Genomic DNA, 55,881 nt, shown 5'->3' with positions numbered 1-55,881 from the left:
GCGGCAACGGCACCGCAAATTGTTTCTTGGAAATGTTTTGTGTCGCGCATGTGGGCAGGGCTGCAAGATTTGGCGTTTGCCTGCAAACTGGTCTAGGCCAGCGCCATGACGTCGCTCGCCGCTTCCATCATCCTGGTGACCGTGCTGGCCACCAGTTTCCTGTCCGGCATCTTCGGCATGGCCGGCGGCGTGATCTTCATGGGCGTGCTGACTGCGCTGGTACCGGTTGCCACAGCCATGATCATTCATGGCGCGGTCCAGATGGTCTCCAATGGATATCGGGCGTATCTCTGGCGCCGTCATATTCACTGGAGCGTGTTTCGTCGCTACGCGCTGGGATCTGCCGCAGCGGTCCTGTTGCTGTTCGCGCTCAGCTGGCGCCCGGACAAGCAGATGGTTTACCTGATGCTGGGGCTGGTGACCTTGCTCGTCTGGCTGCCCAAATCGATTGCCGATCTCGACATCCAGAAACCCTATCAGGCCGAAGGTGCGGGCTTTGTCGTACAGGCGCTCAACACGGTTGCGGGCGTGGCCGGGCCGTTGATGGACCAGTTCTTCGTTCGCACGGACATGCATCGCCACGAAATCGTTGCGACCAAGGCCGTGACGCAGGTTCTGGCGCATTTCGTGAAGATCATATTCTGGAGCGTGCCGATCATCATGGCGACGGGCGCGCAATCCCTGCCGCCAGCCTGGCTGATCCTTGCGGCCGCACCGCTCTCCATGCTGGGAACAACATTGGGCGGCAAAGTGCTGGATCGGATGAGTGATGTGAACTTCAAGCGGGGCATGAAATATCTGGTTACGGCGGTGGGCGCAGTCATGCTGATGCGCGCCGCAGGCTGGCTCTAGGGCCACTGGGCTTACGTCTCTGATTGTCTTGGGCGTCCGCGCCGCGCTCATTCAGGATCCTCTACTCTGCAAATGAAAGTAGCGAGTCCTGTACCATTCGGGAAGTTTATTATATGAAGCGAATGCATCACTATTGGTGATGGTTTGGAGCGCATATGAATCTCAGATCATTGGACCTGAACCTGCTGCCCGTGCTGGAGGCAGTCTATTCCGAGCGCAGCCTGACCCGGGCCAGCGAGACGCTGCACATCACCCAACCCGCAGTGAGCAACGCCCTGGCCCGGCTACGCACCCATTTCGAGGACCCGCTTTTCGTGCGCGAGGGACGCGGCGTGAAGCCCACGGCCATGGCCGAAGCCCTCATGCCCGCAGTGCGCGACGCTCTTGACCGATTGCGCGCCGGGCTGGAGCCACGATCGGCGTTTGAACCGTCCCGCTCGACGCGCGTGTTCAATATCTCCGCCCGGGATGCCGGCGCCTTCATGATTGCGCCAAGCCTTGCACGCCGACTGCAGGACATTGCCCCCGGCGTGCGCATCGCCTGGACGCAACTGAACCGGGGCGCGATCTCCACCGAGCTGGCCTCGGGGCGACTGGACCTGGCCATCGACGTCCCAGGCATTCGCGGCACCGACCTTGAGCGTGAGCCGCTGATGACGACGCCTTATGTCTGTGTTGTGTCGGAAGACCATCCGCTCTCGGGCCGCCAGATGACGTTTGAAACCTTTTTGGAGTTGCGCCATGTCGTCGTCTCCAGCCGCCGCGAAGGACGTTCTTATGTCGAGGAAGTCGCCCGGTCGCATGGCGCGCGCATCACGCCGGTCATGCGACTGCCGACCTATATGCCAGCGCTGGAAATTGTGAAACATACGGACCTTGCGCTCACCGCACCTGCCTTGCTCGCGCAATCACCGGGACTGGTCTCACATGACCTGCCCGGCGTCTTTCCCGCGCTCGACAGCGAGCTTTACTGGCGGCGGGAAAATTCTGAGGATGCTGCCCTGACCTGGCTGCGGGCTCTGATCCTTGATGCTGTGACAGAATTGGCGGGATGAGACTTGCGCCGGCAGGAGTGTGCCTATAACAGACGCGGGTCACTTGGGGAGTAGCCAGCCGGTCGGCAGACCGGGCCTCCGCGTCAACACACTCGGCCTGCAGGTCGTGGCGCGAAGGGAACGGGACACCGTTCGGGCGAGACCAATGACGCCGCATTCCTGCTCGGGCCGGGCACGGAATGATGGTGTCATTGCGTCAGATTTGCCCGGCCTGGAGACTGTCTCTCATGGAAGCCCTGTTCACCTCCACACTCGTGGTCGCCCTTGCCGAGATCGGCGACAAGACCCAGCTGTTGGCTGTTTTGCTCGCGGTACAGTTCCGCAAGCCACTGACCATCGTCACCGGCATATTGGCCGCAACCCTCGCCAACCATTTTCTGGCCGCACTGGTCGGCTCTCAGGCCGCCACGTTCCTCCAGGGGGACTGGTTTCGCTATCTGATCGCCGTATCGTTCATCCTGATGGCCGCCTGGACCCTCATCCCGGACAAGCTGGACGAGGATGAACGCCCCCGCGTGCGAAATGGCGCTTTCCTGACAACGCTCATCACATTCTTTCTCGTCGAAATGGGCGACAAGACTCAGGTTGCGACGATTGCTCTGGGGGCACAATTCGAGCAAGTGATGCTGGTCACGCTCGGCACGACACTGGGTATGATGCTGGCCAATGTTCCCGCAGTCTATTTCGGAGAAGCCTTGATCCGGCGCGTGCCGCTCAGCCTCGTGCGACGGTTGGCGGCGCTGTTGTTCCTGGCAATCGGGCTATGGCTGCTGGCAGAAACGGCGGGGTGGCTCTGACGCAGCCATCAGATGGCAGCGCGCTCATATTCCTCGTCGCGTTCGGCGGCCAGCCGGTCACGGATGGTTTCCTCATTGTATCCGAACTCATGAAGCGTACGTCCGGCCATTTGAAGGCCGGATTCAATCGCATCCGGGATCACGGACCGGGCCCCGGCATCCATGAGACGCCGGGCGTGTTCATGGTCGCGGGCCCTGGCGATAATCGGCGCGTCAGGGCGCAATTTGTGAAAGGCTGACACCATCGCTTCTGCGGCGGTAACGTCATCCACCGTAACGACAAACATCATGGCACCGTCGACGCCTGCGCTATGCAGGATTTCCGGTCGCGCGGCGTCCCCCAGATAGGCGCGCCAACCAGCATTGCGGGCACGCGAAACATTGAAGGCGCTGCGTTCCAACGCAACAACTTCGGCGTCTTCCGCCGCGAGGATACGCGCGACGGCATGTCCGACCCGACCAAACCCGGCAATGATGACGTGGCCCTGAAGGTTTGAGAAATCTTCTTCCAGCGTATGCGCCGGTTCGGGCCCGGCCAACTTGTCTGACAAGAAGCCCCCAACCTTTCCGAGCACCGGAATGAGCAACATGGAGAGTCCGGCAATCGCGGCCATCAGCCCGGCTGGCTCCGGGGCAAGCACGCCAATGGCTGTGGCCGCTGCGATCACGACAAAGGCAAACTCTCCGGCAGGCGCGAGCAGGAAGGCGGCCTCGATGGACATCGGGGTCGGCCCGGCAAACAGACGCAGGGCCCCGAAACCGATGACCAGTTTCAGGATGAGGAGTGCAGCAAGACCGGACAGGATCACCCAAGGCTGAGACAGGATCGATGGCAGGTCGAGCCCCATGCCCACCGTCATGAAGAACAGGCCCAGCAGGATGCCCTTGAAGGGTTCGAGATCGACCTCTGTCTGATGCTTGAATTCGGTTTCGCCCAGCAGCAGGCCCGCCAAGAACGCGCCGAGCGCAAGTGAAAGGCCCGCCGTTGCCGTGATGGCGGCCGCGCCCACGACGGTCAGCAGGGTCAGCGCCATCAGGAAATCCCGTCCGCCTGCCGCCGCCGCAAGGCGAAACATGTGCCGCAGACCAAAACGGCCAATGATCACGATCACGATGATTGCAATGACGCCATTGAACAGGGCTTCGAGCAGAATTTTCGTGACGTCCTGACCGGCCTCTATGTTGGCAAAGCCGACAAAGATCAGGATGGGAGCAACGAGGATGTCCTGAAACAATAGCACGCTGAGCGCGGCGCGCCCGACCGGTTGAGCGGCCTGTTTCTGCTCGATCAGCAGCTGCATGACGATGGCGGTCGACGACAATGCGAGCGCGAGTCCGGCGATGATGGCGGCCTCTGCCGGCAGGCCGATCTGCCATCCGATGAGACCGATGGCGAGCGCGCTGATCCCTGCCTGAAGCCCCCCTGCGCCGAACACGGCCCGCCGCAGCGCCCACAGCTTTTCAAACGAAAACTCGAGCCCCAGCAGGAACAGGAGGAACAGCACGCCCAGTTCGGCAAAGGGCGCGGCGGCTTCCGGTTCCGAGATCGAGACAAATTCGAGTATGGGATAATTGTGGGAAAGCGAACCCAACGCGTAAGGTCCAAGCGCAATTCCGGACAACATGAACCCGACCACGGCGGGCAGTTTCAGATACCGGAAGACCGGAACCGCCACACCCGCCGCAAACAGGAAGACGATTGCGTCCTTGATCAGAATCTCGTGTCCTGGTTCCGCCATGCCTCGCTATGATTACCTTGTCTAGTTTGCCTCAGCTGCGCCGGGCCTTGAAGAAATCCTTGAGCAGCGCGCTCGCTGTCTCGCCCGCTGCCTCGTCCTGCTCGACCTCCGGCCGCCAGTGGCATGTTGGCTGCTCGAAAAAGCGTGCGCCATGAATCACCGCACCGCCCTTCGGATCGCACGCCGCGAAGACGACCCTCCCGATCCGCGCAAGGCTGATCGCGCCTGCGCACATCGCGCAGGGTTCCAGTGTCACATAGAGGTGCAGGCCGGTCAGCCGGTAATTTCCCCTAGACGCCGCCGCAGCGCGCAGGGCGACAATTTCGGCATGGGCGGTCGGGTCATGCCCGGCAATCGGGCGGTTTGCCCCCTCGGCCACGATCTCGCCTGTCTCCGGATCGACCACCACGGCGCCAACCGGCACTTCGCCCGCCTCGGCCGCCTCTCGCGCCAGTTCCAGCGCGCGGGTCATGGGATCAGCGAGAATTGTCATATGGATGGGATCGCCTTACACGGGCGCAAAGTAAAGGGATTGCCTGTCGAATGCGCATCATTGCCGGAGAGCACAAGGGGCGCGCCATTGCGGCGCCGAAGGGACAGGGCACGCGCCCGACGGGAGACCGTGCGCGCGAGTCGATCTTCAACATGCTGGCCCATGCGGACTGGGCGCCCGAGATCGACGGCGCGCGGGTGATTGATCTGTTCGCGGGTTCCGGCGCGCTGGGCTTGGAAGCCATGAGCCGGGGCGCCGCGTTCTGCCTTTTCGTCGAGACCGATCATGGCGCGCGCGGCGCTATCCGCGACAATATCGAAACACTGGGACTGTTCGGAAACACGCGGCTTCACCGGCGGTCGGCCACCGACCTGGGCGAAAAACCCGCCAGTGCCGGCGCGCCTTTCTCGCTCGCCTTCCTCGACCCGCCCTATAATAAAGGCCTTGTCGAGCCCGCACTTTCCGGTCTGGTATCTGGCAAATGGCTGGCCGAGAATGCGCTTGCCGTGGTCGAGACGGGGGTCGACGAGACGATCACGCCAGACGGATGGAAGCCGGTCGAGACACGCGACTATGGCGCAGCGCGGATCTGGTTCCTGAAGCGGGTCTAGCCCTCGAAAAATTCCCGGCGCAAATCGAGGTGGGTCTGGTTGGTGCCGATCAGTTCTCCGCATTCGCCAAGCCAACCTTCCGCCGCCGCCCGGCCAATGTCCCTCAGCTTGGTCAGGAAGTCCCAGCTCGTATCGTATTTGGTCCTTAGGCTGAACTCCATGAGGTCTTGCCCACCCTTGATGGCATGGATGTTCAGACGGCGGTATTTTTTGAGCATTGGCTCTTTCAACATGCCATCATCAAGCAATCGCTGGACAAAGGCGATGGCACGCAGCTCTCCGATCAGGGCGGCATTGAAACTGATCTCGTTCATCCGGTCTTGAATCTCCCCGGCACGTTTCGGCACACCGTCGCGGCGGATCGGGTTGAGCATGACCAGCAATACGTCACGCGGGGCGCCGGAATAGATCAGGGGAAAGAGGCTGGGATTGCCCATGAAGCCTCCGTCCCAATAAGCCTGCCCATCAATCTCCACGGCCTTGAAGGTTTGCGGCAGGCATGCCGAGGCGAGCACTGCGTCGAGGGAGATGTCCCCATCACTGAACACGGTGACATGGCCGGATTCGACATTCGTCGCCGACAGGAACAGTTGGATGCCCGACTCATCCACTTTCGAAAAGTCGATTACCTGCTCCACCACATCGCGGAGCGGGTTGATGTTGAACGGGTTGAGGTCGTAAGGACTCGCCAGGCTCGACATGGCACTGGCATAGGCGAATACGATCGGACTGAGCGCGCCATAAGGCGTGACATTGCGGGAAGATTTGGAGATCCCCTGCCAGAGGGCTTCCAGCGTATCCTTCGCACCCTGCACGCCGTTTTCAGCCATCCCCGCCGAGAATGCGACGGCATTCATCGCCCCGGCGGAAGTCGCGGAGATCGCTTGGATTTCAAGATCATCTTCCTCGATCAGCCGATCGAGCACACCCCATGTATAGGCGCCATGCGCACCGCCACCCTGGAGCGCGAGGCTGATCTGCCGCTGCTTCTGTTTTGCCATGGCGGTGTTCCTGTCACTTGAACCGAGATATTACTTTGCCGGTGCGGTCTTAATGAGACCTGACCACAGGCGTAGGATGCCTGTCCGGCCGGCGCCACGCCCGCAAAACAGGAATCTGGGTATTCATGTCGATTTTGGTCGATATTGGCACAAGCCTTGCGATAAAAGCGGGGTAACCAAGCAGGATGAACAGGTGAGCCGCCGTGGCGTATGAGATTCCGCAAAAACCCATGATATCGGTCATCATGGCGAACTATAATTGCGAGGCATTTCTTGCCAGCGCCATAAGATCCGTCCTGAATCAGACCAATACGGCGCTGGAACTGATCCTTGTGGATGACGGGTCCAGCGACCGGAGCGTCGAGATTGCCCAGGAAATCGCGAAAAAGGATGCGCGACTGAGCGTCTTCAGCGGCACGCGTTATGGCGGACCTGCCCCGGTTCGCAACCACGCACTCGAGCAGGCCAAAGGCGATTGGGTCGCCATCGTGGACAGCGATGACTTGATCCGTCCCGACCGGTTGGAGCGCATGCTGACCGCCGCCGAAGACACCGGCGCAGACATCCTGATCGACAATCTTGCCGTGTTCCAGTCCGACGGTCCCGCCAATATCTTCACGATGTTCGAGGGGGATTTGCGGGATCGCCCGGCCAGGATCATGGAGAGCGAATACATCAAGGCGAACATGCTTTATGGACGGGGCAGCAAGCTCGGTTATGCCAAGCCACTGATCCGCCGCAGCGCGCTGGAAGCCAATTCGCTTCGCTATAATGAGACGATGCGGATTGGCGAAGATTACGATCTGATCGTGCGGCTGTTATCGACCGGAGCGCGGATGATGAGCGTGCCGGACGTGATGTATTTCTATCGCAAGCATGGCAATTCCATATCTCACCGGCTTGATGCTGTGGCTCTGGACGCGCTCGAACAGACGGCCGGCGAAGCGCTCCGCCAGCCGACCCCACACGCGGAAGTCACCGCCGCCCATGCCGCTCGCCTGAAGTCGATCCGGCGCGCCGTGGTATTCGATCAGATCCTGACCGCACTCAAGCGCAAGAATGTGTTGGGCGCGGCCAAGCTCGTCGGGACTGAGCCATCTGTCATTCCACTGCTGAGGATGCCGCTAATCCATCGAATCCAGCAGCGCACGGGTAACCCGCTCGCACGCTCGGACCAGCATCTCGAGGCCGAATTGGTGAAACTGCGCGCCCTTTGCGAAGCTTGAGCGTGGCAGACGCCAGTTCCAGAAGCGTGGTCCCGGCGGTCGGCACGGTCTGCTTTCGGGGAGACGATGTTCTTCTGATCCAGCGGGGCACCAAACCCTTGCAAGGCGAATGGTCCTTGCCCGGTGGCCGGATCGAAGCGGGCGAGCGCGCGCCGCTTGCGGCGTTGCGCGAGCTCGCCGAAGAGACCGGGATTACTGCACGGCTCGTGGGCTTGGTAGATGTCGTGGACGCGATCTTCACCTCGCGCCAGACCGGCGACGTGACCCGTCACTACCTGTTGTTCGACTATGCTGCGGTTTGGGTATCAGGAAACCCGGTAGCCGGGGACGACGCAGCCCATGCCGAGTGGATCAGTCCTGACAGGCTGGCCACCTTGCCGCTATGGGACGAAACCCGTCGCATCATCGATTCCGCGCGCCATCTAGTTCACAGCTCAAACGAAGCTTGACCGCCCCTACGTCACCCGCTTGATCTGCTGACCAAGCAAAAAAGTCGCGGAGGACACAATATGACATACGCCCCATTCAACTTGGCCGGAAAGGTCTGCGTCATCACTGGCGGCAATAAGGGCATTGGTCTCGGCATGGCCGAAGCGCTCGCTGCCTCCAATGCGGATGTCGTGATCTGGGGACGCAAGGAAGATGACAACGCTGCGGCCCTCAAGAAGCTCGAAGGTCTCGGAACTGGCAAAGCGTCTTCAAAGAAGGTCGACGTGGCCGAGGAAGACCAAATCGTGAAGGCCATGGCCGAAACCGAAGAAGAGTACGGTCGAATCGATACCTGTATCGCCAATGCCGGGATTGGGCGCGGCGCAGCAAATTTCCATGAAATGACTTTGGAGACGTGGCAGTACAATCAACGCATCAACTCGGAAGGCGCCTTCCTGACCTTGCGCGAGGCTGCCAAATCCATGGTCAAGCGTGCCAAGGCTGGCGATCCAGGAGGCTCGCTGATCGGCACAGCGTCGCTCGCTGCGCTGTCGGGTGCAGCGCGCAATCAGGCATATGGGCATACCAAGGGTGGCCTCATCGCCATGATGAACGCCATTGCCGTCGAATATGGCCGCTATCAGATCCGCGCAAATTCCATCCTGCCGGGCTGGATCGCGACTGACATGACGGACGGCGCGCAGGACAACGACGTTTTCAACAGCAAGGTCATTGCGCGCGTTCCAATCCGTCGTTGGGGCAAGCCGGAGGATTTCGGCGGAATTGCCGTCTATCTGGCGTCTGACGCTTCGAGCTTTCACTCGGGCGATACGCTGCTGGTAGACGGCGCGTACCAGAAATTCTGATCGGCCGCCTAGTCTCACAAAAAAGGGCTGCCCGAGGGCAGCCCTTTTCAATTCTGGTAGGACCAGACCGATTACTCGGTTGGCTCTTCTTCAAGTTCGTCCGCAGCGTCGTCGACAGCTTCTTCAGCGTCATCCATCGCTTCGTCCATTGCATCGCCTGCATCTTCCGCAGCCGCTTCAATGTTGTCGCCAGCTTCGCTGAGCGCGTCGCCTGCATCGTCAGCAGCTTCGTCCATTGCATCAGCAGCATCATCTGCAGCTTCTTCGATGGATTCAGCAGCCGTCGTATCTTCAGGAGCCGTTGTTTCTTCTGCAGCGCATGCAGCCAGTACAAGCGCAGCGGCACCGATAATCAGGAGTTGTTTCATGCTTTATTCCCCTACTTCAGGTCAAAGATGACCGGGCAGAGGTTTAACATCTGCCGACCACGACGCAAAGATGGTTTCAGCTGAAGGTCTGATGCAGCGCTTTTTGCGCGAACTGCGCCCAAAACAGCGAATTCGCGCTCGAACGACGCAGATTTGGGCCGATTCGGGCACTTCTTCATCACCTTCCCCCTAAATATCACCGTCTCCGATTCGCAAGCGAATGGTCTTTCAACCCGCCAATCGCGTTGAAACAGGGTCCGGTTCCGCTTTGCGCCCGAATCACGTGGATAGGTTTGGAGCCAATCAGCGCCCCATACCCTGCCAAGAACGGCGCTTGGTCAAACAGCCTTGCGTTGACGCAAGGACGGCAAATTACGGTCTTTTCAGAAGAGTTCATAAAGTCAGGGAGACGCCGTCATGGCCATAAAAACCGCACTCACAGAAATGTTGAATACCGAACACCCCATCATGCTCGCGGGCATGGGCGGTGTGTCCTACGCCGAAGTTTGTGCGGCCATGTGCAATGCGGGCGGATACGGCGTGCTCGGCATGGCGGGGACGACCCCGGACTTCATTGAAGGCCAGATGAAGCGCGTGCGCGAACTGACCGACCGGCCCTTCGGCGTGGACTTGCTGGCCGCCAGTCCGGAAAGCCTTGAAGAAAGCGTGGATGTCATCATCAATAATGGTGCCGACAGTTTCATAGCCGGTCTCGGCGTTCCGATGCCGATCATGGAGCGCCTGCAAAAGGCGAATGTGAAAGTCATGGTCGTTGGCGGCGCGGTGAAGCATGCCATCAAGGCCGAACAGGCTGGCTGTGATGCGGTCATCCTGCAAGGCGGCGAAGGCGGCGGGCATACCGGTCTGGTGGGGACGATGCCGTTGGTGGCACAAGCCGTGGAAGCCGTGAACATTCCGGTCATCGCGGCAGGCGGCATTTATGATGGCCGCGGCCTCGCGGCAGCGCTCGCTCTGGGAGCCTGCGGCGTCTGGATGGGTACGCGATTCATTGCCTCGACCGAGGCCCATGCCGCTCAGATGTACAAGGACACGGTCGTCGGCGCGGGCGATACTGATACAACACGCACGCGGTGCTATTCCGGTAAGCCGATGCGTTGCCGCACGAATGACTATATCAATGACTGGGAAACGCGCCCGCAGGACATTCAGCCCTTCCCGCACCAGGCCATCCACTCTACCCGGACAGGCGTAATTGGCGGCATCGGGGGGATTACGGACGAAGCCAAACTCGATGCGGACACCTCCTGCTTCGCCATGGGCCAGTCGGCTGGCGGCGTGAGAGAGGTCAAGCCCGTCGCGGAGATTGTGGCGGACATCATGCGCGATGCCGAATCAGCCATCGACCGGATGGCCAGCCTGCGGACCAAAGCGACCGCATAGAAATCATCACGCCGGAAACATATACAGCCGGGCCTACAGGCCCGGCTGAAATCGTTTTACTGCGCGGCGGCCGGTGTCAGCTTGATCAGGCGGCCACCTTCCTTGTCTTCCAGAACATAGAGCGCGCCGTCTGGTCCTTGCTCGACTTCGCGAATGCGTTTTCCCCATTCATAGCGCTCGGCTTCCCTGGCAACCGGCTCGGTTTGACCATCCTTGGGCGGTTGTCCGAGATTGTCAGTCGGCTCAGTCTCGAAGGAAACGCGGATCAACGCTTGCGAAGACAGCCCTCCGATGAATGCATTGCCCTGCCAATCGGCAAACATCTCTCCATCATAGAATACCAAACCGGCCGGGCTGATGGCTGGGACCCAAGCGATCGCCGGGTCCTCGAAAATCGGATTGCTTTCATGTGTCGGGATCGGCTTGCCGCTATAATGATCGCCCTCAGAAACTTCTGGATAACCGTAATTCTCGGACCGTACGATCAGGTTCAACTCGTCCCCGCCTTTCGGACCCATTTCAACCACCCAGAGGCGCTCTTGCCCGTCAAATGCAATGCCCAGCGGATTGCGATGACCAAGCGTCCATACCTGGTCCGCAACCGCGCCGTTTCCAAAGAAGGGGTTGTCCTCCGGAACAGACCCGTCCTGATTGACACGAACGACCTTGCCCAGATTCATGGCCATATTTTGCGCCGGAGTGAATTTCTGGCGCTCTCCTGAGGCGATGAAGAGATGACCATCCGGTGCGATGGCAAGACGATGGCCGTAATGGCCGTTGCCTTTCACTTTTGGCGTCTGGCGCCAAATCACGTCGCGCCCCTCCAATGTGCCGCCCGTGGCGGTTAGGGTCAGCGTTGCCCGCTCAACGGCTGCTCCGCTCAAACTCTCATCGGTCTCGTCGCGTTCAACGTAGGAAATGAAGACGGTGCCGTTCTCAGCGAAGTCCGGGTGGACGATGATGTCCCCCAGACCTCCCTGCCCCATTGCCGTGACCGAAGGGACGTTGGCGATTTCGCCCAGTTTCTTGCCCGCGGTATCCAGCAGCCAGAGATCACCATCCTTTTCTGAGACGAGTGCGCGGCCATCCGGCAGGAACGTCATCGCCCAGGCGCTGTCAAAGGTTTCGAGCGGGGTAGCGGTGAGCTGCGTGCCGCTTGTGCCAGTGACCGTCATGGCGTCGGGTGCAGTGGCCTCATGATGTTCAGCGGTCGCACAGCCCACAAGCATGATTGCGGCGCTGCCGCTCAGCAAGGAGCGCAGGATGAGTGATGACATGGGAATTCCTCCGGTGGCAGATGTCTGCCAACCGGAACGCCCAAAAGCGCAAGCAGTTCCACTGCTCAGTCAGCAAACGTCTCGCGCGGCACCACATGCTTGAGCGGCTCATTGGCCAGGTAGCGCTTGAGATTGTCCAGAAAGGTCTCGTCCGCGCGAATATAGGTCGCCTGGGTCATGGCGCTGTTGTGCGGTGTGATCGCGACTTTGGGATGGCGCCAGAGCGGGCTGTCGCTTGGCAAAGGCTCTTCAGCGGCGACGTCAACTGCGGCGAAGGCCGGGCGCCCCGCATCCAGCGCCGCGACGAGCGCTGCCTCATCCACCAATTGCCCACGGCCAAGATTCATCAGCAGCGCATCCGGGCGCATGGCTGCCAGGAATTCCGCGTCCACCATGCCAGCCGTTTCATCTGTCAACGGAACGCTGAGCAGGACCACGTCGGCTTGCTCGAGTTCGCTCTTCACCAGCGCCATCGGCACAATATGATCAGCACCCTCAGCCGGACCAGGCGAGCGCCGTGCGCCCGTCACATGACCGCCGAGTAGCTGGACCCGCTTGCCGACCGCCGACCCGATGGACCCAAACCCGACAATCAGCCAGCGCGACCCCATCATCTCGCGCATCTCAAGCCGGTTCCAGTCAGCCTCGGCCTGTTGTGCGCGATGCTCCGGACCCTTCTTGAAAAAGTCGAAAGACTGCCAGAGCGCCCATTCGGCCATGGCTTCGGACTGCGTGTGGTTGGTACAAAACGTGCGGGAAATCTTGCCAACGGAGATCAGTGCCGGATTGTCGAGCCCAGCCGCGGAGGACTGGAACCAATCTATCCCGCCAGTCTTGAGTACGGCGATCATGAAGTCGCGGGCATGATCCCCGAACCAGACATCCGTATTCCCGAAGACAATATCGGGCCGAATATCGTGAACCACGGTGCCGTCCCCGGCATGGGAGAACAAACCGTCCTCATCCATGACAATGAACTCAATCTCATGTTCAAGGCCCTTGAGCCTTTCACGAATGCGCGCAAAAGTCGTCGCATGAAGCAAACAGGTTTTCATATTCTCCTGCTTAGCGCGGTGATGTTCTGCGGCGCAAGCACAGCGCAATCGGGATTGCCGATTCGTGGACCGGATTATTTCCGCGATGCGACCGATCTCGCAGCCACGCTGGGCGCCGCCCACGCGATCCGCGTAAAGTGCAATGGCCGCGATGACCAGTATTGGCGGCGCTACATGTCCGACATGCTGAAGTACGAAGCGCCCAATCGAGGCGCGGTCCGCAGCTCACTGGTCGACGCCTTCAATGAGGCCTTCACAAGCGCCGGACGCATCTACCAGACCTGTGACAATCGCGCGGTCGAGGCTGAAGCTGATTTTGCCGTGAAGGGCCAGGAAATCGCCACGCGCATGGCCACCCATTACTTCCCTCAACCCCCAGAGCGCCAAGACTAGGTTTCGGTCGAGACCACGCTGACATCCTCAAGCAGGAACCGCGGTCCTGTGCCGAGCCCACGCGCACGATCCTCCGGATTGTAAAGCTGGCATTTTTTCAGGGACAGGCAGCCACAACCGATACAGCCGTCCAGCTTCCGGCGCGTCCGCTCCATCAGCGCGATCCGTTCATCCAGCATGTGCCGGAAGGCCGTACTGATCCGGGTCCAGTCCCGCTTGGTCGGCGTACGCCGCTCCGGCAATGACGACAGGAGCTGGCTGATCTCTTCGATGGTCAGGCCAATCTGCTGGGCGATCAGGATAAAGGACAGGCGACGAATGTCCGAGCGCAGGAAGACACGCTGGCCGCCAGAGGACCGTTCTGGGTGAACCAATCCCCGCCCTTCGTAGAAACGGATCGCCGAGACCGACAGGCCGGTCCGCGCAGCCACATCTCCGATCGCCAAGCCCTTCGGAACTGCCATGAAAAAATTTCCTATCTCACGCTTGACCTCAACTTAAGTTGAGGAATTACGACAGCTTTATCAGAGATTTGATGAAGACGAAATGGAGTTGAAAACAATGAGTATTGCAAAGTTCGAACATGTGAATGCGACCGTCAGTGATCCAAAGAAGACCGCGTCCATGCTGACCCGTTTGTTTGGCTGGAAAGTGCGCTGGGAAGGCCCGTCCAAATATGATGGCTATACGGTGCATGTCGGCACGGATGAGGATTACCTCGCACTGTATGCGCTGCCCCAGCAAGACCGGCCAGATGAGGAAAGCTATTACCGGACCGGCGCCGTCAATCATTTCGGCATCCTGGTGGATGATCTGGACGCGACCGAGCAGAAGATCCTCGCCGCCGGCTATCGCACCCATAGTCACCAGACCTATGACCCGGGCAGCCGGTTCTATTTCCACGACCATGACGACATCGAGTGGGAGGTGGTGAGCTATGCTTGATGGACTGATCCATTCCTATCTCGAAACCGTGGGCCGGGCATGGGAACCGCGCGACGCGTTTGTTCGGCCTCGCTGGGACTCGCTTCTGCCCCAAAGCGCGCTAAGCTCTCGTCAGATGAGAACAGGAGAGGCTGATGAGACCCATTCAGGCAATCGCCGCAACAGCGCTGGTTATCGGATTGTACGCGTGCGCCACACCGCCAGCGCAGGATGAGGCGCAAGCAGACGCCACCGCCAAGGTCACGCAGAAGAAAGTGGTCCGGATATCCATAGAAAAGGATGCCGAGGCGACTCCGCCGGGACCGGGCGACCGGATGATTACCGGGCGGGACCTTGGCACGCGCTCCTCTGTGGTGGCCCCGAATGGCGCGGCCGCCACAGCCCATCCCCTCGCCACGCAGACGGCGCTTGATGTGCTGAAAGCCGGCGGATCAGCCGTGGATGCGGCCATTGCCGCAAATGCGATGCTGGGTCTTGTTGAGCCGACCGGAAACGGCATTGGCGGCGACCTGTTCGCGATTGTCTGGGACCCAGAAACCGAGCAGCTCTACGGCTACAATGGCTCCGGGCGGTCACCGAAGGGCGCAACGCTGGCCGACATGCAGGCCAAGGCCGATGAATTCATGCAAGGCGAGGAGATCCCGCCCTTCGGCGCTGCGCCGGTGACCGTGCCCGGCACAGTGGATGGCTGGTACGCACTGCATGGCAAATTCGGCAAGCGGCCGATGAACATGAACCTCGAACCGGTCATCCAGTACGCCCGTAACGGCGCGCCCATCCCGGAAGTCATCGCCTATTATTGGGGCCGCAATGCCACGCGCCTGCAGGAAGCGGCTGACAGCGGCATGCTGGAAGAGTTCGACAATGCGACGGCGACCTATTTCTCGCCCGCCCCGAAAGAAGGCAGCCTGTTCCGCAATCCGGACCTTGCCGACACGCTGGAGCGGATAGCCTATAAAGGCCGCGACGAATTCTATTCCGGCGAAACCGCCCACATCATGGGCGACTATTTCGAGCGGATCGGCGGCTTTCTGACCTATGAGGATTTTGCTGCCCATACCGGCGAATGGGTCGAGCCAATCTGTGTGACCTATCGCGCGGACTACAAGATCTGCGAATTGCCGCCGAACACGCAGGGCATCGCGGCACTGCAGATGTTACAAATGCTGGAACGATTTGACCTGCGCGGGATGGGCTTCGGGTCGGCGGATTCGATCATGGCGCAGGTGGAGGCGAAGCGGCTGGCGTTTGTCAGCAGGGCTTTTGGCTACGCTGATCCCGACTTCGTGGAAGATGGCAGCGAAGCTGCCGAGCTATTCATTGATAAAAAGCTGTCGGATCGTTTGAGCACTCATATCAACTTGAATGAGGTTTTGCCCAATCCCGTCACTACGGTTGGAGAGGAAATGAATAGCTACGCCCAAGAAGGATTAGCTGATTTGAAATCAATGCTGAATTCGAAACCTGCCGACGCCAAACTCGAAGACGGCGACACGACCTATCTCACCGTCACCGACAAGGACGGCATGATGGTGTCCCTTATCCAGTCGAACTATCGCGGCATGGGCTCGGGCCTCGTCGCGGATGGGCTTGGCTTCATGTTCCAGGATCGCGGCCAGTTGTTCAGCCTCGACCCGGCCCATCCAAACGTCTTCGAGCCCGGCAAGCGGCCCTTCCATACGATCATCCCTGCTTTCGCCTTCAAGAAGGACATGCCGGGCTGCCAGGTGCGGGCCGTGCCAATCGAACAGGCCTGCCCGTTCGAACCCTGGCTGAGCTTCGGCCTGATGGGCGGCGGCATGCAGCCGCAGGGCCATGTGCAAGTCATCCTGAACCTCGTCGATTTCGACATGGGGCTTCAGGAGGCGGGCGATGCCGCGCGTTGGGAACATGTTGGCGGCTGCGAGCCGACGGATGATCTCAATGGCGATGCCTGTGAAACCGATATGGGCGTCGTGCATCTGGAGAGCGGCATCCCGCCTGAAACCCGCGCCGAACTGGAAGCGCGCGGCCATGCGGTGGAGTGCTGCCAGGCCAATGCGGGCGGCTATCAGGCGATCATGCGCGACTTCGAAACCGGCACCTGGATCGCCGCCACCGAAATGCGCAAGGATGGCAGCGCGGATGGGTACTAGCCGTCTCGCTCCTCTCCCACTAGGGAGAGGGGCATGACGACGAAATTTGCACCTGAAGCCCCCGCCAATTGTCCGCTATGCCCGCGCCTTGTGGCGTATCGGGAAGAGGTCGCCGTGAAAGAGCCGGACTGGTTCAATGGCGCCGTGCCGAGTTTCGGGCCGGAGGATGCCGAATTGCTGATCATCGGCCTTGCGCCGGGCGTCACCGGGGCGAACCGGACAGGCCGGCCATTCACCGGCGACTGGGCCGGGGACCTGCTCTACGCAACCATCGACAAGTTCGGCTATTCAACCGGCACCTATGATGCGCGGCCGGATGATGGATTGAAGCTGAAACGCGCCATGATCACCAATGCCGTGCGCTGTGTGCCTCCGCAGAACAAGCCGGTCGGCGCCGAGATCAATCAGTGCCGGCCCTTCCTGTCGGCGCGTATCGCGGCGCTGCCAAAGCTGAAGGCGATGATCTGCCTCGGCAAGATTTCCCATGATTCCACGGTGCGGACGCTGGGCCTGAAACTGAAGGATTACCCTTTCGGTCACGGCACGCATTACGATGTGGCGTTCGAAGGCCGCTCGCTCGCGCTGATCTCGTCCTATCATTGCAGCCGTTACAACACGAATACAGGCCGCCTGACGGCAGAGATGTTCGAGGATGTGTTCGCAATGGCGAAGGGTGTGACCGATCCGGCCTGAGGGAGTTGCCATCGCCGCACTTTCCGTTTATCGATAATATCGTTATTCGATAAAGGATCATCCGATGCCCAGATATGCCGCTCCGCTGCTTACATGCGTTTTCGCATTGGTTTTTCTCGGCACCGGTGTCGCCCATGCCGCAAAGCTCGAAGTTGACCCGGACGCGCCGCTCTGGATCAGGCTCGCCACGGACGCCCTGCTTTATGCCCATATTGGTGGCGGCGCGGTGGGGCTCGTATCCGGCGTCGCAGCGATTGCCGCACGCAAAGGCCGGGCCTTGCACCGCCTTGCGGGGAAAGTCTTCTTCGTGTCGATGTTCATCACCTATCTGATCGGCGCGGGCGTTGCGCCGTTCCTTGAGGAGGGCCAGCGACCGAACTTCGTGGCCGGCATCCTGGCCTTGTACCTGCTCATCACGGCTCTGGTCACAGTTCGCCAGCGCGGGCCTGTCCAAGCCAACTGGCGGCATTATGTGGGACTGGCGATGGCGCTCAGCATCACGCTGATGGGCGTGGTGTTCATGCATATGGGCGCGAACAGCCCAAGCGGCACCGTAGATGGCTCGCCGCCCCAGGCCTTCATCCTGTTCATTGTCGCTGGCAGCATTGCCGCGTTCGGCGAATTGAACGTGATCCTGCGACAGGCGCTGTCCTACACGGCGCGCATTTCCCGCCACCTCTGGCGCATGTGTTTCTCAATGTTCATCGCATCCGGCTCACTTTTTCTGGGGCAGCCGCAAGTATTTCCCGACGGCTTCAATCAGACCGCCTGGCCCTTCCTACTGGCGTTTGCGCCCTTGATCGCCTTGATTGTCTGGCAGGGCCTGCTGAGGCTTCGCGGCGGGAAACTTCGTGCTGCCTGGGCAGCATTCCTCACCCCTCTTTCAGGATCCGCGCCTTCTGTCTCTGCCAGTCGCGTTTGGCTTCGACTTCGCGCTTGTCATGGCTCTTGCGGCCGGTCGCGAGGCCGATAAGGAGTTTGGCGAGACCGCGCTCGTTGAAATAGAGTTTCAGCGGCACAATCGTGCGCCCGGCCCGGTCGACCGACTGGGAGAGTTTCGCCAGTTCGCGCTTTGACACGAGCAGTTTCCGCTTGCGCTTCGGCTCATGATTGAACCGGTTGGCGGCATTGTAGATCGGGATGTCCGCATTGATCAGGTAGAGACCGCCATCCTCGGGGCTGACATAGGCTTCGGCGATATTGGCCTTGCCCTGGCGCAGGGATTTCACCTCTGACCCGACCAGCATGATGCCAGCCTCCAGCGTATCCTCGACCGCATAATCGCGGCGGGAGCGGCGGTTTTCCGCGACCAGCCCATCCGAGCGGCCCTTTGTCTGACTCTTCTTTGCCATCGCCCTGATTTAGGCGTTCAGACCCGCAAGCGCCATGGCCTGATCGATTTCGGCCCGCTTTTCTGCAGATGGCGTCGTGATCGGCAGGCGGACCTCATCGGTGCAAAGCCCCAGTTTCGACAGGGCATATTTCGCCGGCCCCGGCGAGGGCGAGCAGAACATGGCCTTGTGCAGCGCGATCAGCTTGCGCTCTATCGCGCGGGCCTCATCAAGATTTCCAGCGTGGAAAGCTGTGTGCATGGCGGCGCAGGCTTCCGGCATGACGTTCGCGGTGACCGAGATGCAACCCATGCCCCCCATGGCAAGGTGGCCGAGCGCGCTCGGGTCATCGCCCGACAGCTGAACAAATTGGGTGCCTTCAGGGATCGACGCGGCATGCTGACTAACGCGGTCCATATCGCCGGTCGCATCCTTGATGCCGACAATGTTCGGCAATTGGGCGAGGCGTGCGACGGTATCCGGTGCAAGATCGACCACGGTGCGGCCCGGCACATTGTAAAGCAGGACCGGAAGCGCAACCGAGTCGTTGATCGCGCGGAAATGGGCCTCAAGGCCTTCCTGGTTGGGATTGTTGTAATAGGGGCAAACCACCAGCGCGGCGTCAGCGCCGACGGCCTTGGCGTGCTCGACCAGTTCGATCGCCTCGTCTGTGGCATTGGCCCCGGCCCCGGCAATCACGGGCACGCGACCTTTGGTAATTTCAACACAAAGCGTTACGACATCCTTATGCTCTTGGGTGGAGAGTGTGGACGTCTCGCCTGTTGTGCCGACCGGCACGAGCGCGCTGGAACCGCCAACAATCTGGCGCTCTACCAGCGCCGCAAAAGCGTCCCGGTCAACGGCACCATTCTTGAAAGGTGTGACGAGAGCTGGGATTGAGCCATGGAACATCGTAAATTTGCCGCGATTCAGGTGTTGTTTGTCTTGATCGAGTATGAATCGCCAATGCCTTCTCACGCTTTGGCCAAGAAATAAACTCTGCAGAGACGTTTCATGATGCGACCCGTTGCCATTTTTGCCTCTCTTGCCGTGCTGTCCCAGGCTGCTGCCGCCGCTGGCGTGCCGGAATCCCCAAGTCTGAAACCCGACCGACCCTATACGTCTTCCGTAACGGATGCCCGCAATGCGGAAATCCTGCACAAGGCACTCCGCGCGGCTGACCGCTATGACTGGCCGACTGTGGCGCATCTGCAAACTCAGGCCTCTGATGCCGACGTGCGGAACCTCATTATGTGGATCCGCGCCAGCCGCGGCGTTCCGGGCATGAATTTCTTGGAAGTCTCGTTCGCGCTGGACAAGCTGCAAGACTGGCCGAAAACGACCTCCATGCGCCGCCGCGCCGAAGAAATCATTGGCGAATCGTCTTTCAGCCATAAGGAACGCATCGACTGGCTGACCGAGTCGGGTCCGATTACCGGAGCTGGCAAGATCGCGCTGGCCGATAGCTGGCGTGCGATTGGTGAACCCGGCAAGGCGCTGGAAGCCGTGCGTGACGCCTGGCACAATAATTCCCTCGAACGCGACGTCGAGCGCGAAGTCCTGTCCACTTATGGCAAACAGCTGACCCAGGATGATCACCGCGCCCGTGTCGAGTTCCTGCTATGGACCAACCAGCGCACGGCTGCATCGAAGCTCAAATACCTGCTCACGTCTGACTATCGTAAACTGGTCGACGCCCGCATCGCACTCGCTGCGCGGTCGCGCAATGTTGATGCATTGGTCAATGTCGTCCCCGCCAACTTGCAGGACAATCCCGGCCTGCTCTACGAGCGCGCCAAATGGCGCCGCCAGAAACTGCGCAACCAGGATGTGGCGACCCCATTGCTAACGGGCATCGACGGGAATGACATTCCGGAAGCTGGCCGCTCGCGCCTGTGGGACGAACGCAACATCGCGATCCGGACAGACCTGAAGGACGGCAACTGGAGCCGCGCCTACCAGCTGGCCTCACCGCATGGCATGGAAAGCGGCGGCGACTTCGCCGAGGCCGAATGGGTGTCTGGGTGGATCGCCCTGCGCCTGAAGAATGATGCGGATCGCAGCCTGCAGCATTTCGAGACCATGTCTGACGGCGTCTCAACACCGATCAGCCTTGCACGCGGCAAGTATTGGGCTGGTCGCGCCCGCGATGCGCTTGGCCAACCGGATGCCGCACGGACAGACTACACGGCAGCAGCTGAGCACAAGTTCACCTATTACGGACAACTTGCCGCCGAGCGTCTGGACGACAAGAAGCTCGCCTTCCCGAAGACCTCAGAGCCGACTGCAGAAGAGATTTCGGCCTTCGAGGACAAGCCAATGGTTCAGGCCCTGCGCCTGCTTGGCGAGAGCGGTGAGGAACGCCTGTTCCGTGAATTCGCCTATCACATGGACGACCTGCTTGAGACCGAGTCCGAATATCTGCTGCTCGCCCGCATTGCTACGGAGTATCAGGTGCCGGATGTCGGGGTTCGTGGTGCCAAGGCCGGTCTTGCCAAAGGCATTGTCTCTACCGATGCCGCCTACCCGGTGGTTGCCTATCCGCTTCTGCGCGAGCCACAGGTAGAGCGGCCGCTAATGCTGGCCCTGTCTCGGCAGGAAAGCGAAATGAACCCGAACGCGATCAGCCATGTCGGCGCACGCGGCCTGATGCAGTTCATGCCGGCCACCGCTCGTAACGAAGCGCGGCTACGCGGCCTGCCTTACCGCACTTCCTGGCTGACCGATGATCCGGGCTATAACATGACCCTAGGCGGCCAGCATCTGGACACGCTGCTATCGCGCTTCAATGGCAGCTACATCATGACAGCCGCCGCCTATAATGCGGGCCCGAGCCGACCGCGCCAGTGGATCCAGGATTATGGCGATCCCCGCACTGGTCAGGTCGATCCGATTGACTGGGTGGAATTCATTCCATTCTCGGAAACCCGCAATTACGTCCAGCGCGTCCTTGAGAACACTCAGGTCTACCGTCACCGCCTCAGCGGAGAGCCGATTGATATCGAGATTGAGGAAGATCTCGACCGTGGGCGGGAATAGGACCTACCGCGCCGGAACGTGCGCTGCAATGAGCTGAGGCCCGTCCGCAGCAAACGCCCGCTCAAGCGCAAGATCGAACTCTTCCGCATTCGTGGCGTTGACTGCGGGTACACCCTGCGCCTCTGACAGCTTCACCCAATCGATCTCCGGATGGCCGAGGCCAAGCAGTTCCTGCGCGGCAGGTCCCGGATTGCCGGCGCCTGTCCGCGCCAGTTCTATATTCAGGATACGGTAGGAATGGTTGACGAAGACCACGTTGACCACGTTCGCGCCTTCGCGCGCCATGCTCCAAAGTGCCTGATTGGTATACATGCCCGCACCGTCGCCGGTGATGCAGAGCGTCTTGCGGGCCGGTGCAGCGAGCGATGCCCCCAACGCGAGCGGCATGCCCTGCCCGATCGCGCCGCCCGTCAGCATCATCCAGTCATGCGGCCGGGCGCGCTGGGTCATCAGGAAGCTAGGCAGGCCATTGGAGACGCCATCATCCGAGACGAAACTGCCTTCCGGCATGTGGCGAGCAATGGATGCGCCAATCGTAGCAGCATTGAGAGCGCCCGTCGGTGCGCCCGGCAGGTCCAGCTCAGCCATCGGGGCGGCTTCCTTGGCGCCGAGCGCATCGGCGAGCGCTTCAAGGATCGCGGCGCTGTCGGTGTCCGGTCCGCCCATCATCATGGGCACGCAGCCTTCCGGCACGAGCACGCTCGGCTTGCCCGGATAAGCGAAGAAGGCCACCGGCACCTGCGTGCCTGCAATCAACATCAGGTCTGAGCCTTCGAGGTCCGACATGGCGCCTTCGGCGAAGTATTGCATCCGGTCTGGAATGAACCGGCCTGCCCCGCGCGCCTGTCGCGCGAAGAAGGTGTCGGTCAGCACACGTACGCCAGCGGCTTTCACCCGGGCCGCTTGAGCAAGCCCCGCTTCGGTCAGCGCGGTTCCGTTGATGATGATGATCGGTTTGCTGGCCGATTTGACGGCGGCAGCGGCGACATCAATCGCAATCGGATCAGGCTGGCGCAGGGATGGCCGGGCGCGCGTTGCGCCGGGCTTCCCGCCTTCGAGCCAGGCGGTATCGGCCGGAAGGATCAGGGAGACCGGGCCGGGTTCGGGTCCAAAGCTCGCCTCCCATGCCTGCGCGGCCAGATCGCCGGCTTGCCCGACTTTGTCGGCGGATTTGATCCAGCGCGAGTTCGGACCGGCCATGCCGATGACGTCAGAGGCCAGCGGCGCGTCGTAGCGCTGGTGCGGCACGGCATGGTCCCCGATCACATTGATCATTGGCGTCCAGGCCCGGCGGGCATTGTGAATGTTTGCGCCGCCATTGAGATATCCCGCACCGAGATGCAGCAACGTCATGGCCGGCGTTCCGGTCACGCGCGCATGGCCGTCGGCGGCGCCCGTCGCAACGCCCTCGAACAGGCAGAGCGTCGACTTGATGCGCGGCTCATGATCGAGCGCGGTGACAAGATGCATTTCTGATGTACCGGGATTGGCGAAGCACGCCGTCACGCCATGATCGGCCAGCGTGGATACGAGCGCTTCGGCGCCGGTCATGGACTGGGTTGGCTGGTCTGTCATCCGGATTCCCTTCGAGATTCTTGTTCGTGTTCGGTGTCGTGCACTACAGGATGAGCAAATTCGCTGGCGTCTCGCTAGATTCGGCAAACAGCGTGTCGACCTGATCCTGCCTGAGGTCCTGCGTGCGCGATTGGTTGATGTAGCCCTTCTCGGTAATCTCACCATTGTCTGCCAACGGAGGATAAGTCTGAAGCAATACTCGCGCGACGCGAGCGGAAACATTCGGATGCGTCTTGTTGTGCAGGGCGAGGCCTTCGCGGATTTTCTCATGTATGGCTGGGTGCGCGACCAATTGGTCAAGAGGCAGATCCTCCCCCACCAGCCGGCGGCACCACGCCTCGTTCAGGAAACCGAGGAGACGGACATCATTCTTGTTGAGGCCGCAGACCACAGCGTCTGACAGCGCGCCACCCGTCGCAGCCACGGCCTGCACGCGCACGGTGCCTGCCGAAACCCAGGTCCCGTTGGCGAGCTTGAACTCTTCGGCCGTGCGTCCATCAAAAGCGAGCCCCCGTTCGGGATTGTCGGGATCGACGAATTTCACCGCGTCGCCGAGCTTGTAGAAGCCTTCCTCGTCGAAAGCTTCAGCGGTCTTGGCTTCGTTGCGGAAATAGCCGGGCGTAACGTTTACCCCTTTAACCCGCAGCTCCATCTTTTCGGCGTTCGGCACCATCTTGAATGTGTTGCCTGGCAGCGGCAGGCCGATCAGACCCATCCGGTCATTCGGCCAATGCACATTCGAGGCAGTTGGGGCGGTCTCAGTTGCGCCATAGCCTGCCGACAATGATATCCGTTCGCCAGTGATGCGCACGGCGACCGCCTGAATGCGCTCATAGATATCCTGCCCCATGGACGCGCCACCATAGGCCATGCAAACGAGCCGCTTGAAGAATACCTCAGCCAACTGATCATCGCGCTCAAGCTCGGTCGCGAGCGCGGCCCATGCCGCCGGCACGGTCGTGTGCTGGGTGGTGGAGACCTCTTTCAGGTTGCGCAACATTTCCGGAAGTCGTGCCGGCGTCGGCGCGCCTTGGTCGATGTAGAGCGTGCCGCCCCAATCCAGCATGTTGTGCAGGATCGAATGCGCGCCATAAGTATGGCTCCATGGCAGGAAATTGCACATCACCTGCGTGCCGCCCGTGAGTTCATCCAGACGATCTTCATCCCAGATCGAGCGGATCATCCTGGCATTGGAGGCGACCATGCCGTGGAGATTGATGACCGCCTTGGGTTCACCTGTGGACCCAGACGTCATCATGTATTTTGCCACTGTGTCCGGCGTGAGACGGGCATAGGCTTCATCCACCGCCAAAGTCGGCGACCGCATGAATTGTTCGAAACGTACCGCATCGTAACGCTCCGGCGCGTTGCCGCTATAAATGACGAGGCGACCTTCGATATCCAGCCCATCCAGCGCGCGCTGATAGTCCGTCCCATCCTCGACATAGATGAATTTCGGCTGGGTCAGGTCATCAATATACTTGAGGCGGCCAAGGTCTTCGCTGAGCAGCGCATAGGCCGGTGTGACGGGCACGGCCGGGCTGCCCGCCCACATGGCGGCATACATGATCAGGGCATTGGCAATGGAGTTCTTCGACAGGATCATCAGCGGCGCGTCCGGTCCGGCGCCGGCGTCGAGGAAGCCTTGCGCGAGCCGGCGCACGGTATCGAGTCCCACCGCATACGTGATCGTGTTCCAGCCTTCGGCACCCGGATTTTCCGGATCGCGCTCGGCGAGCCATACTGTGTCCGGCCGATGCTCGGCCCAATGGACAAGCGCTGCCAGCATATGTGGCGGGCAAGCTTTCAGAGGCTGGCCGTTGTCGAGGTAGATCGTGCCGTCGGGTCGCCGATCGATCTCCAGCTTTAGCGGCAGATAGGGTACTTCCCTAAAGGGCAGGTCCGACGTGTCAGGCATGGTGTGCGCGTTTCTTCCCGTGTATTTTTTGTTCTTTCCGGCTCATTCAAAGCCGCTTGTGGGAATATGGATCACTTCTCCGCAGTGCTTGCAATGCACGGCATCGCGTTCGTGAAGCCGCAGGCCGCATTCCTCGCATTCCTGTTCCACCTTGTCGCGCGGCTCGATAATGGTGCGAATGAGCTGCAGGAAGAGGGTCAAACCCAGCACCATCACTATTATCGACAGAAGTCGTCCGCCAGGACCAACCATCAGAACATCGCCATAACCAGTTGTGGTCAGGCTCGTGACCGTGAAATAGAGCGCGTCTATATAGGTGCGGATGCCGTCATTAATGCCGACCTGGGTCGAATAGACGACCGCAGCCATGATGAAGACGAACACAGCCAAGTTGGTCACCTTGTCGATGATCCGCTCATGCCGCTGAAAGAAGGGGGTGATCACCTTCACTCGCTTGATAAAGGTGAACGCGCGAATGGCCCTGACCGCACGGAGCACGCGCAGGAAGGCGAAATTCGAAACCAGCAGCGGCGCAAACATGGTGATCACGACGACAAGATCCGCAATATTGATGGGCCGGACCACGAAATTCCAGCGGTGCCGCGCGATATAGAACCGCGCCAACAGGTCGGCGAGGATCACACTTCCAATCACGTAATCGACAGCGATGTGCGTGCGGTCCCGCTGGTCAAAGGGCGCCCAGAGGAAATAGCCGATGGTAACGAAATCGAACGCCAGCATGGCCCAGCGAAACAGGAACGGCCATTTGCCCGTACCCTCATACAGCCAGAACAAAGCCCGGTTCAGCCCCTTGCGTTCGTGCTTCAACCGGCAGGCTCCAACGTTTCGTTGAAGCGGACCGGCTGACCACCGCCCTTTTTCACGATCTCGCCGTCGCGCACGACGAAGCCGCCGCGGATAATGGTCGCCACCGGCCAGCCGGTTGCTTCGAAGCCATCATAAGGTGTCCAGCCACACTTGGACTTCGACCAGTCTTCCGTGATGGTCTCTTTCCGCTTCAGGTCCACCACCGTGAAGTCGGCATGATAGCCCTCGGCGATACGGCCCTTGTCAGTGAGACCAAAAACGCGCTGCGGGCCAGCGCTGGTCAGTTCGACGAAACGCTGAAGGCTAAGCTTGCCATTGTTCACATGGGTCAGCATGACCGGCACCATGGTCTGCACGCCCGGCATGCCAGACGGCGACGTGGGATAGGGCCGCTGCTTTTCCTCGCGCGTATGCGGGGCGTGGTCCGTGGCCAGCACGTCAACAATACCCGCATTCAGCGCGCGCCACAGCGCATCCTGATGGCGCTGTTCGCGCACAGGCGGGTTCTGCTGGGCAAAGCCCTTGAGGCGTTCATAACAATCCGGTGCAGCGAGGGTGAGGTGATTGGGCAGCACTTCGACACTGGCCAGATCCTTTGCATCGCGCAGCAGCTCCATCTCTTCGGCGGTCGAGATATGCAGCACATGGATGCGCTTGCCGGTCTTGCGAGCGAGACGCAGCAGGCGTCGAGTCGAACTGACGGCCGCCTCGACATCGCGCACAACAATATGGCTCTGCCAGTCACCGGGCACGGCCAGGCCGCGCCGTGCTTCGAGGCGGTATTCGTCTTCGGAGTGGAAGGCCGCGCGGCGCTTGATCGCGCGCAGAACAGCTTCGACACCTTCATCATCCTTGATGAGCAAGTCGCCCGTCGAGGCGCCCATGAAGACCTTCACCCCGCAGCAGCCAAGCATCTTTTCCATCTCGGGCAGCAGGTCGATATTCTCATGCGTCGCGCCCGCATAGAACGCATGGTCGGTATCCATCCGCCCCTTGGCGCGGGCCAGCTTGTCGGTCAGGGCCTCGGGCGTGGTTGTTGAGGGATTGGTGTTTGGCATCTCAAACACGGCAACGACGCCGCCAAGCGCGGCCGAGCGCGCTTCTGTTTCTAGGTCGGCCTTGTACTCCAGACCCGGCTCGCGGAAGTGGACCTGGCTGTCGATGACGCCCGGCAATATGTGGAGCCCGGTCGCGTCATAGACTTCTCCAGCATCCACGCCAGTCAGATTGCCAATATGCGCGATACGCTCGCCGATCACGCCGACATCGGTTTGGGTCATACCGCCGGGTGAAACGACGGTGCCGCCTTTAAGGATCAGATCATAGGTCATGACAGATGGGGTGTGACTCCGGAGGGGCTAAGTCAAGGGTGGTTTTTCGGTACAGGCAAATGGCGACACTCCCTTGAGATGGGTCAAAACCATACTTACAAGAAGCAGATGAAACGCATTCTTCCAAACCGCGCCATTATCCGCCTGACCGGACCGGACATGCTGCACCTGCTTGGGCGCACCGTGACCCATTCGGTCGACAACTGGCAGACTGGAGAAATGCGCTATGGCGCGCTGCTGACGCCGCAAGGCAAGGTGATCGCGGATTATCTCGCCATGCTGGCGCTCGAAAACATCTATATCGACGTCCATGCCGACGCCGCCGATGACCTGGAGAAGCGCCTGAAAATGTTCAGGATGCGCAATGACGTCGCAATTGACCGGCTCACCGAGGATGTCGTGACAGAAGGCAGCTGGATCGACATCCGCTCCCCCCAATTGCCGCATCGCGCGATTACACCTGTTGGCGTCTCCGGCATCGAAATGCCGGCCCAGGAATGGCATGCCGCACGGATCGCGGCGGGCGTGCCGGAATGGGGCACGGACTATCGAGGATCAGAGGTTTTCCCGACCGATATCAACATGGATATGATGAACGGCATCGACTACAAGAAAGGCTGTTTCGTCGGTCAGGAAGTGGCGAGCCGCATGAAGCGCAAGGGCAAAATTCGCAAGCGCACGGTGAAAGTCACTGGCGACGCGCTGGAAACCGGCATGAATATTCTCGCGGACGCCCCAATCGGCACCGTGACCAGCGTGGCTGGATCTGCCGGCCTTGCCCTCATCCGCACCGACCGACTGGCCAAAGCCGAACAGGATGGCAAATCATTCACTTGCAACGGCGCGGCCGTCACCTTTGACTTGACCGAATGGCAACGCGCCGAAGTCGACGCGCATCTGGCGGAACCAGCCCATGACTGAAACCGTTCCCTGCGCATGGGCCCCGCTTACCGACGAGCTATATCGAAACTACCACGATACCGAATGGGGTGTGCCTGAAAGGGATGGCCGCGCGCTTTGGGAAAAACTGCAACTGGACGGCATGCAGGCCGGGCTCGCCTGGATCACCATCCTCCGCAAGCGGGACAGCATTCGCGAAGAGTTCGATAACTTCGATCCAGAAAAGATTGCCCGCTGGACACCTGCCCGCGCCGCCAAGGCGCTGACAAACCCCGGCATCATCCGCAGCCCAAAAAAGGTCGAAGCCGTGATTGGCAATGCCCAGGCCTATCTCGCCATGGAAGAGGCAGGGGAAGGTTTTTCCGACTATCGCTGGCGCGTCGTGGGCGGAACGCCAACCATCAATAAATGGAAGCATTTCCGGGACGCACCAACCCAAACCAGTTGGTCAGCTGCAATGTCAAAAGACCTCAAGAAACGCGGGTTCAAATTTGTTGGTCCCACAATCGTCTACGCATGGGCGCAGGCGGTTGGCATGGTCAATGACCATGATGTAGCCTGCCCCCGACACATCGCCGTCCAGGAGACCTGATTCATGAAAGCCAGTTTGATTGCCGCTGCCTTCATCGCGCTGCCGACGCTGGTCGCGTGCGCAACTTCCTCAATCGATCAGGCCAATCGAGCGGAAGCCTGGAGTCGGTGCCGCACAGCCCCCAACCCGGAAACCCGCGATCGATGCATTGAGACAGAGATCGCGCTGCTCGAAGCCCGGCAAGAGCGTGAAGCAGCCTCCTATTCGGAGAAAAAGCGTGCAGCTGAAGAACGCCAAGCCGTAAACGAAGCACAGGGCATTTCGCGGGAAGACGCGCGTCAAACCACGGATTCCGGACTGCGCCTGCCGGACGAGTGAACAGCCACCGGCTCTTGCCAAACCCGGCATCTCGCCCAACACTGTCGGACAAGCTAAACCTTTGTAGACTCAAACAGAATTGGTCCGCACTTCGGCGGTTCTGGAATAGAGGGCAGGAATGAATACACCCGTGATTTCGGCGACAGGTCTCTGGACGCCGCCCAACTCGATTTCTAATGAAGAATTGGTTCACAGCTACAATGTATGGGCTGACAACTGGAACCGGGAACGCGCGGCAGATATCAGCGCGGGCTTGATCGAGCCGAAAACCCATTCATCGGTAGAGTTCATCCAGAAGGCGTCCGGCATCAAATCGCGCTTCGTGATCGACAAGGCCGGCATCCTGGATCCTGACATCATGGCACCGCGCATTGCCGAACGTCCGAATGATCGCATTTCCGTATTGGCCGAGATTGCGGTACATGCCGCGCGCGATGCGCTGGAGCGTTCGGGCCGCAAAGCCGAAGACGTTGACGCCGTTATCTGCGCCGCGTCCAACATGCAGCGCGCTTATCCCGCCATGGCGGTCGAAGTGCAGGACGCATTGGGCTGTGGCGGCTTTGCCTTTGACATGAATGTGGCGTGCTCGTCGGCCACATTCGGCATTCAGACCGCAGCTGACTTCATTCGGTCCGGTAGCGCAAAATCCGTGCTGGTGGTGAATCCGGAAATCTGTTCCGGCCACCTGAATTTCACGGATCGCGACAGCCATTTCATCTTTGGCGACGTGGCCACAGCTATCCTTGTCGAAGCAGAGAGCATTGCGCCGGTCGGCCATTGGAAGATTCTTGGCACCAAACTGAAGACCCAGTTCTCGAACAATATCCGCAACAATTTCGGGTTCCTGAACCGCGCCGCGCCAGAAGGCATCGACGCGCCGGACAAGCTGTTCGTTCAGGAAGGCCGTAAAGTGTTCAAGGAAGTCGTGCCAATGGTCGCGAACATGATCGCGTCGCAGATGGAAGAACTGGACATCAAGCCGGAAGGCCTGCGCCGCATGTGGCTGCATCAGGCAAATGCCAATATGAATCGCCTGATCTCGTCCAAGGTGCTGGGGCGCGAAGCGACGGAGGACGAAAGTCCCACCGTGCTGGACACCTACGCAAACACATCATCCGCTGGCTCAATCATCGCATTCCACAAGAATTCCGGCGACTTCAAGCATGGCCAGCGCGGGCTGATCTGCTCGTTTGGTGCTGGCTATTCTGCCGGAACGGTATTTGTTGAGAAAGCTGCTTGAGCGACCAAGACCTGAACTAGTCGTCCAGATCGTCCATGAACATGTCGCCCCAAAGGATTTCCTTGCTGGCACGGACCGCTTCTACAACGACGATGCTACACGCAATCAGCAATACGCCGAACGCAATGGCTTGGGTAGATACAACAGTCGTCAAAGAATCCAGCATGGTCACCTCTTGTTTGGGTCGGCCGCGAATTCGTGAACGCAGCCCTTGTTTACATCCCCCTTTTGCCCGAAACGCCTTAACAGCGCATTTGCCAATCAGGGCGAAAAAGGGACGAGTTCGTAACCGGAATGCCCTCGTTTCTTTACCCCTATTACAAATGGCTTAAAGAAGGGGGTGATGACGTCTCGAGTGAAGCATTCTGTTAAGGCCCCACGACCACGAGTCTGGCAACGCATGTTGTCTGGCCGCCGACTCGATTTGGCGAATCCCTCGCCCATGGATGTGGAAATCGAGGACATTGCCCACGGTCTGGCGCGCGTGGCCCGTTGGAACGGCCAAACCCGCGGCGAACATGCATTTTCAGTGGCCGAACATTCTGTCCTTGTGGAAAAGATCTGCCGCACCTTGCGGCCTGACCTGACACCACAGCAAAGCCTGACGGCCCTGCTGCATGACAGCCCTGAATACGTCATCGGCGATATGATCTCTCCTTTCAAAGCCTTGCTGGGAGAAAGCTACAAGAGCATTGAGGCGCGTCTGCAGGAAGCCATCCATATTCGGTTTGGCCTCGCTCCCGTAACACCGCAACGCCTGAAACGTCTGATCAAGAAAGCGGACCTGATCTGCGCATGGAGTGAGGCGATCCAGTTGGCCGGGTTTTCCGAGGACGAAGCAAACAAGCTGTTCGGCAAACCGCCCGAAGACACGAAATTGCGGTTGAAACCAAAAGCTGTACCGGACGCACAATCCACATTCCTGAAGCGCTATGCCCAGATCAACAAGCAAATAGAGACTGCCACATGACACAGTCATCCCCGTTGCTGATTGGTCTGTCTGCCGTGATGGTCGCCGTGGAGGCGGACGCGCCACGTGTGTTGATCACCCAACGCGAGACAGGCGAGGATGCGCTCCCATTCGGCGTCTTCGACCCAGACAGGCACCGCACTTTTGACCTCTCGCTGAGAGGGTGGGTTCGGGAACAGACGGGTTTCGAACTCGGTTATGTTGAACAACTCTACACATTTGGAGACAAAGACCGGGAGACACCCGAAGCAACACTGGCTGGCACAGCGCCAAATGCGCGTGTCATTTCTGTCGGCTATCTTGCGCTAACCCCCGAAGCGCGCCCGGCAGGTGACTCTTTTGAGGCGCGCTGGCAATCTTGGTACAGATTTTTTCCATGGGAAGACCATCGCAGTGGCAGACCCGCCATCATCGATGCTCATATTGCGCCGCGCCTGATGACCTGGGCGGCGGGAAACGAACGTAGACTGGAGCGCGCACGCGCCGCTTTCGCGCTGGATGGAATCCGTTGGATCGAAGAGCGCGTGCTAGACCGTTATGAATTGCTCTATGAAGCTGGTCTGGTCATCGAATGCGCCCGTGACGCTGGCTTGCCTGAGCCCGATGTACGCCTCGGCGAGCCTATGGCATCGGACCACCGCCGCATCCTCGCCACCGCCATCTCCCGCCTACGCGGCAAGATCAAATACCGACCGGTTGTGTTCGAGCTCATGCCTGACCGGTTTACACTGTCGTCCCTGCAACGCGCCGTCGAGGGTATCTTGGGTTTATCCCTGCACACACAAAATTTCCGGCGCGCCTTGGACAAGACCGGTTTTGTCATTGGAACAGGTGCGATGGAAACAAGCACCGGTGGCCGCCCGGCAGAGCTATATAGCTATAACCGGGACAGCGCCTTTGATGCATCGACTACCGGCCTGTCAGCGCCGCGAAAGACAGCGGATTAGGCAAGCTGCCTATTCAAGCCCTTCAGGCTGACCCACCACAATGAAGCTGAAACGGTCCGGCTGGAGGAATTCCGCCGCAACGCGGTTTGCATCCTCGAGCGTGACAGCTTCGATCAGGGCATTGCGCCGGTCAAAATAATCCACTCCCAGCTCGTCCTGGCGGACACTCATCATCTGGCCCGCGATCTTGGCGTTCGAGTCGAAAGCCAATGGATAGGAGCCTGTGAGGTAAGCCTTCGCGTCTGCAAGCTCTTCCGCAGTAATGCCTTCTTCCGCAATCAACGCGGTTTCGGCCAATAGTGCCTCGACGAATTCACCTACACTTTCATTCTTGGTTTGGCCGCTGCCTCCCCAATTCTGATAGGTGTCGTCAAACGATAGCCAAGAGTAGACGCCATAGGTCAGCCCTTTTTGAACGCGCAGCGATTCCATCAGTCTGCTGCCAAATCCACCACCACCATATGTGTAGTTTACGACATAGGCCGTAAAGAAATCCGGATCTTCGCGTTTGAGGCCTGGTGCCAGAAAGCGCACAAGGCTTTGCGGCTGTGGCAGATCGATAAGCACAGGCTCAAATGCACCGTCTACCGTAAAGGTAATTTCCGGCGTTTCCGGAAGATCACTGCTCTCTGGCAGGCTCGCCGCGATCGCATCAAGCATGGGGGCGAGCTCTTCCGGCGTAATCGCACCGACGGCGGTCACAATCAGGCTGTCCTTCACCATCAGTTTGCGCATGTGCGCCTTGGCGAGTTCTGGCGTAAGGGCAGCAATGCTCTCGGCGGACGTTTCGCGCGCATAAGGGTGGTCAGGATAGATAGCCTGAGCCTCAGCCCGACCCGCGAGATAGCGCGCATTCGTCTCGCGCGTGTTCAATGAAACTTCCCTTTCCCGCTGGAACCGGGCGAACGGACCCGCATCGAAACGGGGTGCCTCGAAAGCTTGCGCCACAAGGCTCATTGCCTCATCCGCATTGTCGGTGAGCATGGATGCAGAGCAGGAGGTCCAGTCGCTCGAGGCGCTACAACCGAAGCTCATGTTCAGCTCTTCCATCCGGGTCTGGAAGGCAAGCGAGTCGAGATCGCCCGCGCCTTCATTCATGTGATAGACAACCGCATCGGCCAGACCTTCCAGGCCCTCCGGATCGGCCGCTTCGCCACCTTCCCACGCCATCGCCACCGACAGGATCGGGATGGATGGCTCGGAAACCAGCCAGACAGACACGCCACCGGGCGTGGTAAATTGTTGGATCTCGGCGAAATCCCCTTCGTGGACGACAATATCCAGACCGCTGTCTTCAACAAGTTCTGCGGGTGCCGTATCGGCAACACTGGTCAAGTCATCCTGCGTCTCGACAGAAGCGCACGCCGCAAGCCCGACACCAAGGGCCGCACCAATGATGAGGTCAAAAGGTTTCATCTCAGGAATCTCCCTCGGCAGGCAGCAAGTGTGCCTCAATATAGTGGCGGTCAGCGCCAAAGATTTCGCGCACAGCGGCAATTGCCTGTTCAGTGGTTATGGCACGCATCGCGTCCGGATAATCCAGCACGTCCTCAATCGAGCCACCAAGGGCTAGCGTGGAGCCGAATGTGTTGGCCATGTTGGATTGGCTGTCCCGGGCGTAAATCGCCTGCGCGGCAAGACTGTTACGTGCGCGCTCGACTTCGGCATCAGTGAAGCCCTCTTCCAGCACCTTCTCCACCTCGGCCATGATGGCCGTTTCCAATACGTCGAGCGTGACGCCGAGTGCCGGGCTTGCCGTGATGATGGCGGGGCCTTCATCGTGAAGCGTCGTCCAGGCATACGTGTTGGCATTAATCGCAATCTGCTGGTCTTCGACCAGCGACTGGTAGAGGCGGCTGGTCATGCCGCCGCCGAGGACTTCGAGACCGACATCAAGCGCATAGGAAAGTTCACGGTCGCGGGTCTCGGAAGTGCCGGAATAATACCGGCTCCAGCTAGGCTGGCGAACCTTCGGATCTGAATAGACGAGTTCCCTGGTTTCGGTCAGAGGTGCAACGGGGGCCCATTTACGCTCGCCATGCGCCGTACCGGTTGGCGCAATCGTACCATAATGCTCTTCGGCCAGGACGCGCACTTCTTCGGGCGTCACATCACCAGCGACGACCAGAATCGCATTCTCAGGGCTGTAGTATTCCTTGTAGAAGGCCAATCCGTCCGCTGGCGTCAGAGCCGCCACTTCGTCCATATTGCCGATGATCGTGATCTCGTAAGGATGCCCCTTCCAGAGTTCGGACAGGACCATTTCCTGCAGGATCACGCCGGGATTGTTGTCGATGCGCTGGCGACGCTCTTCCTTCACGACATCGCGTTCGGAAATGAACGGACCGTCGGGATCGTCATTGATGACGAGATCGGTCATGCGTTCGGCCTCGAGCGCCATCATAGTACCGAGTTGGTCCTTGGCGACGCGCTCGAAATAGGCGGTGTAGTCCCAACTCGTGAACGCGTTGCTGACGCCGCCATTGCGCGAGACGATGCTGTCGAACTCACCTGGGGCGAGATCATCAGTCTCCTTGAACATGACATGTTCAAACAGATGCGCGATGCCGGATTTTCCCTCGGCTTCGTCGACCGCGCCGACTTTGTACCACACCATATGAGTCACGACGGGCGCGCGATGGTCAGGAACGACAACGACTTCCATGCCATTGTCGAGATTGAACACGGTCGGAGTCCATGCGCTTTCGTCTGCGACGGCACTGGATGCGAAAGCCGAGAGCGCGAACAGCCCCCCGGCAAATATCCGTTTCATGGGCGTTGTTCCTCTCAGGTGTTCGACTGACTCATTTTACGTAGATTGTATCAGGTTCCCGGCAACTTGATGCGCGGCGCATCGCTGGATTGCTCGATCACGACCGGTTCACCACCGGTGGCATTATCGGTGGCAACGCCTTCAGCGGTTTCCTCATCATCAGCCCGCCAGAACAGGATGCGGTCGGCAATGCTGGTCGATTTGCGGATCGTCTTGGTCTCTTCATAGTCGACCTGCGTGCGGATGACCGGATCAACCGCATTGGCGCCAGCAGCAGCCACGAGGGCTTTCTCGGACGCGCTGGCATTGCGGCCAATGGTCGAGCCGAAGGCGGCGGTGACTTCAGTGCGCGAGCCATCCAGTTCCGGTGGCAAGGCGCCGCCGGCTTCCGGCGGTCGCAGCTTGTAGTTCGGCGGAACGGTCAGAGGAGCCATGGTCACAACGCGGAACTCGTCCGGCGTACGCGAACCGCCACCGGATGACGTACAGGCCGTGGAAGCCGCCATTGCGACACCAGTAGCCAGAAGGATAATCTGTTTTTTCATATCAGGGCGTCCTCGCCATCACGATTAAAATACTCAGGACTGTTTCTTAGCCTGTTTCCGGCCCGACAGTAAGAACTGGTCGGCAAACAGCAATACCGCGCCCACACTAATTGCAGCATCGGCGACGTTGAAGACCCATGGGAACATCAACTCATTGGCATTGACGAAGTCCACAACAGCTCCGAACCGGACCCGGTCGATCAGATTGCCGAACGCGCCGCCAACAACCATGGCCTGCGACAACTTCAACAGCCAATGATCGGCATAGCGAACGAGCCAGTACAGGAAGCCCAGCGCGATCACCAACATGACGAGCGCCAACAGCCATCGCCCGATACCATCGGACTGGAACAGGCCATAGCTCATACCCCGGTTCCAAACCATGGTCAGGTCAATCGGACCGGGCAGCGGGATATGTCCGCAGCCCTGACGGGTCTCCAGGCAGATGAGCGCGTTGAACCGGGGTTCTTCCAGCACAAGCCATTTGGACCATTGGTCAACCAGCACAAAGACCGGAATGAGCGCCAGAGCCCAGAGTTTGGAGATTTTCAGTTTCATCCCGCGCAGATTGCAGCTTCAAGCAGGCTGATCAAGCGATTCTGAGCACTCATCCGGCGGCTTCGTCCCACGCCTTCACGGTCAATGCATCTCTCGGCGTGATATCTGGAAAAGCCGGATCAGCGGTCGCCGGGTCGAAATACTTCCAGCTACGTCGGCACTTGAGACCATCCGCCTTCACCGGATAGACGACCACGCCATCCGTGTCGTCCAGCGTGAACCCGCCGCCATTACCATTGGATGTGTGGATCAGCTCGGCGCCGGATGTAATGAAGATATCGGCGGGACTTTCGCCCTTGAACGCATCGATCAGGTTCTGATCTGCAATGTGCACCTTGGGTGCCGCTTCCAGCGATGCCCCGATCCGCTTTTCGCGGCGCTCGACTTCCAAGGCTCCGGTGACGACACGGCGAACCGTGAAGATCTTGGCCCAGCGCGCGGCCAGCGCCTCGTCTTTCCAGCCGTCTGGCGTATCAGCGAACTGCAGCAAGTGCACGGATTCCGCACGATCCTTGATGTGGCTCTCGAGAAACGCCTCCTCCATCGTGAACGGCATGATAGGCGCGAGCCATGTGAGCAGGCGTTCGAGCACGGCGGCCATGACGGTGCGCGCGGCGCGGCGGCGGTTGCCATAGGTGGCGGTCGCATCGTCCCATGCTGCTTGGGTCTCAAACCGTGGGTCGCAATACAAGCTGTCCTTGCGGATGTCGAAATAGACCGCTGACAGGTCGACGCCGCAAAAATTGATCAGCAGCGACATGATGCGCTTGAAGTCATAGACGTCATACGCAGCGCGGATATGGCCATCGAGTTCGGCAAGACGGTGCAACACCCAGCGCTCCAGGCTTGGCATCTCTTCGCGCGGCAGGGCTTCCGCCTCCGTCCAGCCGTCGAGCGCGCCGAGCATGTAGCGCACCGTGTTGCGCAGCTTGCGATAGGATTCCACCGAGCCCTTGATGATCTCGTCGGAAATGCGAAGGTCTTCCGTATAGTCACCGGACGCGGTCCAGATTCGCAGGATTTCGATCCCGTATTGCTTCTGGATCTGCTCGGGTTCGATCGTGTTGCCGATTGATTTCGACATCTTCTTGCCATCTGCATCGACGATGAAACCGTGGGTCAGCACCTGCTTGTAGGGTGCCATGCCGCGCGTCGCACAGCATTCCAGAAGTGATGACTGGAACCAACCGCGATGTTGGTCAGAGCCTTCCATATAGAGGTCGGCCTGTCCGGTTTCTGCGTCGATGATGCCGCGCTCGCGCAGGGCGAAAGCATGCGTCGTGCCGCTATCGAACCAGACGTCGAGAACGTCCGTGACCTTTTCCCACTCACTCGCAGGCAGGCCCAGCGGCGACAGGAAGTCTTCCGCAGGCGTATCGAACCAAGCCTCGACCCCGCCTTTGGCGATGGCCGCCTTGATGGCGTCATTGAGTTGTTCTGCCTGATCCGCTTCCAGCGCCGCCGTATGCGGCTGGCCATCCTTGTTGACAAAGATCGTGATCGGCACGCCCCAATTGCGCTGGCGGCTGATCAGCCAGTCCGGTCGCCCTTCGACCATGCTTTGCAGGCGGTTGCGGCCAACCGCCGGGAAGAATTCCGTGTCCTCAATCGCCTTCAGCGCATTCTCGCGCAGGCTCTTGCCATTCGGGCCGGGCTTGTCCATCGAGATGAACCATTGCGGCGTCGCGCGGCGGATCACCGGCGCCTTGGAGCGCCAGGAATGGGCATCGCGGATCGTCGTGATGCCGCGCGCCAGAAGGTTTCCGCTCTCCGCCAGCAGCTTGATGACTTCCGGGTTCGCCTTGCCCTGCTCGCCCCGCTTCTTGCCGGACGTGCGGATGATGTCGAGCCCTTGCAGAGCTTGGGGAAGGTCACGGTGCTGATAAGCGCCATCAGGGCTGACGATGTCGCGGATATCAGAGGCCTTGCGACCCGACGAGACCCAGGCATTGAAGTCATCCTCACCATGCGCCGGGGCCGTGTGGACGAATCCTGTACCGGCATCGTCGGTTACATGGTCACCTGCGAGCAGCGGCACGTCGTGCTGGAAGAAGGGGTCTAGCTTGGCCAGCGGGTGAACCAGCGAACCGAGTGAAGCCGGGTCCACATCTTCGACACGTTTGAAGGCGGAAACCTTGGCAGCATCGAGTACGTCCTGTGCCAACTTGTCCGCAAGGATCAGCTTGTCACCTGCAGCCGCGTACGGAGGAAAGCCCAGTTCTTCCTCGCTCATCACGGTTTCGACCTCGAAGAGACCGTAGGAGACGTCCGTGCTGAAGGATACAGCTTGGTTGGCTGGGATGGTCCAGGGAGTTGTGGTCCAGATGACCAGCTTTGCACCGTCCTCGCGGGACGGGACTCCAAACTTCACCCAGATCACCGGAACTTTGCGGTCGTGATATTCCACTTCCGCTTCGGCCAGCGCGGTGCGCTCCACCGGGCTCCACATGATCGGCTTGGCGCCGCGCACCAGCGTACCGCCCATCGCCATGCGCAGGAATTCGCCGACGATAGAAGCTTCGCTCTCGAACTTCATGGTCAGATACGGATTGTCCCATTCCCCCTCGATGCCGAGCGCGCGGAATTCCTTGGCCTGTACGTCTACCCATTTCTGGGCAAAGGCGCGACAGGCCGCGCGGAATTCGTCACCCGGAACATCATCCTTTCCGCGGTTCTTGCTGCGGAACTCTTCTTCCACCTTCCACTCAATCGGCAGGCCGTGACAGTCCCAACCCGGCAGGTATGCCGCGTCATGGCCGGTCATCTGGTGCGAGCGCACGATGATGTCCTTGACGATCTTGTTCATCGCCGTGCCGAGATGGATGTGCCCGTTCGCGTATGGCGGGCCGTCATGCAGGATCCACGGCTTGGCGCCGCGTGCTTTCGCATCAGCGCGCAGTTTCTCGTAAAGCTTGAGATCGTCCCAGCGCTTGATCCAGTCCGGCTCGCGCTTGGGCAGGCCGCCGCGCATCGGGAATTCGGTGGCGGGCAGGAACAGCGTGTCGCGATAATCGCGGTCGGTCAGGGAATCAGTCATGTCGGGCCTATGGCAGTTTTGGCGTGTTGTACGGAAATGCCGGGCAATGGCCACGGCTTTTTTCATGCGTTCAGAGCATGGGCTCCCGGCTTCGCGGCCCCGATAATCGGGTCAGCGCGCAGCCGGGCGGCTAATTCGAATGAAGCATATCCGTGCCATGGCGTTTCCGTAGCAGGCGCGGCTTAACGAGTCACTATTTCCACTCAGCCTTCGTTTCGCCCCCCGGGAGGCTCGCCAAACGCTCAGAAACCTTGCCGCAAAGCATCCGGAACACAGCCGCATTCTCCACGAGATTGCTCCAGCTGATGCCGTGATCCAGGATCACATAGCGGGAAACCCGCACCTTCTGGCTGTCGGACTTGTAAAGAGAGATCGCCGGATAGTCGCGATCGATGCCCGAAATCACATCACTGCTCGCACTTGAACCATACACGGCCATCAGCTCGAGCCCCCGGCAATCCGTGCCGTCCGGCCCGGCGCAAACGGCATATGCACCAAAGGTCAGACCATCATCGAACTCACCGAATACGAAGGGTGCACCGTCGCCCGTGCGGCCGGCCGCTATGAACTGCGCGCCCATGTCATCCAGCAGGAACCGAAGATCATCCATCGTGACCGCCCGGATGATCTGAATCGGTTCGATCTCCACCGGCTCGGATGGCTCAACAGGCGCCTCTTGCGCGATCGCAAGCGGCGCCATTGCCAGAGCAAGTCCGGTGATCACTAACCGTGTCAACATGGTCGTCCCTCTAACCAGTGCATCAGTTGTCTACGAATGGATTATGGCGGTGAATTGACAATAACCTGAGTTAATCAGGACGCTTTCAGCCGCCGCTTTGCTTCGATTTCGTCCTTCCCCATCTGAACCACCATCAGATCCAGACTGTCAAAGTTCAATTCCGGCCTCAGATAGGACAGCATCTGGACTTCAATCCAGCGACCATAGATATCCCCTACAAAATCAAAGATATGTGCCTCAAGCAGTGGGTCGCGCAGTCCCGTGGTGGGCGTGCGCCCGAAATTTGCGACGCCCGGCATCCAGTCACCTGTCCGGTCGATGCGCACCTTTACGGCATAGACGCCATATTTTGGATGGATCAAATCGCCGAGATTTGTATTGGCCGTCGGATAGCCAAATTTGCGTCCATTCTGTTCGCCCTTCATCACAGGGCCATCCGCGATCCAGGGCGAGCCCAGAATTTCCGCAGCTCGCTCCGGTTCGCCGGCTCTCAGCGCCTGTCTTATCGCGGTTGATGAGGCTTTTTCGTCCTCATTCTGGACTTCTTCGACAATGGTCACCCCAAAGCCGAGCGCGCGCCCAAGGCTCGACAAGCGCTGCGCATGGCCCATTCGGCCTCTGCCGAAACGGAAATCGAACCCTACGGAGACATGGCTGACGCCCAGGCCATCTACCAGAACTTGCCGGACAAACTCTTCATCCGTCTTCGACGCCATTTCCCCATTGAACGGCAATTCAAAAACCGAATCCGCGCCTTCGTTCAATATCGTCTCGTTGCGCCGCTCAGGGCGGAATATCCGAAAAGGGGGATCCAACGGGCGGAAATAGGCATGAGGTGGCGGCTCAAAGGTCGCCACTGAAAAAGATCCTTCGCCAGCCTCGCGGGCAGCTGCAATCACGGCTTTGTGGCCCGCATGCAAGCCATCAAAATTGCCCAGAGCGATCGACGCGCCCCGTGCAGATTCAGGCAAACCGCGATAGTCAGCAAAGATGCTCATCAGCTCTCCCGGCGCGGTGCCACGACTTCAGCTTCACCCGTAATAACGCGCTTGCCGTCCACCGTACAATCAACCTTCAACGTCACACGGTTGCCACGCTCCTTCTTCTCGGACACTTCTGCGCGCACAATCACTTCGTCTCCGATGTGAACGGGGCGTTTGAAACGCATCGACAGGCCGATGAAAATCGCCCCAGGACCGGGAAGATTGTTGCCCAGAATGCCGGAGATATAGCTAGCCGTCAGCGCGCCATGCGCGATCCGTTTGCCGAAAATCGTCTTGGCGGCGAAGTCGTCCGACATGTGCAGCGGATTGAAGTCACCAGAGACTTCCGCAAAACGCTGAATATCATCCTCGGTAATCACATGCACGGTCTCGTGAGACATGCCGATGTCGAGGTCTTCATATTTGTAACCGGTGAATTCGCTCATCCCACTCGGGCTCCTGATTGCTTTTCGGCAGTTTGGTTACACGCTGCAGCGCAGCACGTCACCATCTGAGGCCAGTCATTGCGTAGGTTGCTTCCTCGCCATAGTCCGCCAGGAGGTCTGAAACTTCTGTCTGGAAGTCTGCACCATGCTCTGTCAGGCCAGTCCCGACATAGAGACCATCAAAGCCCTGAATTCGCGCACCGCGCATGTCGGTCGTGGGGCTGTCGCCAATGCACAGGACCCGTGACTTGTTTGCGGCGGCGTCACCCACACGGGAAACGGCGAGATCGTAAATCGCTGCGTGGGGCTTTCCGGGATAGATCACGGATCCGCCAAGGTCTTCATAGATTTCCGCCAGTGCGCCGGCACACCAGTGCAACTGGCCGCCGATCCGCACCTGCTTGTCCGGATTGGCACAGATCATCGGAATGTTCCGGTCGACCCCCTGTTTCAGCGTATCGGTATAATCGGACGGATGGTCCTTGAGGGAATCGCTCAGACCGATGCAGAGCAGGACATCGGACTCGTCCGGCTCGCCAAAGCTCAAGTTGAGCCCTTGATACAGGTACGGATCTCGCTCCCACCGCGCATTCGCGCCCATCGCCCAGAAAACCTTGTCCCGGCGCTTGGCCAGTTCTTCGCGGGTCGCATCTCCTGACGAGACGCAGTCATCATAGGCATCGGTTGGCACACCAAGCGGGAGGAAATAGTCGATGACCTGCTGCTTTGGCACGGGCGCATTCGTGATGAGACAGACTTTTCCGCCTTGTTCACGAAAGTTCACCAGCGCCACGCAAGCCTCTTCAAAGGCATCGCGGCCATTATGGATCACGCCCCAGACATCGCACAGGATGGCGTCATACTGGCCAGCAATCTCGGACAGGCCGCCCGGAAATTTCAATTGTGTCATGCATTTGGACCTAGGCTGCACCGCCAAGCCGGTCAATCGCCAAAACCGCAAGCCTCTGCCGGCAAGGGATTGAGGCGCCAGTGCACAGCCGTTGGAATGGAAATGGCATGCGCAAAAAAGCATCCCTTCAGACGGGTCATATGGCCAAACCCGTCATCAGAGATCAGGTTCGGATCATAATTGCAGGACAAGAGGTTTCCAGCGTGCTGCTCAGGGTCGCCTGTGCGCACTTCCAGGATCATGTGGTTAGAACCCGTTGCAACCATGACCATGTCTGCCTCAACCGGTCCGAATTCGCATCCGTCCAGACTGCCATAATTGCCATCCTTCAGGATGATAGCTGGTTCCAGCTCCGGCGCGATGCGCAGATCAAGCCAGACAACGCCTTCCGTCATGGCTTGCAGCGCCTCAGGCGCCTCAAATTCGATGGGGCCTGGCAAGTCCGCGTCGACGCGCTGAACGGCGCCTGACTCTGCCATAGCCGATGTCGCGAGAATTGTTGCCGCAGTACCGATCTGTAAGAAACGTTTCATTCTGCCACCTCCTTTACCGGAGATGACAGCTTGGAAATGGGGCATATTGAAGGTCGGGTGGCGGCCCTAGCCGAAATTCGACAGGCGCTGGACGAGCTCCTGTGGCGGCGCTGTGGCTTCCATCAGGGATGACTTGATCGGGCGCGGCGCGCCGAATACGTGGCCCTGGCCGTACGGGATGTCATATTCGAGAATCTCGACAACGCTGGCCTCATCCTCGATCTTCTCGGCAATCATTGTGATGCCATAGCGCGAGAACACGGCGCTGACTTCTTCTCCATCAACGCGGCGGTTGATCGACGAGACCGGGCGCGGACCGGTTGGGTCGCGCAGCTGGTCCATCAGACTCGTGCCATTCATCTTGACAAAACGAATGCCCGCCGATTGAAGCCGTGGCAGGTCGAGGCCCAGATTATCGGCGTGGTCAATTGAGAAGCGGAAACCAAGCGCCGTCAGCTTGTCCATATTGTCCCGCATGGCGCGCGAGCGTGTCTCGAACCGGTCTGCCGTGATCTCGAAGATCACCGCGCCGGACAGGTCACGATTCTCGGTGATGAATTCCAGGAACATCGGGAAGAAGGTTGTGTCTTCCAGCGACGCCGCAGAAATATTGCAGAATACGCCGACGCGACGGTCACGCTCAGCCAGGCGACGCACGATCTGGACACACCGGAACAGCGTGAAATTGTCGATGATGCCCATCAGTTTGGCGCGGCGCGCAGCATCAAGAAATTCCGCTGGCAGAACCAGGGAACCATCCGGACGACGCAGGCGGGTGAACCCCTCGTAGAAGGACACACGACGCTGGGGCAGAGACACGATCGGCTGCAGGTGCAGGTCAACACGACCATCCTTCAGCGCGTCGCGCACATCACGCAGGACAGCATCTTCTTCCGGTGCCACGACCGCGGTGCTGGTCGTTTCCGCCAACTTGTTTTCAAAGCTCTTGGACAGCCGGTCGATCAGGCTCTCCAGCTGCTTCATCTCGGTCACGAGCGCGTCGCGGCGCTCGGTCAATTCGTGCTTGACGGTCGCCTCGACGGCATCCGTGCGCGCTTCAATGACATCAACACGTTCCGCGGAATCGCGAACGGTCCGCTCCACCCGGTCGATGCGGTCATCGATGTCCTTGGTGGCGCGTCCTGAACTGGCGAGTAGGTGAATCTGCCCAAGCAAAGCCGTGGTGATGCCACCCGCCGCAATCGACATAGGCAGGCCGACATCCGTCAGCGTGAAGGCGCCGTAGCCGACGCCGCCGCCGATGGCCGCATATAGAAGGAACAGAACAAAAGTCATTACGTCAGCACCCGATACAACCCAATAATGTTAACAGCTAGGCCCAATTGGTTAACGAATTGCGAGGAATTGGAGGAATTTGTCGACCGCGGCAATCCTGTCACAGCGCCGTTGCAAACAAGCCACAATCCCCATCGAGTCGAGCATGGCAGGCGTCGCGCATGCGGACAAGGCGATTAGTGCTGGCATCACGGGCAGCTATCGCCGGCACAATGACGCATTTGCGGTCAGATCGACTGGCACAGCCACATCTGAACCCAGATCGGAGAACTGTGGAAAAGCAGGTCTCGATCCGATTTTCAGTTAACCACCCCGTCACGAAACACGAAAACCGGATCTGCTGTTGGCCAATTCGATTCGCAATCAAGCACCAGATCAATTCCATCGGTTACCGAGTCGGGCAGTTGAATGCCACAGCCCGCGATCAGCGCCGTATGGTCAACATAGTCCACAACATAGAAGGCTCGGTCCGTCCCGGTTTCGAACTTGCTGATACGCAAATCGCCGGTATCGAAAACGGTTGCCACCTGCTCACCGTCTCCAGGCAACAAAGCGAGCAGCGCCGCATCGAACCCACCGGCTGGACGGTCCTCGACATAGATCAGCGCATCGGACACCTCATAGGCGCGATTTAGCAGTCCGAGAAACTCGCCCGTGCCGGACGGTCCCGCTACTGGAAGAGAAGATTCCCTTCCGGCACGCCAAGCTGCGTTTCGCATCTCGTCCAGGCCTTCAATATCCTCACCGCGCAAGGATAGAAGCATGACGGCGTCGGTATTCCGCAAGCTCGCTTGCGTCATATCGAGTGTCATGCCCGCCGGCGCGCCGAATACGACCCGTTTGCCGCCCGCCAGAACATGGACGCAGGCTCCGGGCAAACTCCGCTTTGAGCAAGGCAGCACCGCAAAATCTGTCGAATGCACAATCAAATCCGCTCGTGCCGTCTCGGCATCTTTGGAAGTCACCGGATTGCATGCGGCGAGCGCAGTAGCGCATACGACAATTCCAAGAGCTCGAAATTTCATGATCGTACCCACCCTACCCGATCCGCGTGTCTCCGGGTTCGGTTACGATTTCGTTTTCGATGACACCGACCTGATCAATTTCCAGACGCACCCGGTCGCCCACCTTCAGCCACTTCGGTGGGGTAAACCCACCCCCAACACCCGCAGGCGTACCTGTGAAGATGAGGTCACCCGGCTCCAGCGTGAAGGCGGCAGTGAGATGCGCAATCTGCGCAGGGATGTCATGGATCATGTCGCGTACATGGCCCGTCTGGCGCAGCTCATCATTCACAAAGCTGCGTAGTTCCACTGAAGCAAGATCCTCGATCTCGTCCGGTGTTACAAGAGCCGGACCAAACGGGGCGTGAGTGTCGAAACCCTTGCCCATGATCATGGTCTGGCTCGCGCGCTGCCAGTCACGCACCGAGTAGTCACAGCCGACGCAAAAACCGGCGACGATTTCCATCGCCCGCTCACGTGGCACGTGCCGGCCATGCTTGCCAATGACAACAACCAGTTCGACTTCATAGTCCAGCTGATCAGAAACCTTGGGTAGATGCACGCGGCCGAAGGGCTTGTTGGCCGATGTCGCCTGCTTGTTGAACCATTTCTGCACCTGCGGAGATTTTGTATCCACAAAACTCACACTCTCGGCGGCATGGGCGGCATAGTTCACCCCAATCCCCAAAATCTTGCGGGGGCGCTCCACCGGCGCCAGCAGATCGAGGGTTTTCAACGGGACCGGCAAAGCGTCTGATCCTGTAATTGCCAGCGCATCTTGCAGAGTTGTCGCACCTGTCGGCCGGACGCTGTCCCCGTCCAGAACTCCATAGCGAGCGGTACCATTTTCTGCGAACCGAACCAGCTTCATTGCGTTACTCTCCTGTCACACTTTTTCCGCAAACGCGTTGCAAGCCGTTCATGTGCCGTTGTGATGACACTTGGCAAGGGCTAGGCACAAAGCTTGTATAGAGGATGCCAGTATGGATCTCGGCGTACGTGCCCAGGAGAGCTCGCTCAAGAGTATTTTCGGCCCCAGCGAACGGCTCTGCATGCCGCCCTACCAGAGAAGTTACTCCTGGACGGAGCGCGAGGCTGGCGAACTCCTGACCGACCTTCTTGACGCCGCCGAAACCGGCACACCCCACTTTGTCGGGGCTGTGGTTCTGAACCGCGGTACGGAAGAAGGCTTGCTGGAGATTGTCGACGGCCAGCAGCGCCTCACGACGCTGACCATCCTGCTCTCTGTCCTGCGAGACATTGAATCCGACCCGTCGAAAAGTGCGGAAATTCACGCTCTGATTGCTGACGAGGCACGCCCCATGCTGGGAGAGACCGCGAGTTGGCGCTTGCAACTGAACCATATGGACGGGCCGTTTTTCCGCCACATGATTCAGACCCCCGGTGCCACGCTGCGGCTGGATGGCGAGTCCGGGGACAGTGACAGCCAACGTCGCATGGTTCAAAATGCCCGCACGCTACTGAAGCGCGTGAAGGCCCTGTCAGACACAGATCGGAATGCCCTGGCAGATGTCACGATGAATCGCTGCGCGCTGGTTCGCGTGGTGGTGAACGACAAGGACCAGGGCTTCAAGGTCTTCCGTGTACTCAACACGCGCGGCAAAGAGCCGGGCGCACACGACATCATCAAGACCGAACTGTTCCAAAGGTCGAAGTTCACGACTGAAGAAGCAAGCTTTTACTCAGAGCGCTGGGCCGAGCATGAGGCTGCTCTGGGCGGCAGCGCGTTCGACGACCTGCTTCGCCAGATCCGCTCAATCTATGACAAATCATCGAAGGGTGAGTTGATCACCGGCTTCCTGAAAAACGTCATCCCCAAGATCACCGCACGCGGTTTCCTTGATGACGTCCTGCCCCGCTATGTCGCAGCGTACAAGGTCATCACAACCGCCAATTTGGACAAAGGCCCACACGCCAAACTGATCAGTGACAAGCTGAACCAGATGCGCGCGCTGGATCAGACAAGCTGGCGCGCTCCGGCGCTCAAATTCCTTGTCGAGCATGGCGTTGAACATGAGAGTGCGCCGGAATTCTTCACCAAGCTGGAGCGGCTTTCGTATATCATCATGCTGGTCCTCACTGATCGCGACCAACGCACAAAACGCTTCAACAAGGTGAACGAGAATATCGGCAACAGCCGCACGCTGTATGGCCGCGGGAGCCCGTTCAACATCACCAAGGATGAGTCCCGCCGCGCCTTTGACAGAATGCTTGGCCGGTTCGCAACGTTCGGTCAGAGGCGCTCAATGGCGCTGCGCCTGAATGCGGCGCTGGACGGCGGCTTCACCATTGCCCCTCAGTCTGACGCGACGGTCGAACATGTCCTGCCCCGCAATATCAGCGAAGATAGCCACTGGATGATCACCTGGCCGGATCCGGCCAAGCGGCGCGAGCAGTGCGACACGCTCGGCAATTTCGTCCTGCTGACCAACAAGGTGAACCAGAAAGCCGACCGGCTCGACTATCGCGCCAAGAAAGAAGTCTATTTCAATGGCGGTGGCGGACAGGATTTCGCGCTGACACGAGACCTGGTTGATCAGGAAGCCTGGACGTCAGAAGTGGTTAGAAAACGTACGGAACGGCTCGCCGAAATCCTCATGATAGAATGGCAACTCGCCTGATCGGCTTTTCCTAGCGTGACCCCTGTTCGAAGCGGACTCCTGTGCTAACGAGTTTGCAACGATAAATGTTAGGGAGCCTCACCATGAGCCTGTTCGACCTTACGGGAAAAACTGCTGTCATTACCGGATCTTCGCGTGGCATCGGCAAGTCCATCGCCGAGCAGATGGCCGAACAAGGCGCGCGCGTGGTGATCTCGTCCCGCAAGCCGGGCCCGTGCCAGGAGGTAGCTGACGCGTTGAACGCCAAGCATGGCGATGGGACAGCGATTGCGATCCCGGCCAATATTTCTTCGAAGGATGACCTGAAGAATCTGGCCGAGAAAACACGGGCCGAATTCGGCCAGATCGACATTCTCGTCTGCAATGCGGCGTCGAACCCGTATTATGGCCCGCTGGAAGAGATCGATGACGAATCCTTTGAGAAGATCTTGTCCAACAACATCATCTCGAACCATTGGCTGATCCAGTTGGTCGCGCCTGAAATGAAAGAGCGCAAGGATGGCGCCATCGTCATCATCTCGTCAATCGGCGGCCTGAAAGGCTCAAGTACAATTGGCGCATACAATATCTCCAAAGCTGCCGACTTCCAGCTGGCCCGCAATTACGCACTCGAGCTCGGCCCTCACAATATTCGGGTGAACTGTGTCGCACCAGGCCTGATTAAGACAGATTTCGCCCGGGCCCTGTGGGAGAACCCCGAAATGGCGGCACGCGTAGAAAAAGGTACGCCCATGCGTCGCATCGGTGACCCTGAAGATATTGCCGGCGCCGCTGTCTTCCTCGCGTCCAAGGCGGGCGCCTACATGGCCGGCCAGATGGTGGTCGTGGACGGCGGGTCCGTGATCGTTTGATCCGTGCATCTTACCGACTCTCCTGACTCCGGCCCCGCCGACGAAACCAGTTTCGATACGTTTCGCCAGATCGACATTCGCGTCGGCACCATTATTGAGGCTGCGCCGCTGGAAGGCGCGCGCAAGCCTTCCATCCGCCTCCTGATCGATTTCGGACCGGGCGTCGGCACAAAGAAATCGTCGGCGCAGATAACCGAACATTATTCCCCCGAACAACTGGTTGGACGACAAGTCGCGGCCGTGGTCAATTTCCCACCGCGCCAGATCGGCAAATTCATGTCTGAAGTCCTGACGCTGGGATTTCCGGACACGGATGACCGAATCGTCCTGTTCTCTCCAGATCATCCAGTTCCCAATGGCGCGAGACTCGCATGACAGAACACACGCTTTCCACCCAAGCCAAAACCTTCCTGAGCAACTTGCAGGACGGCACATGGCAGCCTCCGCTCGGCCTCAAGAATCTCGGCATTCGCCCAGACCTCTGGCTGAAGGAATTCGACTATGGCTATACGCGGTATGAGTGGCCGAACACGGGCGACCGCGACATCAGTGAGAACCGCGCCTTCGGCGGTTGGGTAGCCGGCTTTTCTGACCATATCGTATCCATCACGATGGCAAGCGCGCTGGCCGAAGGCGAATGGTTCACGACAATGGAATTGCAGACTCGCATCCTGCGCCCTGTCGGCCACGGCCTGATCACGATCGAAGGCCGACTTGTCAGTCGCGGTCGCACGACCGGACTGGTCGAAGCCGAGTGGAAGGATGCCAATGGACGCCTGCTGGCAAAGATCACCGCCGCCAAGGCCATCCGGACCCGCGACGAGTTGGGCCAGCCTGCAATCTCAAAATAGGGCAATATCAGGACATCAGGAACCTGAGCATCAGCGCCCCGTTTATAGCATAAGCTATTCAAGGAGCTGACCATGATGAAGTCATTGAAATATGTTGCCGCAGCTGGCGCTCTGGGCGCTGCAACCGCACTCGCCACATCTCCAGCATACGCTCAACTCGGCATCGGCGTTGGGGTGGACACCGATGTGGACGTCGGGGTCGGGGTAAGAACCGCTGATCCTCATCCACGTCATCGACACGAAACATATGTTTACGATGGTTACGAGTCCGGTCATTGGCACACGCGCCATGAGATACGTCGTGAGCACCGCTGGAACGCGCGCTATAAAGGCTATGACTGCTACAAATCGTTTCAATATTCGTGGGAAGACGGCGAGCGCGTTCGCTATGACACCACGTTCTGCTACAATGACAATGGCCGCAAGTATGAACCCGATGGCGTTCGTGCAACCGTGAAAGTGCGCTAGCAACTCGATTAACTGACCGTAAAATCCCCGTGCTTCAGGCGCGGGGATTTTACGATGGGAGCAACAGGCATGCGTCTCCATACGAGTAGAAACGGTACTCGCTGGCAATAGCGTGCGCATAAGCCGCCTGCATGATCTCTGTCCCCATAAGGGCGCAGACCAGCATGAACAGGCTGGAGCCCGAAAGGTGGAAATTCGTCACGAGGGCGTCTGTTGCGCGAACGGCGTCACCCGGCTTCAGGAAGATGTCCGTGGGGCCGGTTGCCGCGTGCAGGATACCATCCGTATCAACACAACTCTCCAGTGTACGCATAGCCGTTGTGCCGACTGGCACCACACGGTGTCCACCGGCCCGCGCCGTGTTCAGCTCGGCCGCCACCTCCAGCGTCAAGCGTCGCCATTCCTCATGCAGCCGATTTGCTTCAAGCTGCGCAGCTTCCAGAGGTTTGAACGTGCCGAGTCCAACATGGAGGCGGACGGTCTCCCGGACAATGCCAGCCGCATCGATGTCAGCCAACAAGCGCGGTGTGAAGTGCAAACCGGCTGTAGGAGCGGCAACGGAAGCTGCATCCTCGCCAGCAAACCTGGTCTGATAAGTTTCCCGGTCCAAGGCATCCGCCGGGCGACGACGCGCGATATAAGGCGGCAATGGCATCGCGCCATGGGCATTGAGTGCATTGGTCAACTCATCGCCCGCAAGCGAGAAGCACAATTCTATTTCGCCGCCTTCATGACGACCAGTGATCTCAGCGGAAAAGCCTTCGGCAAAGATAATCGTGTCGCTTTCTTTCAGCCGACGACCCGGCCTTGCGAGTGCGCGCCAGCGCCGCGCATCCATCCGCTCGGTCAGATTGACATCGCACGCCACGTCCTGCCCAAACTGATCGCGCGCCGGACGGACGCCGGTCAATGCAGCGGGCAGCACACGCGTGTCATTGAACACCATGACATCACCAGCTGACAGGTAGCGCGGCAGGTCACGTATAGTCGCATCTTCCAACCGCCCATCGCCATGCACGACCAGCAGACGCGCAGAATCCTGCGGATCAGCCGGGCGCAGCGCAATCAACTGCTCCGGCAGGTCAAACTCAAATTCGGACAAGTCCATGCGGCGATGCCCCGACCAGAAAGTCTCTAGTCTTCAACGACCGTTGGAACGGGCGGCAGGTTACAAACATGCGGACGGCCGGGCCCGGTGATCAGGTCGGCAAACAGATCACTGTCCGTGCGCATGACCCAAGCCTGGGGGCGCTCACCTTCCGGCAGGTCAGCCGCTACGGCGGCCGATTCCAACATGTCCGGATCCGTCACCACTCCATCAGTGCCATCCGGACCTTTCTTGATCGACATGACCACATCCTGCCCGTCAAGCACACGGCCCCAGGCGGTGTACTGCTTGTCGAGATGTTCGGTATGTCCACGCATCAGGAAGAATTGCGAATTGCCGGAGTTCACATCATTGCCAAGGCGCGCAGTAGACACCACGCCCGCGCAATGCGGGATCCAGCTTTCGATGGTTTCGTTCCCTAGGTCTTGAGCCAGCCAAAGCGGGCGGGTCGCGATCGGAAAGCCGTTGATATAGCCATTGTCTGCGTCGTCGCGCTCACCAATCGCATAATCCAGCGGCATCTCCTCCGGATTGCGGCGGAACGTGAATTCAGCTTCGATGCCCGGCAGGCCAGAGCCCACACCATTGATAGCGCGAATGTCGCCACCTTGCGCCATGAAACCTTCGATCACGCGATGGAACTTGGTGCCCGCATAATCGCCAGATCGGATAATGGTGGAGAACTGCTCGAAATGCTTGGGAGCAACTTCCGGGAACGCTTCGATCAGGATGCGCCCCTTGTTGGTATTGAAAATGAACAGGCGCTCTGGGTCCACGGCACGCCAGCTGGCCCTATCGGCCTTGGCGTCTTCAACCGTATAAGTTGCCGGGGCGTCTTCCGCTGGCGCTGCGCTTTCTGTGGTATCGGCCGTGGCTGTCAGGGCGATGGCGGAAGCGGCAAGCGCGAAAGCGGCAAACTTCATTTTTCATACTTCTCCAGCAGGGCCCGTTTTACGTCGGGCGTTACAAACGGCGTGATATCTCCGCCCAGGCTCGCGATTTCCTTCACGAGCCGAGAGGCCACGGCCTGATGCCTAACATCGGCCATCAGAAACACGGTTTCAATGTCGGGATTCAGTTGCTCGTTCATCGCGGTCATCTGGAATTCGTATTCGAAATCCTGAACCGCGCGCAGGCCGCGCACGATAATGTGTGCTTCACAAGCCTCGGCGAACTTCATGAGCAATCCATGCATCGGCATGACCTTAATATCGGCCAGACCCGGTCCGTTCATTTTGGCGCACTCCGACCGCACCATGTCGACACGCTCCTGTAGCGGGAACAGGGGTTTCTTGGCTTCATTGATCGCCACGCCGATAATCAGCGTGTCCACCAGCTTGCGGGCGCGGCCAATGATATCAAGATGGCCGTTCGTCGGCGGGTCGAATGTTCCTGGATATAGTCCAACGCGATGCAAAAGCCTGTCCTCCCCGCCTTTCAGGTCCGATTTACGTACGGGATTTAGTCTCCCGCATCTTCGGCATCATCCATAGCGGTTTCAGCGTCTTCCACAAGCCGTGCGACAGAAACCACGCGTTCGCCATCGGCTGTGCGGAGCACCCAGACGCCACCCGTCGACCGACCGGCAATGCGGATCTGCTCCACAGGCGTACGGATCAGCTGGCCTGCATTAGTGACCAGCATGACCTGATCGCCGTCGCCCACCGTGAAGGATTGCGCAACCTGTTTGACCGGCCCCTGCTTCTTGTCGCGTCCCCAGATGTTCTGGGCGACAAGGCCTTTGCCGCCGCGCCCGGTGACACGGTAGTCATAGGCCGACGAGCGCTTGCCCATGCCGTCATCGGCAATGGTCAGGATGAACTCTTCAGCGGCACCGAGTTCGGCAATGCGTTCAGCGCTCAAGGCAGCCTCGTCGACGGCTTCTTCGCCATCATCGTCCGAGACTTCCTCTTCCTCGCCCGTCGCAGCGCGGCGCATCGCGGCGGCATGCTTCAGATAGCCGCGCGCTTCTTCCGACGTAACGTCCATATGACGCAGGATGCCCATGGAGATCACTTCATCTCCTTCACCCAGACGGATGCCCCGGACACCGGTCGAATTGCGCCCCGCAAAGACACGTACATCCGGAACGGCAAAGCGGATACACTGGCCAAGCGCTGTGGTCAGCAGGATATCGTCCTTCTCGGAACAGATCTTCACTGACACGATGCCGTCATCATCTTCCAGCTTCATCGCGATCTTGCCGTTGCGGTTCACGCGAGTGAAATCTGACAACTTGTTACGGCGGACCGTGCCGGTCTTCGTCGCGAACATGACGTCCAGCTCATTGCGGGACTCATCGTCCTCCGGCAGCGGCATTACGCTTTCGATACGCTCATCGGCGGCCAGTGGGAAGATATTGACCAGCGCCTTGCCGCGCGAGTTCGGCCCACCAATCGGCAAGCGCCAGACTTTCTCCTTGTAAACCATGCCGGCCGAGGAGAAGAAGAGGACTTCAGTATGCGTGGTCGCCGAGAACACGTTCACGACGAAGTCTTCGTCCTTCATGTTCATGCCCGAGCGGCCCTTGCCGCCCCGATGCTGCGTACGATAGGTCGAAAGCGGGGTGCGCTTGACGTAGCCGCCATGCGTCACGGCCACGACCATGTCTTCGACCTCGATCAGGTCTTCGTCTTCCATGTCGATGCCGCCAAAGGCGAATTCCGACCGACGTGGAACAGCGAATTTCTCTTTAACTTCAGAGAGCTCGCCCTTGATGATGTCCAGAACGCGCTGGCGCGACCGCAGGATGCTGAGGAATTCCTCGATCTTCTCGGACAGACCCTTGGCTTCATTGCCAATCTCGTCACGGCCGAGGCCCGTCAGACGGGACAGCTGCAGCGCAAGAATGGAGCGCGCTTGCTCATCGGACAGATAGATCGTGTCGCCGTCGCCCTTGCGGGTCCGGCGGTCCGCGATCAGATCCAGCAGCGGGCCCATATCCATGATCGGCCAAGCTTTCTCGAGCAGAGCTTCGCGGGCTGCATTCGGATCGGGCGAATAGCGTATGATGCGAATGACTTCGTCAATATTGGCCACGGCCATGGCCAGGCCGACAAGAACGTGGGCGCGGTCGCGCGCCTTGTTCAATTCGTGCTTGGTGCGGCGAACCACAACTTCCTGACGGAAAGCCACAAAGCAATCGAGCACTTTGCGCAGGTTCATCAGCTCCGGGCGACCGCCGTTCAGGGCCAGCATGTTGACGCCGAAACTGGTTTGCATCTGGCTGAAACGGAAGAGCTGGTTCAGCACCACTTCCGCGCTCGCATCCTTCTTCAGTTCGACCACAACACGGATGCCGTTACGGTCGGATTCGTCCCGCAGGTCAGCGATGCCTTCGATGCGCTTGTCACGCACGAGTTCCGCGATCTTTGTAATCATCGCGGCCTTGTTCACCTGATAGGGAATTTCGGTCACGATAATGGCCTGACGGCCATTCTTGGCTTCTTCGATATCGGTCTTGGCGCGCATGATCACGCTGCCGCGGCCGGTGGTCATCGCCTTGCGGCTGCCGGACATGCCCATGATCTGGCCGCCGGTCGGGAAGTCAGGACCGGGGACGATTTCGAGCAGGGCGTCTTCATCCAGCGTCGGGTCTTCGATGATTGCCAGTGTCGCGTCGATCACTTCGCCCAGATTGTGCGGCGGGATATTCGTCGCCATACCGACCGCGATGCCGCCAGCACCATTGACAAGCAGGTTCGGATACTGCGCCGGCAGGACAATCGGCTCTTTCTGGGATCCGTCATAATTGTCCTGGAAGTCGACCGTATCCTTGTCGATATCGGCGAGCAGATAGGTCGCCTCCTTCGTCATGCGGCTTTCGGTATAACGCATGGCGGCTGGTGGATCATTGTCGATCGAGCCGAAATTGCCCTGACCGTCTACGAGCGTCACGCCCATCGAGAATGGTTGGGCCATGCGCACCAGCGCGTCATAGATCGCAGAGTCCCCGTGCGGGTGGTAGTTACCCATCACCGCGCCGACGATATTTGCAGATTTCTTGTACGGCTTGCTGGGTGTGTTGCCGCCCTCATTCATCGCATAGAGAATGCGGCGATGAACAGGTTTCAGACCATCCCGCACATCCGGTAGCGCCCGGCTTACGATGACGCTCATCGCATAGTCGAGATAGGAGCTTTTCAGCTCGGATTCGATAGAAATCAGCTCAATGCCGTCCGGAAGGGGCGCGCTGCCCTCACCGCCATTTTCTGGCGTTTCCGGGTCGTCTGGCGGAGTTGTGTCGTCGCTCATGGAGAATTCGTCCTGGCTACGGTGAAATTAACGGGAATCACCTGTTCCGATACAGGAACATGTCTAGCATCCCGCCATGATTGAAACAAATGCGACAGGGCCAAAATAGCAGTAAATACGGGCGAAATCGCCCTAAAACGGGGTCTCGGAAGCAGGGCTCAGCGCCCCGATGGTTTCGAGCGCTTTGCGGACCGCCTCTTTGCGCGTTTTCAGTGCCGGATTTTCAGCGTTCATGTCCAGATTGAACGCGAATGCATATGTACCGGGAGCGCCACCTTCGGTCTGTTCCAGCCAGCCAACATACCAGCCGATATCCGTTTCACCGGGCACACTCTTCCAACCCGTCTTGGCATGGATCGACCAGCCATCACCCTCCTCGGCGAGCATCATTGGAATCGCCTGCTCATAGGTCCGCGCCGAAAGCGGCAGAGTGCGGGCAGACAGTTTCGCGAGAAACACGACTTGCTCCCGCGCGGAGGTCTTCAGCGGGCCCTTCAGCCAATAGGTCTGAATATCATCCTCGGTGCCCGTGTCAGCGTTCCCATAGCCAAAGCGCGC

57 protein-coding genes and 1 riboswitch (1 of these 58 cut by a window edge) are annotated in these 55,881 nt (G+C 59.5%); of the genes, 25 read left to right on the top strand and 32 right to left on the bottom strand.

The window, feature by feature from the left end:
* Positions 1 to 105: 105 nt before the first annotated feature.
* From B2P82_RS02435 to B2P82_RS02425, 3 genes are all read left to right on the top strand, one after another.
* Positions 106 to 852 carry a sulfite exporter TauE/SafE family protein gene (locus B2P82_RS02435; RefSeq protein ID WP_290494904.1) on the top strand — a complete coding sequence of 249 codons (747 nt, stop codon included), beginning with the start codon at positions 106 to 108 and terminating at the stop codon, positions 850 to 852.
* Positions 853 to 1,007: 155 nt separating this feature from the next.
* Entirely contained in the window at positions 1,008 to 1,907 is a 900-nt protein-coding gene (locus B2P82_RS02430) for a LysR family transcriptional regulator (RefSeq protein ID WP_290494903.1), read from the top strand.
* 32 nt (positions 1,908 to 1,939) lie between these two features.
* Positions 1,940 to 2,134, top strand: a riboswitch (yybP-ykoY riboswitch).
* On the top strand, positions 2,135 to 2,704 hold the full coding sequence (locus tag B2P82_RS02425) for a TMEM165/GDT1 family protein (RefSeq protein ID WP_290494901.1): 570 nt from the start codon (positions 2,135 to 2,137) through the stop codon (positions 2,702 to 2,704).
* An 8-nt stretch (positions 2,705 to 2,712) separates the two neighbouring features.
* Here B2P82_RS02425 and B2P82_RS02420 read toward each other — a convergent pair whose 3' ends face one another.
* Together B2P82_RS02420 and B2P82_RS02415 are read right to left on the bottom strand one after the other, a co-directional pair.
* Entirely contained in the window at positions 2,713 to 4,443 is a 1,731-nt protein-coding gene (locus B2P82_RS02420; RefSeq protein ID WP_290494899.1) for a cation:proton antiporter domain-containing protein, read from the bottom strand.
* 31 nt (positions 4,444 to 4,474) lie between these two features.
* Positions 4,475 to 4,936 (bottom strand): nucleoside deaminase, encoded by a 462-nt coding sequence (locus B2P82_RS02415; protein WP_290494897.1) that lies wholly within the window; start codon positions 4,934 to 4,936, stop codon positions 4,475 to 4,477.
* A 50-nt stretch (positions 4,937 to 4,986) separates the two neighbouring features.
* Here B2P82_RS02415 and rsmD point away from each other — a divergent pair, with 50 nt between their 5' ends.
* On the top strand, positions 4,987 to 5,547 hold the full coding sequence (rsmD, locus tag B2P82_RS02410) for a 16S rRNA (guanine(966)-N(2))-methyltransferase RsmD (protein WP_290494895.1): 561 nt from the start codon (positions 4,987 to 4,989) through the stop codon (positions 5,545 to 5,547).
* Here rsmD and B2P82_RS02405 read toward each other — a convergent pair.
* Positions 5,544 to 6,548: a patatin-like phospholipase family protein gene (locus tag B2P82_RS02405; RefSeq protein ID WP_290479046.1), complete on the bottom strand. Its 1,005-nt coding sequence runs from the start codon at positions 6,546 to 6,548 to the stop codon at positions 5,544 to 5,546. The two genes, rsmD and B2P82_RS02405, sit on opposite strands and share 4 nt — an antisense overlap.
* A gap of 203 nt (positions 6,549 to 6,751) precedes the next feature.
* Here B2P82_RS02405 and B2P82_RS02400 point away from each other — a divergent pair, with 203 nt between their 5' ends.
* From B2P82_RS02400 to B2P82_RS02390, 3 genes are read left to right on the top strand one after another with little or no spacing between them, the layout of a single operon-like run.
* On the top strand, positions 6,752 to 7,774 hold the full coding sequence (locus tag B2P82_RS02400) for a glycosyltransferase family 2 protein (protein ID WP_290494893.1): 1,023 nt from the start codon (positions 6,752 to 6,754) through the stop codon (positions 7,772 to 7,774).
* A gap of 2 nt (positions 7,775 to 7,776) precedes the next feature.
* Complete coding sequence (locus B2P82_RS02395; RefSeq protein ID WP_290494888.1) at positions 7,777 to 8,223, top strand: NUDIX hydrolase; 447 nt, start codon at positions 7,777 to 7,779, stop codon at positions 8,221 to 8,223.
* Positions 8,224 to 8,283: 60 nt separating this feature from the next.
* A complete protein-coding gene (locus tag B2P82_RS02390; protein ID WP_290494885.1) occupies positions 8,284 to 9,069 on the top strand; it encodes an SDR family NAD(P)-dependent oxidoreductase in 786 nt (261 codons plus the stop codon).
* 71 nt (positions 9,070 to 9,140) lie between these two features.
* Here B2P82_RS02390 and B2P82_RS02385 read toward each other — a convergent pair whose 3' ends face one another.
* A complete protein-coding gene (locus tag B2P82_RS02385; protein WP_290494883.1) occupies positions 9,141 to 9,437 on the bottom strand; it encodes a hypothetical protein in 297 nt (98 codons plus the stop codon).
* A gap of 417 nt (positions 9,438 to 9,854) precedes the next feature.
* On the opposite strand from B2P82_RS02385, the gene B2P82_RS02380 reads away from it, so the two are divergent.
* Positions 9,855 to 10,838: an NAD(P)H-dependent flavin oxidoreductase gene (locus B2P82_RS02380; RefSeq protein WP_206992564.1), complete on the top strand. Its 984-nt coding sequence runs from the start codon at positions 9,855 to 9,857 to the stop codon at positions 10,836 to 10,838.
* A gap of 56 nt (positions 10,839 to 10,894) precedes the next feature.
* On the opposite strand, the gene B2P82_RS02375 is transcribed toward B2P82_RS02380, so the two are convergent.
* Both B2P82_RS02375 and B2P82_RS02370 read right to left on the bottom strand, forming a co-directional pair.
* Positions 10,895 to 12,115, bottom strand: a complete 1,221-nt coding sequence (locus B2P82_RS02375) for a PQQ-dependent sugar dehydrogenase (RefSeq protein WP_290484975.1) — start codon at positions 12,113 to 12,115, stop codon at positions 10,895 to 10,897.
* Between the two features lie 65 nt (positions 12,116 to 12,180).
* Positions 12,181 to 13,170 carry a D-2-hydroxyacid dehydrogenase gene (locus B2P82_RS02370; protein WP_290494881.1) on the bottom strand — a complete coding sequence of 330 codons (990 nt, stop codon included), beginning with the start codon at positions 13,168 to 13,170 and terminating at the stop codon, positions 12,181 to 12,183.
* On the opposite strand from B2P82_RS02370, the gene B2P82_RS02365 reads away from it, so the two are divergent.
* Entirely contained in the window at positions 13,150 to 13,563 is a 414-nt protein-coding gene (locus B2P82_RS02365; protein ID WP_290479051.1) for a TIGR02301 family protein, read from the top strand. The two genes, B2P82_RS02370 and B2P82_RS02365, sit on opposite strands and share 21 nt — an antisense overlap.
* Here B2P82_RS02365 and soxR read toward each other — a convergent pair.
* Positions 13,560 to 14,027 (bottom strand): redox-sensitive transcriptional activator SoxR, encoded by a 468-nt coding sequence (soxR, locus tag B2P82_RS02360; protein ID WP_034814093.1) that lies wholly within the window; start codon positions 14,025 to 14,027, stop codon positions 13,560 to 13,562. The two genes, B2P82_RS02365 and soxR, sit on opposite strands and share 4 nt — an antisense overlap.
* A 97-nt stretch (positions 14,028 to 14,124) precedes the next feature.
* Here soxR and B2P82_RS02355 point away from each other — a divergent pair, with 97 nt between their 5' ends.
* The 4 genes from B2P82_RS02355 (at position 14,125) to B2P82_RS02340 (ending at position 18,309) form a co-directional block, all read left to right on the top strand.
* A complete protein-coding gene (locus B2P82_RS02355) occupies positions 14,125 to 14,508 on the top strand; it encodes a VOC family protein (RefSeq protein ID WP_290494879.1) in 384 nt (127 codons plus the stop codon).
* A gap of 134 nt (positions 14,509 to 14,642) precedes the next feature.
* Positions 14,643 to 16,643, top strand: coding sequence for a gamma-glutamyltransferase family protein (locus B2P82_RS02350; protein WP_290494877.1), 2,001 nt, complete (start codon positions 14,643 to 14,645; stop codon positions 16,641 to 16,643).
* A 33-nt stretch (positions 16,644 to 16,676) separates the two neighbouring features.
* The gene (locus B2P82_RS02345) at positions 16,677 to 17,336 is read left to right on the top strand and encodes a uracil-DNA glycosylase (RefSeq protein ID WP_290494875.1); all 660 of its coding nucleotides are present in this window, start codon (positions 16,677 to 16,679) and stop codon (positions 17,334 to 17,336) included.
* A gap of 64 nt (positions 17,337 to 17,400) precedes the next feature.
* On the top strand, positions 17,401 to 18,309 hold the full coding sequence (locus tag B2P82_RS02340) for a DUF2306 domain-containing protein (protein WP_290494873.1): 909 nt from the start codon (positions 17,401 to 17,403) through the stop codon (positions 18,307 to 18,309).
* Here B2P82_RS02340 and smpB read toward each other — a convergent pair.
* Together smpB and dapA are read right to left on the bottom strand one after the other, a co-directional pair.
* Positions 18,209 to 18,688, bottom strand: coding sequence for an SsrA-binding protein SmpB (gene smpB, locus B2P82_RS02335; protein ID WP_035552979.1), 480 nt, complete (start codon positions 18,686 to 18,688; stop codon positions 18,209 to 18,211). The two genes, B2P82_RS02340 and smpB, sit on opposite strands and share 101 nt — an antisense overlap.
* Before the next feature lie 9 nt (positions 18,689 to 18,697).
* Positions 18,698 to 19,579: a 4-hydroxy-tetrahydrodipicolinate synthase gene (dapA, locus tag B2P82_RS02330; RefSeq protein WP_290494869.1), complete on the bottom strand. Its 882-nt coding sequence runs from the start codon at positions 19,577 to 19,579 to the stop codon at positions 18,698 to 18,700.
* Positions 19,580 to 19,681: 102 nt separating this feature from the next.
* On the opposite strand from dapA, the gene B2P82_RS02325 reads away from it, so the two are divergent.
* Positions 19,682 to 21,706, top strand: a complete 2,025-nt coding sequence (locus B2P82_RS02325) for a lytic transglycosylase domain-containing protein (protein WP_290494867.1) — start codon at positions 19,682 to 19,684, stop codon at positions 21,704 to 21,706.
* A gap of 3 nt (positions 21,707 to 21,709) precedes the next feature.
* Here B2P82_RS02325 and B2P82_RS02320 read toward each other — a convergent pair whose 3' ends face one another.
* The 4 genes from B2P82_RS02320 to B2P82_RS02305 all read right to left on the bottom strand — a co-directional run bounded on the left by B2P82_RS02320 (position 21,710) and on the right by B2P82_RS02305 (position 27,358).
* On the bottom strand, positions 21,710 to 23,257 hold the full coding sequence (locus B2P82_RS02320) for an acetolactate synthase large subunit (RefSeq protein ID WP_349679719.1): 1,548 nt from the start codon (positions 23,255 to 23,257) through the stop codon (positions 21,710 to 21,712).
* A 67-nt stretch (positions 23,258 to 23,324) separates the two neighbouring features.
* Positions 23,325 to 25,199 (bottom strand): feruloyl-CoA synthase, encoded by a 1,875-nt coding sequence (locus B2P82_RS02315; protein WP_290494865.1) that lies wholly within the window; start codon positions 25,197 to 25,199, stop codon positions 23,325 to 23,327.
* Positions 25,200 to 25,241: 42 nt separating this feature from the next.
* Positions 25,242 to 26,027, bottom strand: a complete 786-nt coding sequence (locus B2P82_RS02310) for a potassium channel family protein (protein ID WP_242517493.1) — start codon at positions 26,025 to 26,027, stop codon at positions 25,242 to 25,244.
* Complete coding sequence (locus B2P82_RS02305) at positions 26,024 to 27,358, bottom strand: dihydroorotase (protein WP_290494863.1); 1,335 nt, start codon at positions 27,356 to 27,358, stop codon at positions 26,024 to 26,026. Before B2P82_RS02305 ends, B2P82_RS02310 begins: the two co-directional genes overlap by 4 nt.
* A 108-nt stretch (positions 27,359 to 27,466) precedes the next feature.
* Between B2P82_RS02305 and ygfZ the strand changes: the two genes are divergently transcribed.
* From ygfZ to B2P82_RS02285, 4 genes are all read left to right on the top strand, one after another.
* Positions 27,467 to 28,279 carry a CAF17-like 4Fe-4S cluster assembly/insertion protein YgfZ gene (ygfZ, locus tag B2P82_RS02300; protein WP_290494862.1) on the top strand — a complete coding sequence of 271 codons (813 nt, stop codon included), beginning with the start codon at positions 27,467 to 27,469 and terminating at the stop codon, positions 28,277 to 28,279.
* Positions 28,272 to 28,850, top strand: coding sequence for a DNA-3-methyladenine glycosylase I (locus B2P82_RS02295; protein WP_290494861.1), 579 nt, complete (start codon positions 28,272 to 28,274; stop codon positions 28,848 to 28,850). Before ygfZ ends, B2P82_RS02295 begins: the two co-directional genes overlap by 8 nt.
* 3 nt (positions 28,851 to 28,853) lie before the next feature.
* Positions 28,854 to 29,168 carry a hypothetical protein gene (locus tag B2P82_RS02290; RefSeq protein ID WP_290494859.1) on the top strand — a complete coding sequence of 105 codons (315 nt, stop codon included), beginning with the start codon at positions 28,854 to 28,856 and terminating at the stop codon, positions 29,166 to 29,168.
* 118 nt (positions 29,169 to 29,286) lie between these two features.
* On the top strand, positions 29,287 to 30,408 hold the full coding sequence (locus B2P82_RS02285; RefSeq protein ID WP_290494857.1) for a beta-ketoacyl-ACP synthase III: 1,122 nt from the start codon (positions 29,287 to 29,289) through the stop codon (positions 30,406 to 30,408).
* Positions 30,409 to 30,424: 16 nt separating this feature from the next.
* On the opposite strand, the gene B2P82_RS02280 is transcribed toward B2P82_RS02285, so the two are convergent.
* Positions 30,425 to 30,574, bottom strand: coding sequence for a hypothetical protein (locus B2P82_RS02280; protein WP_156947865.1), 150 nt, complete (start codon positions 30,572 to 30,574; stop codon positions 30,425 to 30,427).
* Between the two features lie 189 nt (positions 30,575 to 30,763).
* Between B2P82_RS02280 and B2P82_RS02275 the strand changes: the two genes are divergently transcribed.
* Positions 30,764 to 31,378, top strand: a complete 615-nt coding sequence (locus B2P82_RS02275; RefSeq protein ID WP_290494855.1) for a YfbR-like 5'-deoxynucleotidase — start codon at positions 30,764 to 30,766, stop codon at positions 31,376 to 31,378.
* Positions 31,375 to 32,325: an NUDIX hydrolase gene (locus B2P82_RS02270; protein WP_290482461.1), complete on the top strand. Its 951-nt coding sequence runs from the start codon at positions 31,375 to 31,377 to the stop codon at positions 32,323 to 32,325. The genes B2P82_RS02275 and B2P82_RS02270 overlap by 4 nt, the downstream gene beginning before the upstream one ends.
* Positions 32,326 to 32,334: 9 nt before the next feature.
* Here the strand turns inward: B2P82_RS02270 and B2P82_RS02265 are convergent, their stop codons facing one another.
* The 13 genes from B2P82_RS02265 to B2P82_RS02205 all read right to left on the bottom strand — a co-directional run bounded on the left by B2P82_RS02265 (position 32,335) and on the right by B2P82_RS02205 (position 46,020).
* Positions 32,335 to 33,741 (bottom strand): M16 family metallopeptidase, encoded by a 1,407-nt coding sequence (locus B2P82_RS02265; RefSeq protein ID WP_290494853.1) that lies wholly within the window; start codon positions 33,739 to 33,741, stop codon positions 32,335 to 32,337.
* A 1-nt stretch (position 33,742) separates the two neighbouring features.
* Positions 33,743 to 35,098 carry a M16 family metallopeptidase gene (locus tag B2P82_RS02260; RefSeq protein ID WP_290494851.1) on the bottom strand — a complete coding sequence of 452 codons (1,356 nt, stop codon included), beginning with the start codon at positions 35,096 to 35,098 and terminating at the stop codon, positions 33,743 to 33,745.
* A 50-nt stretch (positions 35,099 to 35,148) separates the two neighbouring features.
* Positions 35,149 to 35,643, bottom strand: coding sequence for a DUF3035 domain-containing protein (locus B2P82_RS02255; RefSeq protein WP_034814107.1), 495 nt, complete (start codon positions 35,641 to 35,643; stop codon positions 35,149 to 35,151).
* A 33-nt stretch (positions 35,644 to 35,676) separates the two neighbouring features.
* Positions 35,677 to 36,201: a signal peptidase II gene (gene lspA / locus B2P82_RS02250; RefSeq protein ID WP_290494849.1), complete on the bottom strand. Its 525-nt coding sequence runs from the start codon at positions 36,199 to 36,201 to the stop codon at positions 35,677 to 35,679.
* Positions 36,202 to 36,250: 49 nt separating this feature from the next.
* Positions 36,251 to 39,238, bottom strand: a complete 2,988-nt coding sequence (ileS, locus tag B2P82_RS02245; RefSeq protein WP_290494847.1) for an isoleucine--tRNA ligase — start codon at positions 39,236 to 39,238, stop codon at positions 36,251 to 36,253.
* A gap of 193 nt (positions 39,239 to 39,431) precedes the next feature.
* On the bottom strand, positions 39,432 to 39,977 hold the full coding sequence (locus tag B2P82_RS02240; protein WP_290494845.1) for a type III secretion system chaperone family protein: 546 nt from the start codon (positions 39,975 to 39,977) through the stop codon (positions 39,432 to 39,434).
* 74 nt (positions 39,978 to 40,051) lie between these two features.
* Positions 40,052 to 40,975 (bottom strand): riboflavin biosynthesis protein RibF, encoded by a 924-nt coding sequence (gene ribF / locus B2P82_RS02235; RefSeq protein ID WP_206992542.1) that lies wholly within the window; start codon positions 40,973 to 40,975, stop codon positions 40,052 to 40,054.
* Positions 40,975 to 41,406, bottom strand: a complete 432-nt coding sequence (locus B2P82_RS02230) for a MaoC family dehydratase (RefSeq protein WP_034814112.1) — start codon at positions 41,404 to 41,406, stop codon at positions 40,975 to 40,977. The genes ribF and B2P82_RS02230 overlap by 1 nt, the downstream gene beginning before the upstream one ends.
* 58 nt (positions 41,407 to 41,464) lie before the next feature.
* Complete coding sequence (locus B2P82_RS02225; RefSeq protein ID WP_290494843.1) at positions 41,465 to 42,316, bottom strand: TIGR01459 family HAD-type hydrolase; 852 nt, start codon at positions 42,314 to 42,316, stop codon at positions 41,465 to 41,467.
* Between the two features lie 32 nt (positions 42,317 to 42,348).
* Entirely contained in the window at positions 42,349 to 42,849 is a 501-nt protein-coding gene (locus tag B2P82_RS02220) for a hypothetical protein (RefSeq protein ID WP_290494841.1), read from the bottom strand.
* 66 nt (positions 42,850 to 42,915) lie between these two features.
* A complete protein-coding gene (locus tag B2P82_RS02215; RefSeq protein ID WP_290494839.1) occupies positions 42,916 to 44,145 on the bottom strand; it encodes an EAL domain-containing protein in 1,230 nt (409 codons plus the stop codon).
* A gap of 299 nt (positions 44,146 to 44,444) precedes the next feature.
* Positions 44,445 to 45,170, bottom strand: coding sequence for an MBL fold metallo-hydrolase (locus B2P82_RS02210; protein ID WP_290494837.1), 726 nt, complete (start codon positions 45,168 to 45,170; stop codon positions 44,445 to 44,447).
* A 13-nt stretch (positions 45,171 to 45,183) separates the two neighbouring features.
* Positions 45,184 to 46,020 (bottom strand): fumarylacetoacetate hydrolase family protein, encoded by an 837-nt coding sequence (locus tag B2P82_RS02205; RefSeq protein ID WP_034814122.1) that lies wholly within the window; start codon positions 46,018 to 46,020, stop codon positions 45,184 to 45,186.
* Between the two features lie 112 nt (positions 46,021 to 46,132).
* Here B2P82_RS02205 and B2P82_RS02200 point away from each other — a divergent pair, with 112 nt between their 5' ends.
* The 5 genes from B2P82_RS02200 to B2P82_RS02180 all read left to right on the top strand — a co-directional run bounded on the left by B2P82_RS02200 (position 46,133) and on the right by B2P82_RS02180 (position 49,961).
* Positions 46,133 to 47,791: a DUF262 domain-containing protein gene (locus B2P82_RS02200; protein ID WP_034814124.1), complete on the top strand. Its 1,659-nt coding sequence runs from the start codon at positions 46,133 to 46,135 to the stop codon at positions 47,789 to 47,791.
* 83 nt (positions 47,792 to 47,874) lie between these two features.
* Entirely contained in the window at positions 47,875 to 48,642 is a 768-nt protein-coding gene (locus B2P82_RS02195; RefSeq protein WP_034814125.1) for an SDR family NAD(P)-dependent oxidoreductase, read from the top strand.
* Positions 48,643 to 48,645: 3 nt separating this feature from the next.
* Entirely contained in the window at positions 48,646 to 49,017 is a 372-nt protein-coding gene (locus tag B2P82_RS02190; RefSeq protein ID WP_290494835.1) for a tRNA-binding protein, read from the top strand.
* Complete coding sequence (locus B2P82_RS02185; protein ID WP_034814129.1) at positions 49,014 to 49,493, top strand: PaaI family thioesterase; 480 nt, start codon at positions 49,014 to 49,016, stop codon at positions 49,491 to 49,493. The genes B2P82_RS02190 and B2P82_RS02185 overlap by 4 nt, the downstream gene beginning before the upstream one ends.
* Before the next feature lie 72 nt (positions 49,494 to 49,565).
* Positions 49,566 to 49,961 (top strand): hypothetical protein, encoded by a 396-nt coding sequence (locus B2P82_RS02180; protein ID WP_290494832.1) that lies wholly within the window; start codon positions 49,566 to 49,568, stop codon positions 49,959 to 49,961.
* A 49-nt stretch (positions 49,962 to 50,010) separates the two neighbouring features.
* Here the strand turns inward: B2P82_RS02180 and queA are convergent, their stop codons facing one another.
* From queA to blaOXA, 5 genes are all read right to left on the bottom strand, one after another.
* Positions 50,011 to 51,069 carry a tRNA preQ1(34) S-adenosylmethionine ribosyltransferase-isomerase QueA gene (queA, locus tag B2P82_RS02175; protein WP_290494830.1) on the bottom strand — a complete coding sequence of 353 codons (1,059 nt, stop codon included), beginning with the start codon at positions 51,067 to 51,069 and terminating at the stop codon, positions 50,011 to 50,013.
* A 26-nt stretch (positions 51,070 to 51,095) separates the two neighbouring features.
* A complete protein-coding gene (locus B2P82_RS02170) occupies positions 51,096 to 51,992 on the bottom strand; it encodes a peptidylprolyl isomerase (protein WP_290494828.1) in 897 nt (298 codons plus the stop codon).
* A complete protein-coding gene (coaD, locus tag B2P82_RS02165; protein ID WP_034814135.1) occupies positions 51,989 to 52,486 on the bottom strand; it encodes a pantetheine-phosphate adenylyltransferase in 498 nt (165 codons plus the stop codon). Before coaD ends, B2P82_RS02170 begins: the two co-directional genes overlap by 4 nt.
* A gap of 44 nt (positions 52,487 to 52,530) precedes the next feature.
* Positions 52,531 to 55,323 (bottom strand): DNA gyrase subunit A, encoded by a 2,793-nt coding sequence (gene gyrA / locus B2P82_RS02160; protein ID WP_290494826.1) that lies wholly within the window; start codon positions 55,321 to 55,323, stop codon positions 52,531 to 52,533.
* A 132-nt stretch (positions 55,324 to 55,455) separates the two neighbouring features.
* Positions 55,456 to 55,881: the final stretch of an OXA-1090 family carbapenem-hydrolyzing class D beta-lactamase gene (gene blaOXA, locus B2P82_RS02155; protein WP_290494824.1), read on the bottom strand. Its footprint extends 432 nt past the window's final position; only the last 426 of its 858 coding nucleotides appear in the window; its start codon lies beyond the right edge, outside the window; its stop codon occupies positions 55,456 to 55,458.

The organism is Hyphomonas sp. UBA4494 (genome assembly GCF_002388935.1).
Lineage (GTDB): Bacteria > Pseudomonadota > Alphaproteobacteria > Caulobacterales > Hyphomonadaceae > Hyphomonas.
Note: the sequence above shows the minus strand (reverse complement) of the source record. Positions and strands in the feature narration are given on the sequence as shown.

Bases quoted from the DNA above. Each gene is read 5' to 3' on its own strand.
- B2P82_RS02435 (WP_290494904.1), top strand. From the start codon at position 106: ATGACGTCGCTCGCCGCTTCCATCATCCTGGTGACCGTGCTGGCCACC.
- B2P82_RS02430 (WP_290494903.1), top strand. From the start codon at position 1,008: ATGAATCTCAGATCATTGGACCTGAACCTGCTGCCCGTGCTGGAGGCA.
- B2P82_RS02425 (WP_290494901.1), top strand. From the start codon at position 2,135: ATGGAAGCCCTGTTCACCTCCACACTCGTGGTCGCCCTTGCCGAGATC.
- B2P82_RS02420 (WP_290494899.1), bottom strand. From the start codon at position 4,443: ATGGCGGAACCAGGACACGAGATTCTGATCAAGGACGCAATCGTCTTC.
- B2P82_RS02415 (WP_290494897.1), bottom strand. From the start codon at position 4,936: ATGACAATTCTCGCTGATCCCATGACCCGCGCGCTGGAACTGGCGCGA.
- rsmD (WP_290494895.1), top strand. From the start codon at position 4,987: ATGCGCATCATTGCCGGAGAGCACAAGGGGCGCGCCATTGCGGCGCCG.
- B2P82_RS02405 (WP_290479046.1), bottom strand. From the start codon at position 6,548: ATGGCAAAACAGAAGCAGCGGCAGATCAGCCTCGCGCTCCAGGGTGGC.
- B2P82_RS02390 (WP_290494885.1), top strand. From the start codon at position 8,284: ATGACATACGCCCCATTCAACTTGGCCGGAAAGGTCTGCGTCATCACT.
- B2P82_RS02385 (WP_290494883.1), bottom strand. From the start codon at position 9,437: ATGAAACAACTCCTGATTATCGGTGCCGCTGCGCTTGTACTGGCTGCA.
- B2P82_RS02380 (WP_206992564.1), top strand. From the start codon at position 9,855: ATGGCCATAAAAACCGCACTCACAGAAATGTTGAATACCGAACACCCC.
- B2P82_RS02375 (WP_290484975.1), bottom strand. From the start codon at position 12,115: ATGTCATCACTCATCCTGCGCTCCTTGCTGAGCGGCAGCGCCGCAATC.
- B2P82_RS02365 (WP_290479051.1), top strand. From the start codon at position 13,150: ATGAAGCAAACAGGTTTTCATATTCTCCTGCTTAGCGCGGTGATGTTC.
- B2P82_RS02370 (WP_290494881.1), bottom strand. From the start codon at position 13,170: ATGAAAACCTGTTTGCTTCATGCGACGACTTTTGCGCGCATTCGTGAA.
- soxR (WP_034814093.1), bottom strand. From the start codon at position 14,027: ATGGCAGTTCCGAAGGGCTTGGCGATCGGAGATGTGGCTGCGCGGACC.
- B2P82_RS02355 (WP_290494879.1), top strand. From the start codon at position 14,125: ATGAGTATTGCAAAGTTCGAACATGTGAATGCGACCGTCAGTGATCCA.
- B2P82_RS02350 (WP_290494877.1), top strand. From the start codon at position 14,643: ATGAGACCCATTCAGGCAATCGCCGCAACAGCGCTGGTTATCGGATTG.
- B2P82_RS02345 (WP_290494875.1), top strand. From the start codon at position 16,677: ATGACGACGAAATTTGCACCTGAAGCCCCCGCCAATTGTCCGCTATGC.
- B2P82_RS02340 (WP_290494873.1), top strand. From the start codon at position 17,401: ATGCCCAGATATGCCGCTCCGCTGCTTACATGCGTTTTCGCATTGGTT.
- smpB (WP_035552979.1), bottom strand. From the start codon at position 18,688: ATGGCAAAGAAGAGTCAGACAAAGGGCCGCTCGGATGGGCTGGTCGCG.
- dapA (WP_290494869.1), bottom strand. From the start codon at position 19,579: ATGTTCCATGGCTCAATCCCAGCTCTCGTCACACCTTTCAAGAATGGT.
- B2P82_RS02325 (WP_290494867.1), top strand. From the start codon at position 19,682: ATGATGCGACCCGTTGCCATTTTTGCCTCTCTTGCCGTGCTGTCCCAG.
- B2P82_RS02320 (WP_349679719.1), bottom strand. From the start codon at position 23,257: ATGACCGGCGCCGAAGCGCTCGTATCCACGCTGGCCGATCATGGCGTG.
- B2P82_RS02315 (WP_290494865.1), bottom strand. From the start codon at position 25,199: ATGCCTGACACGTCGGACCTGCCCTTTAGGGAAGTACCCTATCTGCCG.
- B2P82_RS02305 (WP_290494863.1), bottom strand. From the start codon at position 27,358: ATGACCTATGATCTGATCCTTAAAGGCGGCACCGTCGTTTCACCCGGC.
- ygfZ (WP_290494862.1), top strand. From the start codon at position 27,467: ATGAAACGCATTCTTCCAAACCGCGCCATTATCCGCCTGACCGGACCG.
- B2P82_RS02295 (WP_290494861.1), top strand. From the start codon at position 28,272: ATGACTGAAACCGTTCCCTGCGCATGGGCCCCGCTTACCGACGAGCTA.
- B2P82_RS02290 (WP_290494859.1), top strand. From the start codon at position 28,854: ATGAAAGCCAGTTTGATTGCCGCTGCCTTCATCGCGCTGCCGACGCTG.
- B2P82_RS02285 (WP_290494857.1), top strand. From the start codon at position 29,287: ATGAATACACCCGTGATTTCGGCGACAGGTCTCTGGACGCCGCCCAAC.
- B2P82_RS02280 (WP_156947865.1), bottom strand. From the start codon at position 30,574: ATGCTGGATTCTTTGACGACTGTTGTATCTACCCAAGCCATTGCGTTC.
- B2P82_RS02270 (WP_290482461.1), top strand. From the start codon at position 31,375: ATGACACAGTCATCCCCGTTGCTGATTGGTCTGTCTGCCGTGATGGTC.
- B2P82_RS02265 (WP_290494853.1), bottom strand. From the start codon at position 33,741: ATGAAACCTTTTGACCTCATCATTGGTGCGGCCCTTGGTGTCGGGCTT.
- B2P82_RS02260 (WP_290494851.1), bottom strand. From the start codon at position 35,098: ATGAAACGGATATTTGCCGGGGGGCTGTTCGCGCTCTCGGCTTTCGCA.
- B2P82_RS02255 (WP_034814107.1), bottom strand. From the start codon at position 35,643: ATGAAAAAACAGATTATCCTTCTGGCTACTGGTGTCGCAATGGCGGCT.
- lspA (WP_290494849.1), bottom strand. From the start codon at position 36,201: ATGAAACTGAAAATCTCCAAACTCTGGGCTCTGGCGCTCATTCCGGTC.
- ileS (WP_290494847.1), bottom strand. From the start codon at position 39,238: ATGACTGATTCCCTGACCGACCGCGATTATCGCGACACGCTGTTCCTG.
- B2P82_RS02240 (WP_290494845.1), bottom strand. From the start codon at position 39,977: ATGTTGACACGGTTAGTGATCACCGGACTTGCTCTGGCAATGGCGCCG.
- ribF (WP_206992542.1), bottom strand. From the start codon at position 40,975: ATGAGCATCTTTGCTGACTATCGCGGTTTGCCTGAATCTGCACGGGGC.
- B2P82_RS02230 (WP_034814112.1), bottom strand. From the start codon at position 41,406: ATGAGCGAATTCACCGGTTACAAATATGAAGACCTCGACATCGGCATG.
- B2P82_RS02225 (WP_290494843.1), bottom strand. From the start codon at position 42,316: ATGACACAATTGAAATTTCCGGGCGGCCTGTCCGAGATTGCTGGCCAG.
- B2P82_RS02220 (WP_290494841.1), bottom strand. From the start codon at position 42,849: ATGAAACGTTTCTTACAGATCGGTACTGCGGCAACAATTCTCGCGACA.
- B2P82_RS02215 (WP_290494839.1), bottom strand. From the start codon at position 44,145: ATGACTTTTGTTCTGTTCCTTCTATATGCGGCCATCGGCGGCGGCGTC.
- B2P82_RS02210 (WP_290494837.1), bottom strand. From the start codon at position 45,170: ATGAAATTTCGAGCTCTTGGAATTGTCGTATGCGCTACTGCGCTCGCC.
- B2P82_RS02205 (WP_034814122.1), bottom strand. From the start codon at position 46,020: ATGAAGCTGGTTCGGTTCGCAGAAAATGGTACCGCTCGCTATGGAGTT.
- B2P82_RS02200 (WP_034814124.1), top strand. From the start codon at position 46,133: ATGGATCTCGGCGTACGTGCCCAGGAGAGCTCGCTCAAGAGTATTTTC.
- B2P82_RS02195 (WP_034814125.1), top strand. From the start codon at position 47,875: ATGAGCCTGTTCGACCTTACGGGAAAAACTGCTGTCATTACCGGATCT.
- B2P82_RS02185 (WP_034814129.1), top strand. From the start codon at position 49,014: ATGACAGAACACACGCTTTCCACCCAAGCCAAAACCTTCCTGAGCAAC.
- B2P82_RS02180 (WP_290494832.1), top strand. From the start codon at position 49,566: ATGATGAAGTCATTGAAATATGTTGCCGCAGCTGGCGCTCTGGGCGCT.
- queA (WP_290494830.1), bottom strand. From the start codon at position 51,069: ATGGACTTGTCCGAATTTGAGTTTGACCTGCCGGAGCAGTTGATTGCG.
- B2P82_RS02170 (WP_290494828.1), bottom strand. From the start codon at position 51,992: ATGAAGTTTGCCGCTTTCGCGCTTGCCGCTTCCGCCATCGCCCTGACA.
- gyrA (WP_290494826.1), bottom strand. From the start codon at position 55,323: ATGAGCGACGACACAACTCCGCCAGACGACCCGGAAACGCCAGAAAAT.